This window comes from Fictibacillus enclensis, assembly GCF_001457035.1.
GTDB classification, from domain to species: domain Bacteria; phylum Bacillota; class Bacilli; order Bacillales; family Fictibacillaceae; genus Fictibacillus_C; species Fictibacillus_C enclensis.
Map to the genome: position 1 here is coordinate 111,940 of NZ_KQ758617.1, position 57,222 is coordinate 169,161.

Below are 57,222 nucleotides of genomic sequence, written 5' to 3' on the forward strand. Positions count from 1 at the left end.
GCAAGCAACATGCTGGAAACAGCGGTGATGTCATTCATCAGGCAAGAGCTTGAAAAGGCAATCGAAAAAGGTGAAATTAAGAAATGTAATACAGAAATTACTTCCTATGTCATGTTAAAGATGTATGTATCACTTGTATTTGACTGGGAAATGGAGCACAAGCCGTTAAGCAAGGAAGAAATCGCCGACATCTTTGAAAATACCCTCATTACCGGTTTAAGAAAGTAACAGTTGCAAACCGGATAAACTCGTGGTATTTTTAGTAATGACCAATTTTTGATTTTAGTCAGTTTTGCAGCGATCTTTTTAAAAAGATCTCTTTTTTTTAAACGAAAATGACCATATGACTAAAATAGTCATTATGTATTAACTGGAAGAAATGGGTGAGAACACATGGTTTGGAAACAATTTCAATCCGTCCTGAGCAAACCGAAATTACTGATACCAGTGGCGGCTATTTTATTTATTCCTATTCTTTATGCTGGCATCTATCTATGGGCCTTTTGGGATCCTTATTCCCATACCGATCAGCTGCCTGTCGCTGTTGTAAACGAGGACAAAGGTGCTGTAATGGATGGAGAAAAACTCGAGATTGGGGATGACCTCGTCAAGGAATTAAAGGATAATCCCGATTTTAAATGGGAGTTTGTAGGAAAAAAACAAGCGGAAAACGGACTTAAAGAGAATAAGTATTATGCAGTAATCGAGGTACCGGACAATTTTTCAAAAAAAGCCATGACAGCAATGGATCCCCATCCGGACAAGCTGCAATTAACATACAAAACCAATTCGGGATATAACTATCTGGCATCCCAAATTGGTCAAAAAGGGGTACAACAGCTAGAAAGCAAGCTGTCCAACCAAATCTCCAAAACCTATACCGGCGTTATATTTGATAAGATAGATGAAATGGGAGATGGGTTTAAGAAAGCTTCTGATGGAGCAGGAAAACTGGCACAGGGCTCTTCAAAAGCCTCCACGGGTTCGCACGATTTGGCGAAAGGCACAGAAACCCTGTCCAATAAAACAAAAGATCTTGAAAGCGGACTTGGAGAATTAGAGGGAGGTTCTTCACAGCTGTCATCAGGGTTGAAGGCTTCCAAGGACGGCACAGAAAAGCTGTATTCAGGAATGAAGCAGCAAAGCTCCGATATCGAGAAGCTGAATAACGGAGCGGAGCAGTTTACCCAGGGTACAAACCGTCTTGCTGCAGGCTTGGGTGAGTTAAACGAAAAAGGAAGTCAAATCACATCCGGTCAAACGCAATCCGCCCAGGGGGCAAACGAGCTGAAAACTGGTGCTCAAGCGGTTTATGCAGGTTCCGCAACGCTTGATGAAAAAGGAGAAGATCTGCTGGCTGGCGCAGAACGTTTAAAGAAAGGTGCTGGTGAACTTTCAGCAGGTGCATCTTCACTTAAAGACGGTGCCGACCAAACGGCTGCAGGAGCAGCGAAAGTAAGCGATGGTCTTTCATCCTTAAAAGCCGATTTAGAAAAGAATCCGGATATGCCAAAAGCAGAAATCCTGGCAAGGGTTGCGGCTCTTGAAGCAGGCAGTAAGCAGGTGAGTCAGGGAACCCAAAAAGTTGCGGGCGGTGCGCTTCCTCTTAAAGAAGGAGCAAATGAGCTGTCAGCAGGCGCGAATCAGCTTCAACAAGGACAGTCATTGTTTCAGCAAGGTGTCCGAACCCTTCATACCGGTCAGAAAAAATTGGTGGAGGGCATTGATCAGCTCGCAGCAGGCCAGCAAAAACTGTTGGATGGCACAAAAACCTTTATGTCCAAAATTGGTGAAGCAAAGAATGGAGCCGATCAATTAGCGGCCGGTTCTGCACAAGTAAGTGGAGGAACAGGCAGCCTGGCCAAAGGTTGGCCATCACTTGTTGAAAATGTGGGCAAACTAAATGAAGGCCAATCCAAATTAGCCCAAGGAAGCATCGATTTAACCCAAGGTATTCAAAGTGCCAAGGACGGTTCAGGGAAACTAAGTGCAGGAGCCCAGGAGTTGAATAAAGGCGCCGGAGACTTGGCTTCCGGAGTGGATTCCATCCATTCGGGCAATAAGGAGCTTGCCGGGGAACTTCACAAGGCAGCGGACAAAGCCGGAAAAGCGAAAGCCACTGACGATGAGATTAAAATGATATCCAATCCGGTCAAAGCCCTTAATGCAAGTACTGTAAAGGATATGACCTATGGTACAGGGCTTGCCCCTTACTTCCTTTCCCTTGGTCTTTTTGTGGGTGCACTCATGCTTACCATTGTCTTTCCGCTGGTCGAACCTGCGGTTAAGCCTAAAAACGCCTTCAGCTGGTTCTTCAGCAAATATGCTTTTATGGCGGTAACAGGAATTATTCAAGCATTAATTGCAGATTTCATCCTGCTCAGGGGACTGGATTTGGAAGTACAGAGCACAGGAAGGTTTATCGTCTTCAGTATCATCATCAGTTTAACGTTCATGGCGATCATACAGTTTCTGGTATCATCCATGGGAAATCCGGGAAGATTTATCGTTATCCTGATGCTGATTTTCCAATTGACGTCGAGCGGAGGTACATTCCCGACTGAAATGATTCCTTCTTCTTTACAGACGGTTCATTCCTTTATGCCGATGTCCTATTCCATCGCAGGGTTAAGAGCAGTCATCACCACCGGAGATTACAGCCTGATGTGGCAAAATGCCATTATACTGGGCTACTTTATGGTGCCGATGCTTGCAGCTTCTCTTCTATTCTTTGCCTTTAAAATGAAAAAGTTCAAAAATGACGAGAACGCAGCGAATACTATTTAATAGTAAAGCGGTCCTTTCGTAAGCGAAAGGGCTGCTTTTTTTATTGCTGATGGTTTGCTTGCTAACTTGGTTTCTAGCTTGATCAATTAGGGAAACATACATAGGACAAAAGATATATAAAGAAAGAAGGGGTGGAATATGATTACGTTTAAAAATGTGGAAAAAACATATCCGGATGGGTTTCAAGCTCTAAAAAACATAGAGTTCCATATTGAAAAGGGTGAACTAGTTGCTCTGATCGGGCCCAGTGGCTGCGGGAAAACCACGACGATGAAAATGATCAACCGTCTGATTGAACCAACCGGCGGAACCATCATGATCAACGGAGAAGATATATCTGAAAAGGACCCGGTTCAGCTTCGCAGGAACATAGGCTATGTTATCCAGCAAATCGGTTTGCTCCCGCATATGACCATCGGTGAAAATATATCGCTCGTACCCAGGTTGAAGGGATGGAAAAAAGAAGAGTACGAGGGGAAGGTGGATGAGCTTTTGAACCTGGTGGGGCTCGAACCCGAGACGTTCCGAGACAGATTTCCCGCAGAGTTAAGCGGCGGACAGCAACAAAGGATCGGGGTCATCAGGGCGCTTGCGGCCGAACCACCGGTCATTTTAATGGACGAACCCTTCAGTGCACTTGATCCCATCAGCAGGGAGCAGCTTCAGGATGAATTGATAAAGCTGCAGGATACCATTCAAAAGACCATTGTGTTTGTAACCCATGATATGGATGAGGCACTGAAGATTGCTGACCGGATTGCCATCATGAGAGAAGGAAGAATCATTCAGTTTGACACCCCTGAAAAAATCCTGCGTCATCCTGCCGATGATTTTGTGAAAGGATTTATTGGCGAGCAAAGACTTGAGGAAGCCTCCAATGAGCAACCCACAGCCACGGACCTGATGATCGAAAAAGTAGTAACAGCCAAACCCACGAGGGGACTGGCCGAAGCATTAAAAATGATGAAACGATATAGAGTCGACAGCCTGCTGGTCACCAATTCAGCCAACCATTTACTCGGAATTGCGACGGTTGATGCGGTTGAGCGCCATTACAACGAAGAAGACAAAACGCTGGCAGACATTATGGAAGCAGATTTTGATTCGGTTTCTGTAGAAACACCGTATACGGATGTGGCAGAGATCTTTGCCACAAAAAAATCCCCATTTATACCTGTGCTGGACGGAGAAATACTGGCTGGCCTGATCACTCGTTCTACGATGATGCGCGGCCTTGCGGGCTTGAAGATCACCGGAAGACAGGAAGGAGCAACGGCCGATGAACAATAAAAACTTCCTTTCAACACTTGCTGATACGTTCCAGACACGCTGGCCGGATATTTGGGAAGGCCTTCAGCAGCATTTGTTTTTATCACTGGTTTCCATTATCATCGCTGCTGTTATCGCCATTCCCCTTGGCATCTTTATTTCAAGAAGAGCAAGAGTAGCCGAACCGGTGATCGGAGTCACAGCGATTTTTCAGACCATTCCGAGTCTCGCGCTGTTCGGTTTCTTATTGCCTTTGTTTGGCATCGGAAGCACAACCGCAATTATCGCCTTGACGGTTTATGCCCTGCTTCCTATTTTAAGAAATACATACGCCGGAATTACAGGGGTCGATCAGTCCGCCGTGGAAGCCGGACGGGGGATGGGAATGACCAAAAACCAGATCTTGAGAATGATCGAACTTCCACTGGCCATGCCGATTATTATGGCCGGCCTTCGTACAGCGACGGTATTGACTATAGGTGTGGCTACACTTGCCGCCTTTATCGGAGCTGGAGGGCTCGGTGACCTCATATACAGGGGTCTTTCCACCACAAGAAACGAATTGGTGCTTGCTGGAGCGATTCCCGCAGCGCTTCTTGCTCTTGTCATCGATTATTTGCTGAAACGAATTGAGATTGCTTCCAACCCGGTAGGACGCAAAAAGTTTTCATGGAAGAAGGCCGGGATCATCCTTATTCCGGTGGCCGCGTTGCTTTTGTTCTTTGCCCTCAGAGGTGGAACGTCTGACGATGCGATCAAAATTTCAGGGAAAAAATGGACGGAACAATATATACTTCCGTATGTCATTGCAGAATACGTGGAAGACAAAACCGACTATAAAATGGATGTGGGAGAAGGACTCGGAGAGACAGCGATTCTGACTCAGGCGATTAAAAAGGGAGATATCGACATGTACGTGGAATACACAGGTACAGCTTTTATGGATATTTTAAAAGAGGAATATTCCCCTGACATCTCCGCAGACCAAACGTATGAACGTGTAAAAGAAGGCTACAAAAAGAAATACAAGCTGGACTGGCTAAAGCCGCTTGGTTTCCAGAATACCTATGCCATTGCTGTAAGGCCGCAAAAGTACAAGGAACTCGGGGTAAAGACCACATCTGAGCTTGCAGATAAATCTTCTGAGGTCACATTTGGAGCCCCTACGGAATTTTTTGAGCGGCAGGATGGATACCCTGGTTTTCAAAAAGCCTACAAATTTAACTTTAAAGATAAAAAAAGCCTGGATCCAAACCTGATGTACGCGGCGGTTAAGAACGGAAAAGTGGATACGATCGCTGCATTTACAACGGACGGAAGGATTCCACGCTATAACCTGGAGCTTTTAAAGGATGACAAAAAGTTCTTTCCTCCTTATTATGCAGCGCCCATTGTCCGTGAAGAAACGCTGAAGAAGTATCCGAAACTCAAAAGCACAGTCAATGAGCTTGCAGGAAAAATAAGCGATAAAGATATGGCCGAAATGAATGCCAAGGTGGATATCGATAAAGAAGAGCCCAGAGATGTCGCAAGGGATTTTCTTAAAAAGAAAAAGTTAATTAAGTAATTGGACAAAAAACAGCCCGGCATTTATGCCGGGCTGTTTTTGGTTGTCTTACAATACCTTGCTCAAGAACGATTTCGTGCGTTCGTGCTGAGGGTTGCCGAATAGCTCCGAAGGAACATTTTCTTCGACAATGTAGCCGCCATCCATAAAAATAACGCGGTCACCAACTTCACGGGCAAAGCCCATTTCGTGTGTGACAACGACCATGGTCATCCCTTCTTTTGCGAGCTGTTTCATGACTTCAAGCACTTCACCAACCATCTCGGGATCCAGAGCGGATGTGGGCTCATCAAAAAGCATGATTTTCGGATCCATTGCAAGTGCGCGCGCGATTGCGACACGCTGCTTTTGGCCGCCTGAAAGCTGGCCGGGAAAGCTGGATGCTTTATCCTTCAATCCAACCTTGGCCAGAAGCTCAAGTGCTTTTTCCTTCGCTTTGGCAGGAGCCATTCCCCGTACTTTAATCGGTCCGAGAGTTACATTTTCTATTACCGATTTATGCGGAAAAAGATTAAACTGCTGGAATACCATGCCGACATCCTGTCTGACAAGATTGATATTTACTTTTGGATCAACCAGGTTGTAGCCATTGACGATGACTTCTCCGCCAGTGATATCTTCGAGCTTATTCAAACAACGAAGGAACGTGCTTTTTCCCGATCCTGATGGACCGATAACACAGACCACTTCCCGTTCCTTGATTTCGGAATTAATATCTTTTAGCACTTCGAGATCGCCAAACGATTTTTTTAAATTTCGTACTTTTATCATAAAGAGTGCGTTCCCCCTTTTTTTTCTCTTCTTGTTCTCTCTATAACCTTTGTCAGATGATAGTTTGATTATACCTGTTAGATAGCAAGAATGCGATGAATTAACAACAGCTGCAAAAACATTATAATAATTTTCTGAAAAGTCGTTGACCTAATAGGCGATATCACCTATACTTTATCTATGGAAACGGTTTCATGATTTCGATTTCATAGTTAAATTGAAGGAGAAACGCAATGGCAACTATCCAAGATGTAGCAAAGCTGGCCGGACTGTCGAGAACGACTGTCTCCAGAGTAATCAATCGTCATCCGTATGTAACGGATGAAAAAAAACGATTGGTTATGAACGCGATGGAAGAGTTAAATTATGTCCCAAATTCTTCTGCCCGGAGGCTCAGAAAGCAGCAGACAGAAACCATTGCTGTATATGTTCCCAGAATTACAAATCCGTTCTTCAGCCAAATGGTAGAAGTGATGGGAAACTATGCTTCAGACAGAGGCTATCAGCTTATTCTCTGCCAAACAAGCTACAGCCGCAATCAGGAGATCAATTATCTGGAATTGTTAAAAACAAAGCAGGTAGACGGTCTGATCCTCACATCGATTGAAAATGAATGGAGCAGTATTGAGCCTTATATGAACTACGGTCCCATCATGTTATGCAACGAGTACAACGACCAGGCACAGGTACCAACTGTTTATCTGGACCAAATTGAGGGGGGATACATCGGGACCCGTCATCTTATTGAGCAGGGCCATACCCAGATCGCCTATTGTTCAGGAAACAACCACGCGTCACGGGTTGCATCCGACCGGTACACGGGATATAAAAAGGCACTGGAAGAGGCAGGCATTGTTACGAACGAGGATTGGTTTCTCACAAATGCTTATAGTATTGACGATGGGAAGCGGGTCTTCAACGAAATCGCGAAAATGAATGACCGGCCGACAGCGGTTTTTACTGGAAGTGATGAAGTGGCGGCAGGAATCTGGAAGGAAGCTCTTAATCACAAATGGGATGTACCAAACGATTTGGCCATCATCGGCTTTGATGATCAGCCAGTTGCAGATTTGATTGGTTTAACTACGATCAGGCAGCCGATTAAGAACATGGCACAGCAGGCAATGAAGCAAATGATTGATATCATTCAACATAAACTGCCAAGTGAAAAAAAGGAAATTAAGCTGGAGTTTGAGCTCATTAAACGGCGGTCTACCTGATCTGTAAAGAGCAGCAGCCCGCAAAACATATTAAAAGGGGGATTACCTACATGAACATCAAAAAAATCTCAAAAGTCATTACTACCTCGCTTGCTCTTTCACTCGTTTTATCCGCATGCAGTGACAATAAGGCAAGCACGGACGAGAAGAAGGATTCTGCAAACAAAGGCAAAAAGGTTGAGTTGATTTATGCACGTGGTAAAGATGATACGAATGCCACTCAAAAGATGGTAGCTGCATTTGAGAAAAAATATCCAAACATTGATGTGAAATTCCGTGAAATGCCCGCAGATACAGGGAAACAGCATAACGCTTATGTAACTGCTTTTAATGCGAAATCCGATGAGATTGATGTTTTTGATATGGATGTGGTTTGGCCGGCAGAGTTCGCTCAGGCAGGTTATGTTATGCCGTTGGATCGTTTTATACAGAAGGATGGAATCAAACTTGATGAATATAACGAAGGAGCATTGAGCGCTTCAAAATTTAAAGGAAAACAGTGGGCCCTGCCAAAGTTTATTGATGCCGGGATGCTGTTCTACCGTACAGACCTCGTAAAAGATCCGCCTAAAACATGGGATGACCTTTTGAAACAGGCAAAAGCGGACAAAGGAAAAGGCGGTACCAAATTTGGATACCTGATGCAGGCCAAGCAATATGAAGGGCTTGTCTGTAATGCGGTTGAGTTCATCGCTTCCTATGGAGGAGAGATCATCAATGAGAAAGGTGAAGTTGTGGTAGATTCTCCAGAAGCCATAAAGGGATTGAAGAAACTCGTAGAAGTGGCCACTTCTGATGTAGTGCCAAAGAATATCACCACATTTGCAGAACCGGAGAGCCATACGGCATTCATTAACGGGCAATCCGCCTTTATCCGAAACTGGCCGTATCAATTTGCGCTGGCAAATGACAAATCTCAATCCAAAATTGTCGGTAAAGTCGGCGTAGCTCCGCTTCCTGCCGGCGATAAGGGACCGGCTGCTGCACTTGGCGGCTGGCAGGCAGGAATCAACAAAAACACCGATGTACCAAAAGAAGCATGGCTGTTCCTTAAGTTTATGGCTGGAGAAGAAGGACAGAAAATGGATGCGATAAACGGCGGCCACGCGCCAACGATCAACAAGCTCTTTGATGATCCGGATGTCCAAAAAGCCAACCCTTACTTTAAAGAGGAAGGCTTCGTAAATGCGCTCAAATCAGCGGTTTCCCGCCCTGTAGCTCCAAACTATACGGAAATCTCGGATATTATCCAAATCCAGGTGTCCAAAGCGATCGCGAAAGAAATTACGCCGGAACAAGCAGCTAAAAACATGCAAAAAGAGATTTCTTCCAAAATGGAAAAGTAAAGATTTACTGTTAAATGCATAAGCCTTCATATTTTATGGAGGCTTATGCATAACAAATAACAAATATTGGTATCGATTCCAGAATGGAATGGATGGACTGCTGCTTCGCCAGCCCATCGATTGCATCCGTAACACAAGGGAGTGGCAAATGTGGAAGTGAAATTAAATCCAAGCCCAAGTCCTAAAAAGGATCCTGGACGGGCAAAAACATCTTCAAGTAAAAAAAGAAAAGCATCTGAAAAAAGGCTGGCTTACATGCTTGTAGCCCCTTCTCTGCTCTTGATCCTTTTGATCGCCATCTGGCCAGTTCTGCAATCCTTTTATTACAGTCTGTTTGACTTAAGATTGAACAATCCAACAAAATCGGAAGTTACATTAAGCTATCATCTGGACCTGGAAAAATATCTGAACAGCTATCCATTTCTTATCAATGTCCTGGAAGACGAAGCGGGCAAAGCAAAAGGCTCATCCGCAGAAACGTTAAATGGATTGATCTCGGAATTAAAAGAGGTGGATGCTGGAATTCAGGAAGATTCAGCGGTTAAAAAACAATATCAGCAGGTCGATGACAAGCTGACGAACATGGAACCGGTAAGTGAAGAATTAAGTTCAGTAAAAGTCGACAAAAGTGATGCACTGAAACTCGATAAAACCCTTCATAAGGTATCGTCCGAAGTCAAAGGATTAAAAGGCCTTAAAAATGAAGAGGATGCCCTTGGCCTTTCTTCCTCCCTTAATGAAGCCGTGATTAAACCCAACTTTGTTGGATTTGATCATTACAAAAACAATCTGACGGATAAGCGGATGTGGATGGCCATCTGGAATACAAGCGCCTTTACGATTGTTTCCGTTTTCCTTGAGCTTGTTATTGGGCTTGCGATTGCCGTACTGATCAATAAAGCTTTTTTTGGACGGGGGCTGGTGAGGGCTACCATTTTGATTCCCTGGGCGATTCCAACAGCGGTTTCCGCAAAAATGTGGCAGTTCCTGTACGACGGACAAAATGGAGTGGTTGCCCACATTTTTGAGAAGGTAGGTCTTGTTGGCAACGCCACTGATCTTTTGACCACCAACCTTGGTGCCATGTTTTCCATTATTTTTACCGACGTCTGGAAAACGACACCGTATATGGCGCTCCTACTGCTTGCGGGGCTGCAGACGATTTCATCTTCACTCTACGAGGCGGCCTCCATTGATGGAGCCTCGAAATGGAAGCAGTTTACAACGATCACTCTTCCATTATTGAAATCAAGTATTCTGGTCGCTTTATTGTTCAGAACCCTTGATGCCTTCCGTGTGTTTGACCTTGTGTTCGTACTCACAGGCGGAGGTCCTGCCAACTCCACAGAGACGATCTCCATCCTGGCCTACAAACGGATGTTTGAACAGACCAATTTTGGGGACGGGTCCGCTCTGTCGGTCATTGTATTTGTATGTGTGGCCGTCATTTCCATGATCTTTATTAAGGTTCTTGGCCGTGACCTGCTAACCGACAGATAAGAAACGTGTATAAAAGGAGTGAGAACTTGTGAATAAAAAAGCAGGGCCGTTGTTTTATATCTTTCTTGCCATCTTTGTTTTTCTTGTTATGTTTCCGTTTATATGGATGCTTGTCAGTTCCATCAAACCGATAAATGAACTGTTCGGTGACAAGGCATTCTCACCGTTTACCAGTCACCCGACATTTGAAAACTATATTTCTGTTTTTACCAATTACCCGTTTCTGAAATATTTATGGAACAGTTTTGTAGTGTCTGGCATCACGACGTTATATACCGTTCTGATCGCATCGTTTACTGCCTATGCGATTGCACGTCTTCAATTTAAAGGAAAGACTGTTATTTTGGGATTGGTATTATCGGTCTCCATGTTTCCGCAGATTGCAACCATTTCACCCATCTATATTTTATTGAAAAATATTGGTCTGACCAACAGTTATCTTGGACTGATCATCCCGTATACCACCATCACGCTGCCACTTTCGATCTGGATTCTGGTTACGTTTTTCAGAAAGATTCCATTTGATCTTGAAGAGGCTGCCAAGATGGATGGAGCCACTTTGATGCAAACCTATTGGAAGGTTATCCTTCCGCTGGCCGTACCTGGTATCTTCACTACGGCCATCCTGGTCTTTATTGCGGCCTGGAATGAATTTTTGTTTGCTTTGACGATAAATACGGATCAAGCATTTAAAACTGTGCCGGTAGGAATCGCCATGTTTGAAGGGCAATTTACCGTACCGTGGGGCGATATCACCGCGGCCACTGTTATTGTTACAATCCCGCTCGTCATCATGGTACTGCTTTTCCAGCGCAGAATCGTGTCAGGGCTTACCTCGGGTGCTGTAAAAGAGTAAGAGTAAAGACCGGCCATTCCACAAGCCGGTCTTTTTTGCTGTTAACAGAAGTTTTGTTTAAATCCAATTTAAGGGTACACTGTTATTACCTAGAGACGAAACAGGGAGTGGGAAGATGAAACTAACCGTTATTGGCTATTGGGGCGGCTATCCGGGAAAGGGGGAAGCCACCTCGGGTTATCTGCTGCAGCACAATGGGTTCAATCTATTAATCGATTGCGGAAGCGGAGTTCTCTCCGGGCTGCAATCCTATATTCAGCCAGAAGAATTGGATGCAGTTATTCTTTCTCATTATCATCATGATCATGTGGCTGATATTGGTGTTCTCCAATACGCCAGACTTGTCCAATCTTTTCTGCAGTCAGGTGTTGAGACGCTGCCGATCTATGGTCATAATGAGGACCAGCAAGGCTTTGCGAATCTGACTTATCGTGAGGCAACGAAAGGAGTGGCCTATTTTCCAGAAGAAAGCCTGACTGTCGGGCCGTTTTCCATCACCTTTCAAAAAACGAAGCATCCGGCTGTTTGTTATGGCATGAGGATTACAGCGGGAGATCAAACCATCGTTTATACAGCGGATTCTGCTTATCTTCTAGAGTTTATTCCGTTCAGTACCGGAGCGGACCTGCTCATTTCGGAGTGCAACTTTTACAGTGATCAGGATGGCAGCGGCCCCGGCCATATGAATTCACATGATGCTGGGAATCTGGCCGAAGCGTCAGGTGTGCCGTTTCTTCTTCTGACTCACCTGCCTCATTTCGGTGACCGGAAACAGCTGGTATCTCAGGCGGGAGAAAAATATGCAGGACGAATTGAAGCCGCATATGCAGGCTGGACATGGGGAAATTGAAAAGCATCCATAAATTGCTACCTTTACGAAAGTCAGACAGCTTGCTATTCTTTTAAAAGAGTTGTATAACGAAAAAGGAGAATTTTTTTCTAACTGAGCAGTGAAGGAGAATAGGTCTATGCTGTTTATCGATAATCGCAATATTACAGATCCAAGGGTGAATTTGGCTATTGAGGAATATGCATTAAAGCATCTCGATATTAATCAAACCTACCTTTTATTTTATATAAATGAACCCTCCATTATCATAGGGAAAAATCAGAATACAGTAGAAGAAATCAATGCCGATTATGTGAGAGAGCATAACATTCATGTGGTCCGCCGGCTGTCCGGAGGTGGCGCGGTCTATCATGATACCGGCAATCTGAATTTCAGCTTTATTACCAAGGATGACGGAAACTCCTTTCATGATTTTAAAAAATTTACAGATCCTGTCGTAAAAGCTCTGAACAAATTGGGTGTGCATGCGGAACTGACCGGAAGAAACGATATTCAAGTAGACGAAAAGAAAATTTCCGGAAATGCCATGTTTACTACGAAAGGGCGGATGTTCAGCCATGGAACGCTGATGTTTGACTCGGAAATCGAAAATGTAGTTTCTGCCCTTAATGTAAAAATGGATAAAATCCAGTCCAAAGGCATTAAGTCCATCCGCAGCCGTGTAACCAATATCCGTGATCATCTTGATCAGGACATGACAATGGACGAATTCAAGCAAACGCTTCTCGCCTACTTATTTGAAGAGTTTGAAGAAGTGCCTCGTTATGAACTGACAGAAGTGGACTGGGAGAAAATCTATAAGATCTCAGAACAGCGTTACGATAACTGGGATTGGAACTTCGGTAAGTCTCCCAAATCAAACGTCGAACTCTCCAACCGGTTTGCCGGGGGATCAGTAGAAGTGAAGCTGCAGATCGAAAGAGGCATCATGAGGGAATGCAAAATTTATGGAGACTTTTTCGGAGTCGGCGATGTGCACGATATTGAGGAGCGACTGATCGACAAACGCTATGACCGGGAAGAAATCGAGAAAGCGATAAAAGACATAAACATGCGCCATTACTTCGGTAACGTTACAAAAGAAGAATTTTTGGATTTACTTTATTAATGTACATTAGGAAACACAGCAGGGATGTGCAAGTTTTAGAGCACAGCAGGGATGTGCAAGTTTTAGAGCACAGCCAGGCTGTGTTCTTTTTTGATTGTTTTTTGAGATTGTTGCTTTGGGAACAGTTTTTTAGTCCACCTGAAACGGAAATCAACCACTTTCAAGAGCTATAAAAGTTTATAACATATTTGACAGAATAATTGTAAAACGGTAAGCTTTAGAAAAACATATTACATATAAAATGCAATCGAAAATAAAACGTCATATTATTTCACTCGTAAATGTAAAGGCTTACAAATCCGTTCAAGAGGTGAATAGCTGTGATCTTTAATGTGGAAATGGAATGCATGGATCAGGAGGAAAAGCAGAACCTTCAACTTTCAAGGCTGAAAGAAACCGTGGAGAAGGTGTATGAAAAGGTACCGTTTTACAGAAAAGCATTTGCGGAAAAAGGAATTTCGCCTGAAGATCTTTGTTCTTTGGAAGATATAAAAAAGCTGCCCTTTACTGTGAAAAAAGACCTCAGGGACAACTATCCGTTTGACCTGTTCGCGGTTGAAACGAAGAATCTTGTCCGCGTGCACGCTTCTTCAGGCACCAGTGGCAAACCGACGGTTGTTGGCTATACAGCCAAAGATATTGAGAACTGGAGTGAAATGGTGGCCAGGAGCATTGCCATTGGAGGGGGAGAACCCGGGCAGTTTTTGCATAATGCTTACGGGTATGGCCTGTTTACCGGGGGACTTGGCCTTCATTACGGATCCGAGCGGCTCGGCATGGTGACTGTTCCTGTCTCAGGAGGGAACACGGAGCGTCAGATTCTGCTCATTGAAGATTTCAAGCCGGAGGTTATCTGCGGAACGCCGTCTTACGTTCTGACCATTGCCGAAAAGATGGAGAAAATGGGCAAAGATCCTCGTTCAACTTCATTAAAATACGGTATTTTCGGAGCGGAGCCATGGTCTGAGGAGATGAGGGCAGCGCTTGAAGAGAAGCTTGATATTAAGGCGAATGACATTTATGGGCTGAGTGAAGTGATGGGTCCTGGCGTAGCGATGGAATGCCATGAGGCTCAGAATGGTCTGCATATTATGGATGATCATTTTTATGTTGAAGTAATTGATCCGGAAACACTGGAGCCTCTTCCTGAAGGAGAGCCGGGGGAGCTGGTGTTTACCAGTTTAACAAAGGAAGCCTTTCCTGTGATTCGTTACCGGACAGGGGATATTGCCTCACTTCATAAGGAAAAATGCGCGTGCGGCAGGACTTCGGTCCGTATGTCCAGAGTAAAGGGGCGCATTGATGACATGCTGATCGTACGCGGAGTGAATGTGTTTCCTTCGGAGATCGAGAACTGCCTTCTTAAGGTGAATGAGCTTGTTCCTCATTATCAGCTTCATGTTCATGCCGATGGATTCCAGGAAAAGGTGGAGCTGCATGTTGAAATGACAGAGTCGTGCTTTGCATTAATCGGGCAAAATATAAACCATGACCAAATGGATAGCTTGAAGCATCAAATCAAACAAGCGGTCAAAAGCAGCTGCCTTGTGAACCTGGACATTCATGTACTTTCGCCTGGATCCATTCCGCGTTCGGAAGGAAAGGCGGTCAGGGTTGTCAGGCATAAAGCGGCTCAACTGAAAGTGTAGGTGGTTGTTATTTATATGACGTTATTTTATAATAACGGTAAATATACGTAATATATATAGGAGGGGCTATTGTGCAGGCAGGTCTCAGGTTTGAGCAGTTGACCAATGATGAGAAGCATCAGCATTTTATGCAAAGAATCAACCGCGGTGAAAAGATAGAAGCAGATGACTGGATGCCGGATGATTACCGAATCAGCTTGATCCGGCTGATTTCCATGCATGGCATTTCGGAAATTATGGGAGCGCTTCCGGAAAAGGAGTGGGTTCCAAAAGCGCCGTCCCTTCACCGCAAATTGGCCATCATGGCGAAGGTGCAGGATGAGATGGGTCACGGACAGCTCCTGTTGCGGGTAGCAGAGGATCTCATGGCACCGCTTGGCAAATCAAGAGAAGACATTATGCAGGATCTTTTTTCCGGAAAGTTAAAGTTTCATAACGTGTTTCACATGGAAGCGCCAACCTGGGGAGATGCCGGAATGATTGCCTGGCTGGTGGATGGTGCGGCCATTATTTCACAAAGTATGATGCTTGATTCCTCCTATGGCCCGTACGCCAGGGCGTTAAAGCGAATTTGTGCCGAAGAAGTTTTTCATGCGCAGCACGGCGAGAGCATCATTCTCGCTTTGGCGGAAGGAACACCGGAACAACGCGAGCTTCTGCAGGATTCTCTTAACCGCTGGTGGACATCGCTGATCATGTTCTTTGGTCCGAAATCTGCCAAAGAAACCGGCAATTCCAATGCAGACAGAAATATCATGTACAAAATCCGAACCAAGACCAATGAAGAACTGAGACAGGAATTCTTTACAAAATATATCCCGAGGATTTGGGCGCTCGGCCTTACGATTCCGGATGAGACCATCCACTTTGATGGAGAGGCACAGATGTGGATTTACAAGGATGTGGACTGGAGGGAGTTTAAGCAAATTGTTTCTGGAAACGGCCCTCGTTCACAGGAGCGCCTGGATCTAAGAAGAAGATCCTATGATAACAATGGCTGGGTTCGTGAGGCGCTTGCCGCCCAAAAGGCAATCTGAGGAGAGTGTAATTGGATGAGCGAGCAAGAAAATCAATTTTATAACGTGTATGAAGTGTTTAGCAAAAAGACCGATAAAGCTCCGTTTCAGCATCAGTTCAGCCTGTTGGCACCGAATGCTGATATGGCCCTTGTAATGGCGAAGGAGAATTTCTTTCGAAGAGAAACGGTCGCAGACATCTGGGTGGTCAAACGGGAAAATATCCGCGGCCTGACACAGGGTGAGCGGGAAATGCTGAAGCGGATGGATAAAAACTACCGGGAGACAAAAGGCTACGGCTATTTAAAGAAAAAGTGGCGCGACTACAACCAGGAACAGTTTACGGAGAAGCACATCATGGGCGGAAGGGAAGAGAGCCGGTGAACACCAAGACAATGAACGAACAGGAGCAATCAGCGCTTATAGAACTGATCTACCAGCTTGGGGATGATGATTTCATTCTGGCCTACAGAGGTTCTGAGTGGCTCGGGCTGGCACCGCACATCGAAGAAGATGTGGCCTTCTCATCCATCAGCCAGGATATGATGGGGCATGCCGCAATGTATTATCACCTTTTGGAGGAATTGGGGGAAGGCGAAGCCGATGGCTTGGCGCACCTCAGAAAACCGGAAGCCTTCCGAAATGCCATTCTGCTTGAAAAAGTAAATGGCAGTGGCACCTATCTCAAGAAGCCGGATTATGACTGGGCGTTTACGGTCGTAAGAAACTACTTTTATGCGGTATACAAACAGATTCGTCTGGAATCTCTAAGACTATCATCCTATGAGCCGCTGGCGGATGCGGCAAGAAAGATCATAACCGAGCAATATTATCATTTAATGCACTGGGAGCTGTGGTTCAAGCAGCTTGTGACAAGTACCGAAGAGGCCAAAAAGCGCATGCTCTCGGCAGTAGGGAAGGCGTGGAAAGATTTCGGCGGGGTGCTTACGCTCGGCCCATCCTACAGTGAAATGGTAAAAGGCGGATTCATAGAGGATGAAAATCTGCTGAAAAAACGCTGGCTGAACCGAATTGAAAAGATGTTTGTGGAAACAGGGGTTCCACCACAGGGTGAGCCGCTGATCGAAAGCGGAAATGGAAGAAAGGGAGAGCATACGCAAGATCTCGCAGACGCGCTTACCACTCTTTCAGAAGTTTATGCGACCAATCCGGCGTCTGGCTGGTAAGAAAGGGGAGAGAACATGGAGGCGGTGTTGCAGTCTATGAATCTCAAAGAAAAAGTCCTCTTGGCGTTAAAGGAAGTCACGGATCCGGAAATCTCATCCATTAGCATCCTTGATCTGGGTATGGTGGAGGATGTGGAGGCCACAGACGGCTCAGTTGTAATCAAGGCGCTTCCAACGTTTGTCGGATGCCCGGCGCTTCATATCATTGAACGGGACATAAAAAAAGCAGCGAGTGAAGTAGATGGTGTTAAAGAGGTAAAGGTAGACTTCGTGTTCTCACCCTCCTGGACAACAGACCGTATCACGGAGGAAGGGAAAATCAGGCTCAAGGAATTTGGCATTGCTCCGCCTCCGGCCAATCACGTGATGGGAGAACCGTGGAGCATTGATTGTCCGTATTGTGGGTCATCCTATGTCACGATGGAAAACATCTTCGGCCCTACCGCCTGCCGCAGCATTCTGTATTGCAAGTCTTGCAAAAATCCGTTTGAAGCCATGAAGCCTGTCGCAGACATGAATTAAAAGAAAGATAGAACATTAAATCCATAACATGAGAGGAAGATTTAAATGGTCAAATTAATCGCCCTTTACAAAACTCCGAAAAACAAGGAAAGCTTTGATGAGCACTATTACGGTACGCATACGGAAGTAACGAAGAAAATTCCGGGTCTTCGCAAGATGGAGGTAACTAAAATTACAGGCTCGCCAATGGGAGACAGCAAGTACTATTTGCTCTGCGAGATGTACTATGACGACCATGAATCTCTGCAGGCAGGCATGAAGTCTGCCGAAGGAAAAGCCTCCGGAAAAGATTTAATGTCCTTTGCGGGAGATCTGGTCACACTGATGATCGGTGAGGAAGTGGATGGCTGATTTTCAAAGCATAAAAACAAAAGTGGAAGACGGAATTGCGCTCATCGAGTTAAATCGGCCGGATGTGCTGAATGCCATCAGCAGAGGCATGGTCACAGAGATCCGCTCTGCCTTTGAAACGTTTGACAAACACGATGCGGTAAAGGCAATCGTTCTCACGGGAAACGAGAAAGCATTTGCTGCCGGGGCGGATATCGATGAGATGATGGAGGATGACGCAGTCACACTTGAACTGCTCAATCAGTTTAAGGACTGGGATCAGCTGCACACGATTAAAAAGCCAGTAATCGGGGCGGTCAGCGGCTATTGTTTTGGTGGGGGATTTGAGCTCGCTTTGTGCTGTGACATCCTGTTTGCCTCAGAAAAGGCTCAGTTTGGCTTCCCGGAAATTAAGCTTGGTGTCATGCCGGGTGCAGGAGGCACCGTCAAACTGACAAAACTGATGGGACCGAAAAATGCTCTCGAATGGCTGTGGCTTGGTGAACCAATGACAGCGAAGGAAGCGCAAAAACACGGAATCATTAACAGAATAGTTGCTCCAGAACTTGTGGTGGAAGAGGCTATGAAATTTGCCCGCACCATTGCAGATAAAGCACCGCTGTCTCTTCGGCTGATTAAGGAATCAGTCCGGTATGCGGCTGATCATTCCGTGCAAGACGGCATGCAGCTTGAAAGAAAGAACTTCTATTTGTTGTTTTCTTCGGAAGATCAAAAAGAAGGAATGAAAGCTTTTACTGAAAAACGGTATCCCCATTTCAAGGGAAAATAAGGAGGAGCGGTCCATGTTTGAAACCATTAACTATGAATCCAGAGCCGGGGTGGCCTGGATCACGCTGAACCGGCCGGACAAACTTAATGCCTTTACGGCAGTGATGCATAAGGAAATGCTGGCTGCTTTAAAGAATGCGGGGAGAGACAAGGACATTCGGGCCATTGTCATTACAGGAGCAGGCAGGGCTTTTTGTTCCGGCCAGGATCTTGGCTCAAGCGATAATCCAGATTATGGCGAAGTGCTTCGCAAAGGATATAACCCAATGATTCAGGAGCTGGTTTCGATCGAGAAGCCTGTCATTGCAGCAGTCAATGGTGTGGCGGCAGGAGCGGGGATGAGTCTTGCACTTGCCTGCGATTTCAGAATCGCTTCAGAAAAAGCAAGCTTTATTGAAGCTTTCATCCACGTGGGTCTCGTACCGGATTCGGGCAACCTATATTTCCTTCCCCGGCTTGTCGGCCATGCAAAGGCAATGGAGCTTGCAGTGCTGGGTGAAAAGATTTCTGCAGACCAGGCGAAGGAATTGGGGCTGGTAACAAAAGTGGCAGAAGAAGAAGCCTTTATTCAGGAAGTGGAAGCCTTTGCTGTCAGACTTGCCAGCATGCCGACTAAAGCCATTGGACTGATCAAGCGGTATATGAATAAAAGCTGGGAAAGTGATCTGAGCGAGGTTCTGGAATATGAAGCTCTTGCCCAGAAAACGGCAGGCGGCACCGAGGATCATAAAGAAGGCGTTTCGGCATTTATGGAAAAACGAAAGCCCGCGTTTACGGGAAGATAATAGACAAAAATAGCGGGCTGAACGGCTCGCTTTTACGATATCCTGGGAAGTGGAGGAGATGGTGTTGATGGAATCCATCGTTGTTGTGGGATCAGGTGTAATGGGTAGAGGCATTGCGTATGCTGCGGCGGCAGGAGGTTTTCATGTGCAGCTGGTGGATGTGCAGGAAGAAGCGCTGCAAAATGCCCGTGGTGAAATAGGAGCGATTTTTTCAAAAGGTGTTCAAAGAGGGAAGCTGACCGAGGAGCAGGCAGAAGGAGCGAGACAGAGGCTTTTTTACTCTAGCTCTCTTTCAGATGCTGTCAGCAGAGCTGATTTGGTCATTGAAGCAGTACCTGAAAATCTTGACATAAAAAAAGCGGTGTTTACCGAGCTTGATTCTTCTGCGCCGCCGCATTGTTATCTGGCCACCAATACATCGACGATGAGCCCGACAGAAATCGGATCGTTTACCTCCCGTCCGGATAAGGTGATTGCCATGCATTTCTTTAATCCGGTACATAAAATGCCTCTGGTTGAAATTGTCCGTGGTCACGAAACAAGTGACGAGACGGCACATGCTGCCAAAGAAGCAGCTGAGCGGATGGGGAAAGAAACAGTGGTGGTCAATGAATTTCCGGGCTTTGTAACAAGCAGGATATCGGCGATGGTCGGAAACGAAGCCTTCTATATGCTTCAGGAAGGTGTAGGTACACCGGAAGAAATCGATAAAGCGATCAAGCTCGGCCTGAATTATCCGATGGGACCATTTGAGCTGGGGGATCTGGTCGGGCTGGACACACGCCTGAATAATTTAAATTATCTTCATCAAACGCTGGGAGAAAAATACCGTCCGTGTCCACTGCTTGTTAAGTATGTGAAAGCAGGACGTCTTGGCCGGAAGACAGGCCGCGGCGTATATGATTATACAGCGGAGAAGGGCGGCGTGACGAAATGAGAGAGGTCGTAATTGTAGATGCCGTCAGAACGCCAATCGGCAGGTATAAAGGCAGCCTTAAATCCGTCAGGCCGGATGATCTGGCAGGCATCGCGATCAAGGCGTTGCTCGAGCGTAATCCGGATGTGCCAGTCTCACAGATTGAGGAAGTTGTCCTTGGAAACGCCAATGGTGCCGGTGAGGACAACCGGAATGTGGCCCGCATGGCTGCTCTTCTTGCCGGCCTTCCAGTCGAGGTTGGCGGAACGACGATCAACCGTCTGTGCGGTTCTGGGCTGGATGCGGTCATTTATGGCGCCAGGGCGATCATGGCCAATGAGGGAGACATTTTTATTGTTGGCGGAACGGAGAGCATGACAAGAGCTCCTCTTGTGATGGCAAAACCCGATGCGGAGTTCCCGCGCGGAGACATGAAAATGTTTGACACGACGATCGGATGGCGGTTCATCAATCCGCTGCTCAATGAACAGTATGGCACCGACTCCATGCCGCAGACGGCGGAGAATGTGGCGCAGCGATACGGCATTACCCGTGAGGAGCAGGACCAGTTTGCTGCAGAAAGCCAGCGCAGGGCCCAAAAAGCGGTAGAAGAAGGCCGGTTTAAGGATGAAATTATCCCGGTAAGGCTTGAAGATAAAAAAGGTAATGAAAGCATTTTTGACAAAGACGAGCACCCCAGGCCTGGTACGACCATTGAAAAACTGTCCAAGTTAAAGCCTTTGTTCCCGGGCGGCACCATTACAGCAGGAAACGCGTCAGGAGTAAATGACGGTGCAGCAGCGCTGCTCATGATGAGTGCGGAAAAAGCGAAGGCGCTTGGCCTTACGCCGCTGGTTCGCTATAAAGCGTCTGCGGTTGCGGGACTCGAACCGTCAGTGATGGGGCTCGGTCCGATTGAAGCGTGCAGGAAAGCCGTGCAGCGGGCAGGCCTCACCATGGACGATGTGGAGCTGGTGGAATTGAACGAAGCCTTTGCATCGCAGTCGCTTGAATGCATCAATCAACTTGAGCTTGATCCCGAGAAGGTGAATGTAAATGGTGGTGCCATCGCATTCGGCCATCCGCTTGGTGCGAGCGGGGCCAGAATCTTGACCACCCTCATACACGAAATGAAAAAACGAAACACCAAATACGGGCTGGCAACAATGTGCATCGGTGTAGGCCAGGGAATTGCCGCAGTTGTTGAAAACATAGAATAAAGGAGAGAACCACATGCCAGAATCCATTCTTTATCAAGTGAAAAATCATATTGCCTATGTCACGCTGAACCGTCCGGAAGTACTTAACTGTTTCAATTTTCCCACTCTCCAGCGCCTCGGCGAAGTAGTTGAAGAAATTCATCACAGCCAGGACGTGCGTGTTGTCATTTTTACCGGTGCGGGTGAAAAGGCCTTTAGCGCAGGTGCCGACCTGAAAGAGCGTCGCACCCTTTCTGAAGCAGACGTAAAGCGGAACGTGCGGAAAATCCGTGATGTTTTTTCTAGCATTGAGGCGCTTCCGCAACCTACCATAGCAGCCATTAACGGCCATGCGTTCGGAGGCGGTTTTGAGCTGGCGTTGGCCTGTGATATCAGAGTATCGTCGGAAGCAGCTTCCATGGGACTTACCGAGCTGAGCTGGGCGATCATCCCGGGTGCAGGGGGAACACAGCGTTTGCCGCGCCTGATCGGTCAGGCAAAAGCGCTTGAGCTGATCCTGACGGCAAAAAAACTCACCGCTGCTGCAGCAGAGCAATACGGCATTCTTAACCGGACCGTGTCCAAAGCAGAGTTGATGGCGGTATGCGAGGAGTACGCAGCGGCTATATTAAAGAATGGTCCCGTTGCTGTACAGCAGGCGAAGTATGCCGTCAAACACGGAATGGAAACCGACCTTCAGACAGGGCTGGCCATTGAAGCCAAAGCGTATGAATTGACCATTCCCACAAAAGACAGGGTCGAAGCGCTTGAAGCATTCGGAGAGAAAAGAGCTCCTGTTTTTAAGGGGGAATAGACCGGGGGACGCAGATGTCTTGTTCCAGACTCCTGGTTTTGGTAGGATAAGAGTCATTAAAAATGGACAGTAAAGCAAATGAGGGGACATGATGCAAAACAGTTTAAATACACGATCAATGATTTTTACGCTTTATGGGGATTATATCCGGCACTATGGAAATGAAATCTGGATCGGCAGCCTCATCCGGCTGCTCGAAGAATTCGGCCATAATGAGCAGGCGGTAAGGGCCGCTATTTCCCGGATGAACAAACAGGGCTGGATTGTTTCCCGCAAACAGGGGAACAAAAGCTACTATTATCTAACCCCGCGCGGCGTCAGGCGTATGGATGAGGCGGCCAAACGGATTTTCAAGCTTCAGCCGGAAAAATGGGACGGGTCCTGGTATATGTTCACGTACACCATTCCCGAGGAGAAGCGCAGCATCAGGGATGAGCTGAGAAAAGAGCTCGTATGGAGCGGCTTTGGTCTGTTGGCCAACAGCTTTTGGATCTCTCCGAATAACCAGAGAGAACAGATTAAACAGATGATGGAGAAGTATCAAATACAGGATTATGTCCATTATTTCACAGCAAAATACGAGGGACCGCACAAGAACGCCGAGCTGGTCAATGAGTGCTGGGATCTGGCCGAAACAAATAAAAAGTATGATGAATTTATTAAAACGTATTCCCAGAAATATGTGATTGATAAAAATAAAATTGAAAAAGGCGAGATGAGCGAGGGAGAATGCTTTGTGGAGCGCACGAAGCTTGTCCATGAATACCGGAAATTTCTGTTTGTGGACCCCGGCCTTCCACAGGAACTGCTGCCCTCCGACTGGCTCGGAGATTATGCGGCCTCACTTTTTGGCGATTACTACAGAACACTCGCAGGTCCTTCAAGCTCCTTTTTTGAAAAGATTTATCAGGAGGGGAACGAGCTGAAGAAGGATAAATCCTACAATGCGCTGAACCATCCGCTCATTCAGGAGCTTTAAGCCTTTTATGCAAACAAAAAGCACTTCCACCGCAAGGGAAAGTGCTTTTTTAAAACGGTTATTTTAACTCTTGTTTACATTGCTGTCCTTTTTGCCGGTATGTTTCGATGGTTAACGAGATGAGCTCTAAATCCTTATCAGTGAGTTCTCTGACCACCCTGCCTGGGGAGCCCATCACCATCGTCCGGGGAGGGATTTTCTTGCCGGATGGAACGAGGGTATTTGCGCCAATAAACGCCTGCTCACCAATCTCGGCGCCATCGAGAATTGTCGCTCCCATTCCGATCAAGGCGCCTTTTCGGATGGTGCATCCATGCAGGATCACATTGTGCCCGACGGAGACCTCATCTTCAAGCACAAGGGGAAATTGTTCATAAAGATGCAACGTGCAATTGTCCTGGACGTTGCAGCGGTCACCAATCGTAATGGGCCCGTCGTCTCCGCGAAGAACGCTGTTGAACCAAATACTAGATTCCTTGCCGATGGTCACATCGCCAATAATATGTACGCCAGGCGCTATAAAAGCGCTTTCATCGATTTGTGGAGTTTTGCCGTTAAATGGATAGTTCATGTGTAACATCCTTCCTTTGGTTTTATCTAAGTATAACAGATTCATAGAAAGGAGAGAGAAGATGAACAGAGTTTGCAAGCAATTGGGAATCAGCTATCCGGTTATTCAGGGAGGGATGGGAAATGCGAGCAATGCCCCATTGACAGCAGCGATTTCAAATGCAGGAGCTCTCGGCACGATTGGAGTTGGCACCCGATCTCCTTCAGAGGTGGAACGGCTTATTGCGGAGACGGCTTCAAAAACAGAAAAACCATTTGCGGTGAACATCCCTCTCGCCGTGGCATCAAATCTAAAAGAAATTTTTGAACTCATTATTAAGCACCGGGTACCGGTGGTTTCCCTATCAGCAGGAAATCCGGCACCCTATATTCCCCGGCTCCAGGCGCACGGCATAAAAGCCATGTGTGTGGTGGGATCGGTCTATCATGCCCAAAAAGCAGAAGATGCCGGTGCGGATGTCATTGTGGGAGAGGGGTATGAAGCAGCCGGATTGAACTCTCCGTTTGAGACGACGACCATGACCCTGATTCCGCAAGTGGCAGATGCGATAAACGTGCCGCTGGTGGCTGCCGGCGGAATAGGAGACGGAAGAGGCATGGCGGCCGCGATGGTTCTCGGAGCGGAAGGTGTGCAGCTCGGAACGCGCTTTATATCGGTAAAGGAAGCGCCTTTTCATCTGCGCTATCAAGAAGCTCTCATTAAGGCGGGAGACAGGGATACCATGATCGTCGGCCGATCGGTCGGCCGAATAAGAAGAGTCATGCGAACGCCTTATTCGGAACAATTGCTGTCACGTGAAGAAAAAGGGATAACACTCGAGGAATTTAATGAAGTCACAGCTGAAAACCGCCATTTGGCCGGTGCCATGGAAGGCGATTTTGATAATGGGTATATCAACAGTGGCCAGGTGGCCGGACTGATTAAAAACGTGCCTTCTGCAAGCGAACTGATCCAATCCATCATGGAAGAAGCATCTTTAGCCCTCCAAGGCCAGGCAAAGGAAACCACCCAATGGCAAAACGTGAAATAGCCTTTTAAAGGACTAGAATTTATAATATAATTAATTTTGTAAATAGTTCGACAAATTATGGAGACATGGCCGTTCAACAAGGACTACAGCACGATAGGCAGATGTCTGAGGGAGTAAAAAGGGGGAAAAAGAGAATGAGAAAGTGGAAAAGCTTGCTTGGCGTTTCTCTGGCAGGAGTGTTGCTGCTTGGCGGATGCGGCACAAAGGACGGAAAAGAAGTAAATGGTGAAGCAAGGGATAAGGAGATTAAGATTGGGGTTACCCAGATCGTGGAACATCCGTCACTTGATGCTGCTTATAAGGGGTTTAAAAAGGCGATTTCAGCCAACGGACTGAAAAATGTGAAATATGATGTTCAGCTTGCCCAAGGCGACCCGAACAATTCACAGACTATCGCAAAAAATCTGGTTGGGGACAATGTGGATTTAATTTTTGCCAACTCCACACCAAGTGCGCAGCACGCTCTTAATGCTACAAAAGATATTCCTATCGTGTTCACATCCGTTACCGACCCGGTGGGGGCAAAACTTGTAAAAAGCTTTGACCAGCCGGGAGACAACATTACGGGAACCACGGATACGCATCCTGATGCCATCCCCAAAACCATTGAATTTATTGATAAAGAAACTGACGCCAAAACCGTTGGACTCATCTATAACAAAGGAGAACAAAATTCCGTCGCTCAGGTGGATCTTGTAAAAGATGCGTTGAAAAAATCAGATCTCAAGCCGGTTGAAGTCAGTGTATCTACTTCAGCGGATGTGAAACAGGCAGCGGAGTCCCTTGTAGGGCGTGCGGATGTTTTTTACATTATCACCGATAACACCGTTGTTTCTGCGCTGGAGTCCGTCATCAGTGTAGCAGAGGATAAAGATATTCCGATGTTTGCCGGTGAACTGGATTCAGTAAAGCGCGGGGCCTTTGCCGCTTATGGATTTGATTATTATGACATCGGTTATGAAGCGGGAGAAATGGCGGCTAAAATCCTGAAGGGCGATAAAAAGCCGAGCGAACTAAAAGTGCAATATCCTCAAAAGCTTAAACTTGTGATCAATAAAAAAGCAGCAGAAGCGATGGGTGTCAAACTGAAGCCGGAATGGAAATCCATGGCTGAATATACCGAGTAATGCATATGTGTTGGGTTTGGCACAGAATGTCTTGGGTCAAATCCGGCACGTTTTTTATGAGATTTTTGTAATCTTAGTAGCTTTTGAGAGTATATTAAAATGCATTTTACAGGAGGGATAACATAATGTTTGCACTCTTTAGCGCCTTGGAATCCGGGGTCATCTACGCCATCATGGCTCTAGGGGTATACCTGTCCTTTCGGATTCTGGACTTTCCTGATCTGACGGTAGATGGCAGCTTTGTTACAGGAGCCGCCATTTCAGCCACGTTGATTGTACATGGGCAGAATCCGTTTTTGGCCACGATAGCAGGCATGCTCGCGGGCTTTATAGCGGGCTGTCTCACAGGGATTCTGCATACAAAAGGAAAGATCAATCCGCTTTTGTCCGGTATCCTGATGATGATTGCTCTTTATTCCATCAATCTCCGGATCATGGACCAGCGGTCGAATGTTCCGCTACTCGGTGAAGATACTTCGTTTACACTCATCACGGGTTTTTGGCAGAAGCTTGGGATTGACGGTGCCGTCAATAACCTGTTTACAGCCATTGGATTGGGAGGAAGCCTGCCAAAAACGTGGGGGATATTCTTTATCATGGCTATTGTTACGTTATTGATCAAGTTTGCCACCGACTGGTTCCTGAGAACGGAGGTTGGCCTGGCTATACGCGCAACGGGTGACAATAAGCGTATGATCCGTAGCTTTTCCGCAAACACCGACAGCCTGACGGTTTTAGGATTGGGGCTTTCCAACGCCTTGGTGGCATTTGCGGGAGCACTTATTGCTCAATACGGGGGATTTGCCGATGTTGGAATGGGGATCGGGATGATCATTATCGGCCTGGCTTCCGTTATTATTGGTGAAGCGCTGTTTGGTACAAAATCAATTGGCCGGGCAACGCTGGCCGTCATTCTCGGAGCGGTTGTCTACCGCATTATCATTGCGTTCGCGCTGCAAATTGAATTCTTTGAAACCGGTGACCTGAAACTGATTACAGCCCTCATTGTAGTTTGTTCACTTGTTCTGCCCAAATTGCTGGACGCACGAAAAGAGCAGGCAAGAAAAGCGAAGAGAAGACAGCTTCACCGTCAGGCTCTGGAAAGAAAGGGTGAAGAAATTGCTGCAACTAAAATCAGTTCATAAAATCTTCAACGAGGGTACGCCTGATGAAAAAATTGGACTGTCCAACATCCAGCTGGAGCTTGAACCTGGTGATTTTGTTACAGTCATCGGAAGCAACGGAGCGGGAAAGTCCACCCTCATGAACGTGGTTTCTGGGGTTCTTTACCCGGATATGGGCGAACTGCTCATCAAAGGTAAAAACGTCCTCAATCTTCCTGAGCATAAACGGTCAAGGTTTATTGGCCGAGTCTTTCAGGACCCAATGGCAGGTACAGCCCCGACCATGACCATCGAGGAGAACCTGGCCATGGCGTACGCGAGAAACAAGCGAAGATCGCTAAAGCGGGGCATTACAAAGAAATCAAAGGAGTTTTTCCAGGAAGCTGTCAAGTCTTTACATCTGGGACTGGAAAACCGTTTCACTGCCAAAGTGGGGCTGTTATCCGGCGGTGAGCGCCAGGCGCTTTCCTTGCTGATGGCAACATTCACCGAGCCGGATATCCTGTTGCTGGATGAGCACACAGCAGCACTGGATCCTTCTCGTGCCGCCCTCATCACGGATTTAACAAAAGAGATTGTTTCAAAGCACCGCTTGACCACGTTAATGGTCACTCATAATATGCAGCAGGCCATCGATCTTGGGAACCGCCTGATTATGATGGATAAAGGCCAGATCATTTTGGATGTGGATGAGGAAAACAAGAAGCAGCTTACGGTGGAACGGCTGCTGGAAGAGTTTCAAAGAATCCGCGGAGAAAAAATGGCTAGCGACAGAGCGTTGCTTTCATAAACCCCTGTAACACTTTACCAGCGGAAAGAACTCTGGGACTCCTTGGTTTTTCTCCCCAAAACAGGTAGACTTTGAGCTTAAATATACGGTAGGAATCGAAATTAAGTGGGAGGAAATTTTTTTTTTGAAGCAGCATGAGCAATGGACGTCAAAATTGGCCGGGCTGTTTTAATACACTCCGATCACTTCTACAGGAAAAGCCGGACTGGCACATGGTCCGGTTTTTTTGTGCATTCAGGAGTGATTGAATTGAAATCAAAGGGTACTCATTGACTGATCATTTAACAAAATGATATTATAACGTTAAGAAAACGTTATATAATTATCGAGTTGAATAGTGCGAAGTAGTAGAGGGCATGGACCGGGAAAAGGAAAATGTCCTTATTCTTTGCGTTTAACAATTTCATAATGAGGTGAAAAGATGAAACCAGGGATGAAGATTGGGGACACGGCAACGATAACAGCACGTGTTACACCCGAAATGTTTGCACAGTTTGAGGGAAAGCTGGTTCATCCGGCCTATTCTACCGTTTCAATGGTTTACCATATGGAATGGGCGGCAAGACAAATCATTCTTCCATTTCTAGAAGAGAACGAGGAAGGAATAGGCGGTGGCATTAAAGCAACTCATCTGGCGCCTACCCCTGAAGGGATGCCCCTTTCCATTACCGCAACGCTGACGGAATTGAAAGGAAAGGCCGTGATTTGCGAGGTAGAGGTACGTAATGAAAAAGCGGTCGTGGGCCGGGGAGAAGTCACCCAATATATTTTGCCAAAAGCACAGATCTCAAAAAAGCTGGAAGAGATGAAAGTTTTATAGAACAAAATGTAAGCGCTTACTTTAAAGCGACAAAGAGTCAAAGGATCATCAGGGGGGAGAAAACATGTTTGAAAAAATATCGCTGCATGAACAAGTGGTATTCTGCAATGATCCGGCCAGCGGGTTAAAAGCAATCATCGCCATACATAATACCACGCTTGGACCGGCGCTGGGGGGATGCAGAATGCGGCCGTATAAATCCACAGACGAAGCACTTGAGGATGTACTCCGGCTGTCCCGTGGCATGACCTATAAATGCGCAGGAGCCGACGTCGATTTCGGCGGGGGAAAGTCGGTGATCATCGGAGATCCTACAACCGATAAATCTCCCGCTCTGTTCCGGGCGTTTGGCCAGTTCGTAGATTCATTGAACGGAAGGTTTTATACCGGCACAGATATGGGGACTACGCCGTCGGATTTTGTGCATGCATTAAAGGAAACCGCCTGTATTGTCGGAGTGCCGGATGAATACGGGGGAAGCGGTGATTCCTCTGTTCCGACAGCCCAGGGTGTTATTTACGGTTTAAGAGCCACCTTGCAGACTCTCCTTGGAACCGAGGATCTCTCCGAAATGTCCTACAGTATCCAGGGACTGGGGAAGGTTGGGTATAAAGTGGCTGAGCAGTTGATCGCGGCAGGTGCCCGGGTTTATGTAACCGATATTAATCCTCAGGCGCAACAAAGCATTGTGGAGCGGGCTGAACTTCTTCCGGGAAGCGTTGAAGTGGTTGAGGGGAATGAGATCTACGGAGTGGATGCCGATATTTTTGTTCCCTGTGCGCTCGGAGGTGTCGTGAATGACGAGACCATTGACAGGCTGAAGGTTAAAGCGGTAGTGGGAAGTGCCAACAACCAGCTGCTTGAAGATAAACACGGAATCTACCTTCAGCAAAAAGGGATTCTGTACGGCCCTGATTATATCGTGAACGCAGGAGGGCTGATCCAGGTAGCCGATGAACTGTACGGACCGAATAAAGCGCGCGTGCTGAATCAGACAAAGGCCATCTATGATTCACTTCTTGAAATCTATAAACAAACAAAGCAGGGAGCTGAATCTTTCAACCATGGAAGCAGCAAACCGTTTTTGCGAAGACCGGATCGAGCAGCGAAAGAAGCGAAACAGTTTCTTTTCCCATCAACAGCGGCCAAAGTGGAGCGTCAGGCATTAGAAGATCCTAAAACCAAGGAGGAGTTAACATGGAGACCCAATTTCCCAAAAAACAAATTCTCAATGAAGATGGAGTAGTGGTTGATGATGCCTATAAAAGCTTGCTGGACGAGAGCCTGGTAAAAACACTGTATACGAAAATGCTGAGAGCACGGCTGTTCGACCGAAAGGGTGTTAATCTTCAACGGCAAGGACGCATCGGCACCTATGTCCCTTTTGAGGGCCAGGAAGCGGCCCAGATCGGCAGTTCAATGGCAATGGAGGAAGGAGACTGGATGTTTCCGACCTATCGTGATCATGGGGCTACCTTAACGTTTGGCCATTCGCTAAAGAATGTGCTTTTGTACTGGAAAGGACGCCAGGAAGGCTGTATCCCTCCAGAGGGTATAAAGATTTTTCCTCCTGCTGTGCCCATCGCTTCCCAGCTTCTCCACGCTACAGGAGCGGCATGGGCTGAAAAAATGAAAGGAACGGATCGTGCCTCAATCGTTTATTTTGGGGACGGCGCCACATCTGAGGGGGATTTTCATGAAGGGTTGAATTTCGCCAGTGTGTTTAACATTCCAGTAGTCTTTTTTAACCAAAATAACGGATTTGCCATATCGGTTCCGGTCGAAAAACAAATGAAATCCAAAACGATCGCCCAAAAGGCAGTCGGATATGATATCGAAGGCATCAGGCTGGATGGAAATGATGTGTTTGCGGTTTATTTCCATACGAAAGCTGCGGTGGAGAAGGCCCGCGCCGGCGGTGGTCCGACGCTGATTGAAGCTGTGACCTGGAGATATGGAGCACATACAACAGCAGACGATCCGTCCAAATACAGAGACCAGAATGAGAGTAGTATCCGCCGTGAAACTACGGATCCTCTTGCTCGTCTTGAGAAGTTTATGCAGCAGGAAGGCATCTGGGAGTCTTCATGGCAAAAGGAGCTGGAACAAGACATCACTCTGGAAATTGAAGCTGCGGTAAATGAAATGGAGAACGAACAGCCGCCGCATCTAAATGATATGTTTGACCACGTTTTTGCCGAAAATCCATGGCCTATTGAGGATCAAAAAGAAGCATATGCACATGTGAGGGGGGAATAGCATGGCGACAGCAGCAGTTGGCACAAAGAAACTGACGCTTGTTCAGGCAGTTACCGATGGACTGAGAACTATGATGAGAGAAAGTGAAAACGTAATTGTTCTCGGTGAGGATGTCGGGCGAAATGGAGGAGTATTCCGGGCAACCGACGGATTGATGGAAGAGTTTGGGGATCAGCGCATTATCGATACGCCACTCGCTGAGTCTGGTATTATCGGAACCTCGATCGGCCTTGCCATGAACGGATTCCGACCGGTTGCCGAAATGCAGTTTCTTGGATTCATCTATCCGGCATTTAACCAAATTATGACGCATGCCTCGAGGATACGATCCAGAACGCTCGGAGCATTTACCGTTCCCATGGTCATCCGTGCGCCATTTGGTGCCGGCGTACGAGCTCCGGAAATCCATTCGGATTCCGTTGAAGCCCTGTTCACGCACATGCCGGGCATCAAGGTTGTGGTGCCGTCCAATCCATACGACGCGAAGGGGCTTCTCATTGCGAGCATCGAGGACCCTGACCCGGTTCTTTTTCTGGAGCCGATGAGATGCTACAGAAGCTCAAAGATGGACGTTCCGGACAGCAAATATACCGTTGAAATTGGAAAAGGCCGTGTGATGAAGGAAGGGGAACAGGTAACCATTTTAACTTATGGGGCCATGGTTGACGCTTCTTTAAAAGCGGCGAATGAAGCTGAAAGCAAAGGGATCAGCGTGGAGGTTATCGATCTGCGTACATTGTATCCGCTGGATAAAGAATTGATTTCCAAGAGTGTTCAGAAGACGGGGAGAACGGTCATTGTCCATGAAGCTCCCTCCACCGGCGGTCTGGGGGACACTCTCATTTCGCTCATCAATGACACGTCTTTCTTATATATGAAGGCGCCTATTGAGAGGGTTACCGGGTTCGACACACCTGTGCCGATGTTTGCACTGGAAGATCATTACCTTCCCAATGCACCAAGAATTACATCTGCAATTCATAAAGTGATCAACTTTTAGGAGGGCTTGTTTATGGTGGAAGTAAAGCTGCACGATATAGGTGAAGGTATGCATGAGGGTGAAATTCTGCACTTTTTTGTCAAAACGGGAGACGTGGTTTCCATTGACCAGCCTCTGGTTGAAGTCCAGACCGACAAGGTAACCGCAGAGCTCCCTTCCCCTGTGGCCGGAAAAGTAACCGACATTCTTGTAAAGGAAGGAGAAACCGTTACCGTTGGAACCGTCCTGCTCTGTCTTGAAAGTGAAGGAGCATCCGCTGTTCCCCAAACGCCGAAATCACAGGAACCTTTAATGGAAGCAGGAGCGGACAGCAGTTCTTCCAGTGGGCAAGCATCTCTGGCCATGCTCAACAAACGGGTGCTTGCCGCTCCCTATACCCGAAAAGTGGCAAGGGACTACGGTGTGGACATTGAGCAGATTACCGGAACAGGACCAGCAGGGCGGATCACGGAGGAAGATGTTCTTCGTTTCGTCAATGGAACCAAGACTTCCATAAGAAAAGAACAGCCGGATGCCCCAACGATAAACAAAGAATTACCTGCAGGGGAAACGGAAGAGATCCCGTTCAGGGGACGCAGGAAGCAAATCGCCAAAAAGATGACGCAATCCCTGTTTACGATCCCGCATGTGACACACTTTGAAGAAGTGGATATGACAAATGTACTGGAGCTGAAAAAGCAGCTTAAAATGCTGGATCCTGACAAAAGCAAAGGCTTTGCTATTTCTGTTGCCTCTTTTTTCATAAAAGCGATCCAGCTGGCTCTTGCCGATTTCCCGGTCTTTAACAGCAAATTGGATGAAGAAAAGGAAGTTATCAGGCTCGAAAAGCAGGTGAACATCGGAATTGCGACGGATGCAGAAGATGGACTGATTGTCCCTGTTATTAAAAATGTCGAACGCCGTTCCATAAAGGACATTAACCGTGACATGAAAAAGAAAATCACAAAAGCAAAAGAAGGAACGCTAACGAGGGAAGACCTTACAGGCGGGACGTTTACCATTTCCAACGTAGGACCGCTTGGCAGCATGGGGGCAACACCGATCATTAACGCTCCTGAGGTCGCTTTGATGGCGTTTCATAAAACAAAGAAAATGCCGGTCGTTATTCATGATGATATCCAAATCCGTTCGGTCATGAATGTGTCCATGTCCTTTGACCATCGTGTGGCCGACGGAGCAACGGCAGTACAATTTACAAACCGGTTCAAGGAACTGATTGAAAATCCTTCGGTTATGGTATTGGAGCTGATATAAGATGGTGGTAGGTGAATTTGTCCAAAACAGGCAGCTGATCATCGTGGGCGGAGGGCCCGGTGGCTACATCGCCGCCATCCGAGCAGCCCAGTTGGGGCTGGAAGTGACCCTTATTGAAAAAGAAGACTTGGGCGGTGTCTGCCTCAATACAGGATGCATCCCTTCCAAAGCTCTGACTCATGCCGCCGCGCAATATGCCTCCATGCCCCATCTAAAAGAAATGGGAATTCAGACAGAGGCAACGCGTTTTGAATGGTCGTCGTTTATCGAATATCAAAAGAAAATCGTTACCGGTTTGCAAAAAGGAGTTGAAGCTCTTTTTAAGGCGAACAAAATCGAAGTGATCAAAGGAACCGCAACGTTTATGTCCGAGAATCGAATTGGGGTGGATTCCGGCCATCACTATGAGATGTATCAGTATGAAAATGCTCTTGTGGCAACAGGGGCCAGGCCGGTAATGCCTTCCGGGATCAGCCGGGCTGAAGAGAAAATCATATACGCGGAGGAACTGAGAAACCTGAACGGGGTACCAGGACATCTCGTGGTATGCGGTTCGGATTATATCGCTATAGAGACGGCCATGGCTTTCCGTAATTTGGGGGCAGATGTATCCCTGATCTGCAGTGATGATACGTTTGGTCTTGATGAATCTATTGCCAGGGAGCTTCAGAGGGTATACAAAAAAGCGAAAATTAAACTTTTTAAAAATGCTGAGCTGCTTGAGGCAGAGGCAGGCGGGGAAGCGGTCACCATCACGCTTCAAAGCGTGAAGGAAAAGATAACCTTGGATGCCGATGTAATGGTTTTTACCGATAATTATCAGCCGAACACAAATGAACTGGGTCTTGAATTTATCAAGGTTCATTTGGATGACGAGGGATATATCGTGGTCAATGAATATGGAGAAACCAGTGTCCCTGGAGTTTATGCTGCAGGAGATTGCACCATCGGTATGAGGCTTGCCAGCAAGGCGATTAAACAGGGTAAAGTGGCTGCCGAGCATATTGGCGGGTTGAGCTCTGCATACAGCCTGGCCCTTGTTCCTCAAGTGATTCACAGCACACCTCCCATAGCAACCGTTGGATGGACGGAAAAGGAAGCGAAAGAGCAGGGATTTGAGGTTAAGACCGGCCAGTTCGCCATGGGTGGCAATGGGTTTGCCAGCCTTAGCGGGCAAAGGGAGGGGCTGGCTAAAATGGTTATAGACGCCAAAACAGACCTGTTGCTTGGAGTTCACATGATGGGAGCTGGAGCTGCTGAAATGATCAGCACGGGAACGCTGGCATTGGAAATGGCAGCCCGAGATGAAGATCTTTCGTATCCTGTTTATGCCCATCCATCATTGAGCGAAACCTGGCTTGAAGCAGTTGAACAAGCAACCGGAAAAGCCATCCATTTGCCTCCGGCACACAGAAAAGAAACGGCAACATCTTAAAATTTTGAACGGCACCCCGAATGTTTAGCTTTGCTAAATTCCAGGGTGCCGTTTCTTTTTAGAATGTTTCCGTTGAATGGAGCTTAGGGTCTGTACCATTATGCCCTGGGATACGGATAATAGATCATCATGATCAATCTGGCAGGGCTGTCACCATGGTTTTGATAACAGTGCGTAAAGTTGGCGGCGAAATGCAGATTTTCCCCCGTTGATAATGTGTAGGTATTTTCGTGAACAGTCAGAGCAAAGCTGCCTTCTTCGACTAACAGGTATTCTTCCACACCATCGGGGTGAGCTTCAGAACAATAATTGCAGCCGGGAAGAAGCTCCAATGAGTAGATTTCAAACGATTTCCCCGGTTCAACCGGGAACAGAGGACGGACGAGAAAGGTGCCACTGGCATCGGCAATCGGATTGATTTCGTTCGTGATGACCTTTTTTATGGAAGGCTGATCTTCTTCAACAAAGGAGCTGAATGATACTCCAAACCCATTCGCAATTTTCCACAACGTGCTTACTGTCGGGTTGGATTCTCCCCGCTCGATCTGGCTTAGCATCGGTTTGGATACGCCGGTTGCATGGGCGGCCTGGTCCAGGCTCCAGCTTCGCTGGCCTCGCAGGGCTTTTAATCTCTTACCTATAATTTCGGTTAAATTCATAGGAAAAAATGCTCCTTGTGAAATTGTTTTATATAACATACAATATGTATAATATAACATATAATTCTGAATAAAGTGAACAAAAGGAGTGTTCTTCATCATGATCCCGATTCCTGCTATTTCTGCTGCAAATCATGATTTCAAGAGAGGAATCCAGGCGGGACTGTCCATTGCCATCGGTTATTTGCCTATTGCTTTTACATATGGTCTGCTGGCAAAGTCGAGTGGATTGTCACTGCTTGAAACAGTTGGAATGAGCATCATTGTTTTTGCAGGAGCATCCCAATACATTGCTCTTTCCATGATTGCAGCGGGTACAGGTGCTTTTGAAATCATCATCACTGCCTTTATCATGAACATCCGCCACCTGCTGATGAGTGCTTCGTTAAACGAAAAAATGGAAGAGGATACGAAGTGGAGAAAAGCCGTGTACGGATTCCTCATTACAGATGAGACCTTTTCTGTCGCAGCAACACGGACTGAAAGGAAACTTGCTTCTTCTTTTATGCTGGGACTTGGTTTAACGGCCTACGGAAGCTGGGTGATCAATTCGGGCATTGGATACCTGATCGGAGCAGGACTGCCGGAAACCATTCAGGCCGGAATGGCTGTTGCATTATATGCCATGTTTATCGGCCTTCTTGTTCCATCTGCCAAAAAATCCAGCAAGGTCATACTCCTGGCAGGTACAGCTGCTCTGTTGAATTCGCTGTTTTCATTGTATGAGCCACTGTCAGGAGGATGGGGCATTATTCTATCCACCATTATTTCAGCTGCCGGCATTGAATTTTTGATGAAGGAGGAAGCCCATGGAAACTAATTTGCTCTGGATGATTGCCGGTATGGGGGTGGTCACCTATCTTCCGCGTGTGCTGCCGCTTATTGCCCTGGATACGGCCATTATCCCCCAGAAATGGCAAAGCATCCTGAAGAATGTTCCATTTGCCATTCTTGGGGCCTTGATTTTTCCCGGAATTCTGCACATCAATGAAGGCAGCATGTGGTATGGCATTGTGGGAGCTGGTATAGCTTTGCTTTCTTCATGGCTGAACTGGAACATCATTCTCGTGGTCCTAAGTTCGGTGTTGGCCGTAAGCCTTTTCTCTTTTTTGGGATTATAACATAAAGATGATTAAGGTTTTCTTTCTTCAATCATTATGATAGTATGAATACTCAAACGATTGGAGGGGAATCAAATGTATCTTCATATGATTCGTTTTGCTTTAACCGGTTTGTTTTCAATGACGGCGGCTTCCCTCATGTTGTTTCAGTCTCTGGAAGTTTTTCATGCCTTCCTGGACATTTTTTCAGGTTTTTTTCATAGAGATTAAAGGGTAAAGAGCTATACTTAGCTCTTTTTTTTATGAAAAAGGGCACACTGAAAAAGGAAAGACGGAGATAAAGGATGATTGTTAAATGAAACTTATCGCAATAGACATGGATGGAACACTTGTCAGCAAACAACTGAAGGTTACCAAAGCAAACAAGGAAGCCATTCAAAGGGCTCGTGAAAAAGGGCATATGGTGGTTATTGCGACGGGAAGATCCTTTGATGAAGCACGCTATACACTTGGTGAAGCAGAGCTGCATCTTCCGTTGATTTGTGTGAACGGAGCAGAAATCCGTAATGAGAAATGGGAGAAAGTCACCAGTATCCCAATTCCGTTCAAGCAATATTTTAATGTGGAAAAGGCGCTGCGCGCAAACAACATTTATTATGAAGTCTATACCAGTGAGGGGACCTATACCGATAACCGTGAGAAGGCCTTCAAGGTAATGAAGGATATTGTACTCACCTCCAATCCGGATGCGACAGAAGATGATGTGCATAAAGCCGCATTGCGCCGTTTTAAGCTTGGGACGGTCAAGTATATCCATGATTACGACCTCTTGATGGAAAGAGAAGGCCTTGAAATTTATAAAGTGCTGGCATTTTCCAGCGAACCGGAAAAAGTGGCCAATTCGGTTGAACGATTGAAACAGATTGATCATCTGGCGGTCAGTTCTTCCGCAAACAACAACCTTGAAATTACTAATGCAGATGCACAAAAGGGATTTGCACTCGAAAAATTTGCGAAGCTGAATAAAATCAGTCTTGAGGACACGATGGCAATAGGTGATAATTACAATGATGTTTCCATGCTTGAAAAGGCGGGCATCAGCGTTGCCATGGGCAATGCCTATGATGAAATCAAAACTATCGCCAAATTCGTGACCAAGACAAATGACGAAAGCGGCGTCGCCTATGCCATTGAAAATTATCTCGAAGAACGGAAAACAAGCCTGGCTTAACACGCCGGGTTTTTTTGTGTTGTAATCCGAACGTTACACACCTTTACAGTTTATTTACTTCGTCTTCAATCAGGCTTAATACTCCCTTGATACGCTTTTCTCAGTTGGAAAAGCGGAAGGGGAGAGAAAATTGAATAAAAAAATGAAAACTTTGCTGGGTGCAGCTGTTCTTGGGGCAAGCTTATTTGCGGGGGCAACGACGGAGGCGGCAAAAAATCCGCATGATGATGTGCTCGATATCGCCCACCGGGGAGCGTCAGGCTATGCGCCGGAGCATACGCTCACTTCTTATAAAATGGGTGACCGCATGCATGGAGATTACATAGAAATCGATCTTCAAATGACAAAAGACGGCAAGCTGATTGCGATGCATGATGAGACGGTTGACCGTACGACAGATGGGACAGGAAAGGTCAAAGATTTTACGCTGGAGCAGATTAAAAAGCTGGATGCGGGCTCTTGGTTTAACGAAAAATACCCGCAATATGCCAATCCACGCTATGAAGGATTAAAGGTTCCGACGCTTGAAGAAATCTTTAAGACGTTTGGGAAAAATAAAAAATATTACATCGAAACCAAATCACCGGATGTATACCCTGGGATGGAAGAGGCTCTCCTTCGTTTAGTCAACAAGTATGATATCAACAAGGATACACTGCTTGTCCAATCGTTCAGCAAAGAAAGCCTGTTGAAAGTGCATGAGCTTGATCCATCAGTGAGATTGATCCAGTTGTTATCCTACAAGAAGCATGCTGTTCTGACGGATCAGGAAGCAGCAGACATGAAGAAATATGCAGTGGGGATCGGGCCGAACTTCAATTACCTGGACCAAGCCTATGTGCAAACCGCGCGTCAAGCCCACCTGGATGTGCATCCTTATACAGTAAATGAGGCAACGGATATGCAAAGGCTGATTGATTGGGGAGTTACCGGAATGTTTACGAACTTCCCGGATAAGCTTCACCGGCTTATAAAAGAAAACCGTGATCCTCATCATAAAGCAGAAGCTAAATAAAACGCGAAGCCGCTCAGACAATGAGCGGCTTTGTATTGTCCTTGGGAGCAATATACAGTGTTCCATCTTCTTGAAGCTGTGCGAGAAACACCGATTTGCTGGAGGAAATGCCGGCTTTATGAAGCTTGCTCTGTACCCATTTATCACTTAGTCCGTATTCCTTCAAATTCCCTCTCATCAGTTTCCCATCCACGAAATTCAATGCCCAGGATCAAGAGCACCCAAATGACCACAGCAACAATTCCGTTGGAAATGGAAACATCCTTATAATGAATGATCATCTCTCCGACGATGTTTCCAAAGGCGATGCTTGTTGCGTAATTGAAGTATGTAAGTTCACCCAACTGCTTTTGCCGAGGACTTTTGTGAACAATAATAAGAAAGCCAGTCCCAATAGGGTCCTGTATGCCGTTTCTACCATTCCGTCCATGCGCTCACCTCTTTTTCACTAGTCTTATTTTGGCCGGAAAACAGCGATCACAAACACTGGAAAAGGATCAGTCCTGTTTTACTTCACCGCTTATTGCGAATACAATAGATGGGGAAAGGAGTGGAGAAGAGTTGAGAGATCTGATAGAAAATAGTGAGCTTTTAATCTTTGATCTGGACGGAACCTTATACGAGGACACGGACCATTTTGACTATTACTGTCGTTTGCTCCAGCAACGGGCAGACCGTGGGATTCAGGAGGAATTTTACGGGGCGTACGAGAAAATGAAGAAGGGGCTTCATCCGGTGGCCGTTGGAAAAGTGTATGACCTGAAATTGGACATGGCACTTACGGTTGATCCTCTAACCCTGCAGGTAACCGCTGCTCATCACTGGGATGGCTCCCCCATGGAAGAAGAAACCTTGAAAAGGGAATATCCTGGTGAGTTACTCTATGATTTCGAACGGTTTATCGCCATTGGTGACGGATGGTGGCTGCCTTATGTCACTGCCATGCATTACGGCCTTACGCAGCAGGATACATGGGACGCCTATAACGCGACAAAACTCTATATGGTCAGTGATGAATTTTCATTATCTAAAACACCTGGTTTAAAAGAAAGCCTGGAACGCCTGAAAAAGGACAAGTACCTTGTCTTAATGACAAACAGTGAAGAAGATGATGTGCTAAGACTTCTCAAGGAGCTGGGTCTGGACGGACTTTTCCATGTCATTTATCCATCCACCCAAAAGCCGGTCAAAACAAAAGAAGTATTGTCTGAGATCCTGGCGAAATGGAAGATTGTTCCGGAGAAAGCGGTTTCCATCGGTGATAACTTTATCAATGAGATTGCTCCTGCCCTGCTAATGGGCTTAAACGCAGTATACATACAGCCCAACGGCTACCAATTACAGCATGATAATTTAACGGTGGTTCCCACGCTGGCGGATGCTTTTTAAAGAATGGACCACCTTAGCTCTTTTTTGTTCTATTTCGGACAAAGTTACCTAAACTAGGTAATAGGATGTCCGTAAGGAGGAGAGCGTGTGAAAAAGGCACTTTTGTTTGCCACAGGCTTTATTTTATATGGTGTGCTGATGTGGTATTACTTGTTGCATGGAGCTCATACTGAGCTGCCGATTCAGTACCGGGGATCGGCCGCTGATCCGACCATGTTTATGAACGGCCGTCAGTTGAAACTGAGCTATGATTTCTCCCGGCTTAAAGACTGGATTTACTTCGTATCCGTTCCATTGGAATGGTTGATTTACCTGCTTGTATTGGGATTTGGCCTTTCGAAAAAGATGCGCAGCGCCGTGAAGGGCATCACCCGGTTTTCACTCGTTCATACCGGGCTTTATGTTCTATTGCTTTCTTTTGTAAGCTGGCTTTTGACGTTCCCGCTGCGATATTACAGCTATACTGTTTCCAGGGATTATCACATTTCAGTTCAGCTGTTCAAAGGCTGGATGAAGGACAGTCTCATCGATTTTTGGGTGGGATGGTTATTTACCTTTCTCACCGTTGTTGTCATCTATTTCTTTATCAGGAAATCCAAAAAGAAATGGTGGCTGTATGCTTGGCTGATTTCCATTCCATTTACCATTTTCATGTACTTTATCCAGCCAGTTGTGATTGATCCGTTGTACAACAAATTCTATCCATTGAAGGACCAGGCGTTAAAAGAAAAGATCTTGACGCTTGCCGACCGGGCGGAGATACCCGCTTCAAATGTTTATGAAGTGAATATGTCAGAAAAGACAAACTCCCTGAACGCTTATGTGAATGGAATCGGCTCGAATTTGCGGATTGTGCTGTGGGATACCACACTTGATCGTTTGAATGATAAACAGGTTTTATTCGTCATGGCACATGAAATGGGACATTATGTGATGAACCACTTGTACCAGAATTTGATCGGAGCGATTATTCTTACGCTTTTCGGGTTATTTCTGGGAAGCAAGGTCTATACGTGGGCCCTGGCAAAATGGGGGAAACGATGGGGAATTAAAGGACCAGGGGATATTGCCGGACTCCCTGTTCTGCTTTTGATATTCAGTCTTCTCTCTTTTCTGGCCGGACCAGTGGAAAATGCCGTTTCCCGTAAAGCCGAAAAAGATGCAGACCGGTACGCCATTGAAATGACTAAAGATCCAGAAGCGGCTGTAGGAGCTTTTCAGAAGCTGACGATTTCCGGACTCAGCGAGGTGAATCCGCCAAAGCTGGTGAAATTCTTTTTATACGGGCATCCCACCATGCTCGAGAGAATCACCTTCCTTGATTCCTACAAGGACAAATATCAGCCAAAAGAACTTCAAAATGCAAAGCAGCAAAAGCAGCAGTAAAAAAGGCGGGGCACATTGCCCCGCCTTTCATTTGTCTTTTTCAAGGCTGTAGTTTGGAAGGACGAGAACCTCAACCCGCCGGTTTTTCGCTCTGCCTTCAGCTGTTTTGTTGCTCGCTCTCGGACGATATTCGCCATATCCGCTGGCACTGAGCGTTTTAGGGGAGAGATTGGGGTTGGTGCGCAAAATCTGCATAAAATTAATGGCACGCATCGCGCTCAGTTCCCAATTGGACGTATACTGCGCATTCTTGATTGGAACGTTATCGGTATGCCCTGCGATAATAATGTTTCGCGGCGGATTCGTCACAAGCAGTTTGGATAAATCTTTCCCAATGCCTACTGATTCCGGTTTGACTTCCGCGCTTCCCGAATCAAACAGCGCATTATCTAAAATGGTAATTAACAGCCCGTTTTCCGTCAGTTTGGTCTGCAGGCTTTTTGACAGGTCCTTGTCTTCGATAAAATTGTCAATGTGTTTTTTTACCTCTTGAAGGGATTCCAGTTCCTTCTTCGCTTTTTCCATGCGTTCTTTTTCCTGAAGGGACAGTTGAACCAGCTTCTCTTTGTCCGGCAGTGGATCTGTTTCCGGAGATGAAATGGGCGCTTGTTCCTCCATCATGCCGGTTCCTCCTGTAAATTCGTCATTGAATGCACTTGCCATCTGCTTGAATTTGGAGGCATCGACCTCACTCATGGCGAACAGAACGATGAACAGTGCCAGAAGAAGGGTCAGCATGTCTGAATAGGGAACCAGCCAGGATTCATCCACATGATCATCGTGCTTCTTCCTCTTCCTTCTAGCCATTATTTACACCTTCCTTAACCTTCTCTCGTTCACTGGATGGCACATACGTTAATAATTTTTCTTCCAGGATTTTTGGAGAGGTTCCATCTTGTATGGAAAGGATGCCTTCAATCATGATTTCCTTGAGGAAGATCTCGTGCTGTGATTTTCGCTTCAGTTTATTTGCAAAAGGATGCCATAAAACATATCCCGTAAAAATACCAAACAGGGTGGCAATGAACGCGGCGGATATAGCATGGCCAAGCGCTTCAATATCGTCCATGTGGCTCAGGGCGGCGACAAGACCCACCACAGCTCCCAGCACTCCCAGTGTCGGCGCGTACGTTCCTGCCTGTGTAAAAATGGCTGCGTTGCTTAAATGCCGGTCCTCCATGGTCTCGAGATCTTTCAATAAAACATCTTTTATAAATTCAGGAGATTGTCCATCCACGATCATTTTAACTCCTTGCTTTAAGAAAGAATCATCAATTTCTTCCGACATCGGCTCTAGAGCAAGCAGACCTTCTTTTCTTGCAATCGTCGCCCACTGGATAAAGAGACGGATCAAGTCTTCAATGGGAACGACCTTTTGGTCTGTAAACAATAGTTTAAAAAGGCCGGGAAGCTTTTTTACTTCATGTACCGGAAAGGCAATCAATATGGCTGCTGCCGTCCCTGCAAAAATAATCAGTAATGCCGCAGGATTGAACAGGGAAGAAAGTGCAACCCCTTTTAGAACCATCCCGGCTCCTATGGCAATAATGCCCGTGATGATGCCGATAACTGATGTTTTGTCCATTTTTGTTTCATCCTCGTTTTTTGCTATTTTCGTATATTATGTATATCGGCTGATTCAAACGGATATTTATAGGTCAATAGTGGGAGACAGGTGAAAGAATTTACGAAAAAAGTCATCCAAATGTCAATTTCGTACGTTAGCTTTATAACTACTTTCCGATGGGATAAGACAAAGAGAAACTCAATCGGTATAATAGCAGTAAAACCAACCTAAGGAGAATAGTATGTCAAAGCTTACTGATTTTGAACTTTATACCAAAGTTCAAAATGGGGATAAATCAGCCCTGGAGCAGATTTGCGATCGATATGAAAAACTGCTGTTTTCCTTTGCCTTCCGAATGACCCAGAGTAAGGATGCCGCCGAAGATGTGGTACAGGAAGTGTTTGTTAAACTTTGGAGAAAAAAAGGGGTCTGGGCTTTTTCATGAAAACAAAACCATTATTGATGATTTTAGTACTGACTGCACTGATCGGGATTGGTGTCTGGACGTCACAGAAGGAATCCCACAGCGTCCATGAAAATCCAAAGCCGACAGAAAGCTTTCAACCGGTGAACGGAAACGGACAGACAGGCCTGAAGCCCGGCAATACCCTTCCAGATGCTGCTTTGACTTCGTTGGAAGGGAAAACCGTTTCGTTAAAAGAGTTTCGGGGGAAAAAAGTCATTTTGAACTTTTGGGCTACATGGTGTCCTCCTTGCCGTAAAGAAATGCCGGATATGCAGAAAATGTACAGCCGCCATAAAGATGATCAACTGGAGATTGTGGCAATCAATCTAAGGTATACGGAAAAAAGTACGGAGGCAGTCTCCGATTATGTAGAGCATCGAAAAGCCTCCTTTCCGGTTCTGCTTGATCGGGAGGGGAAAGTCAGTAAAAAATTTCAGGCTGTTTCGCTTCCTACCAGTTATTTGATTGATTCCAACGGAGTGGTCCAAAAAAAAATTATTGGCGCGTTATCACCTAGTCTTATGTCAGAGTTTATTAAACGCTCCAAATAACCCCCTTTTCACGGGGGTTTTAGTCTTTTTATCCTAAAATTTTACATTGAAAAATTAGGCAATTCGAATACTAGGAGTTTTTGACTTTTTAGCGAAATAGTAAAAGGGGAATAGAGGCTATATCAATCCAACTATGGAGGAAAAGGGGTATAACCATGGTTGAACGATCATTGGTAAAAATGATGAAACTGCAGAGGACGCAAGAAAAACCTCTAAGGGAGGATATGCAGATTACTACCTTGGAAATGGATTCAGTCCACTATTTTCGACTAAAACGAACAACGGCCGGAAACTATACAATCACCTTCTCGGAAGGCGTGATAGCCGATGAATTGGGTTTTCACTTTATGGGATCGGGGGAAATGGCCACCGGTCAGCCGGCAGAACAATTGAAGCCCTATTTTGAAAAAGCATTTGGCGGGGTGCCGTGTTTTTACAGGACCGGTAATGCAAAAAGAACCCTGTATACCTCGCTTACCCCTGTCTTTTCCAATGGGAAAGTAATCGAAGTAGCAGGTGCTACTGCAGATTATTCCGGAAACAATTATCCCGTTGCAGAGCAAAGGGAATCGTCGCAAAAATATAAAGAAATATTTAATCATAGTATCCATCCTACCCTGCTGTTGGATGATAACCGTGTCATTCTTGATGCCAATCCTGCCGCCCGCCGGCTGCTCGGAATCAGTCCTTATGATGTAGAACGGAGCAGGATAGATGCGTTTATCGTCGGGGAGCCTGGATTTGATGTAACCCTCAATTGGGATTTGTTCTTGCTTGACCCTGCGTACAGGTGGGAGTTTAACCGGGGTACTGCACATAATAAAAGGCTGATTGAGTTTACGGGAAAAAAAGATATTCTTCCCGGGATCCATTTGGGGATTTTACAGGATGTTACGGAGCGAAGGCAAACCCAGGAACGGCTGCGCAAAGCAGAAACATTAAATGTAGTCGGGGAAATGGCTGCAGGTGTTGCCCATGAGATCCGTAATCCTTTAACAAGCCTGAAGGGTTTTGTACAGCTCATGCAAAACGAGGGACAGGCTCATGAGGTGTATTATTCCATTATTCTGAACGAGGTGGATAGAATTGACCATATTATTAAAGAATTTCTGCTCCTCGCCAAAACGGACCGCCAGGAGGTACAGAAAATCAGCCTGGTCAATACGCTGAAGGAAACGGTCTCTCTCCTGGAAACACAGGCGATCTTAAAAAACATCACGCTCGATCTTGTGTGCGAAGAAGATCTTCCGGATAGTCATTGTGATCCGTTTCAGATGAAACAAGTATTTATCAACCTGATTAAAAATGCGATTGAAGCAAGTAATGCTGGCGGAAAGATTTCAATTACAGCCAAACGCAAAGATAGCAAGTACATTCACTTCACATTCACCGATAACGGAACAGGTATGCCCAACAAAGTGTTAAACCGAATTGGAAAACCTTTTTATACGACGAAAGAAGATGGGACCGGCCTCGGACTGATGGTCAGTTATAAAATTATTGAAAACCATAAAGGTACCGTGAATGTATCAAGTGAAGTGGGAAAAGGGACGACCTTTGAAATATCCTTACCTTTATCCCCCTAAATGAGCCACATTGAAAGTTGACTTTAACCATACTGCTTTAGCAGGTGTTTCGTTGGCTTTTTTGTTCTGATTGTTCTATCTGTAAGCAAAAAAAGAGGCAGCCCTTAAGGCCTGCCCCTTTCAAAATCATTATTATCCAGTAAATTCTTGTACGAACATTTTACCGTATTTTCCACCGTCCACAATTCCGATGCCGACTTTAGTGTAGTCGGATTTAAGGATGTTTTCACGGTGACCTTGAGAGTTCATAAGTGCAGTATGAGCTCCATCTACTGAAGAGTTTCCAGCAATGTTTTCACCTGCTGTTTGGTATTGGATACCAAATTGTTTCATCATATCAAATGGAGATCCGTATTTAGGTGAATTGTGATCGAAATAGTTATTATCGATCATGTCCTGTGCTTTTACACGGGCCATTTTAGTTAGTTCCATGTCCACTTGAAGTGGTTTTACTCCTGCTTTTTCACGCTCTTGGTTTACTTTTTCAACCATTTGTTTTTCATCAGCTGTAAGCTGTCCTGCTGCAGCGTCAGATTTTGGCGCTTCACTTGTTTTTTGCTGCTCTTGTTTTGGAGCTGCCTGTGTTTTTTCTTGAGCTGGAGCTTGTTTTTGCTCAACGTTTTGAGCTTGTACATCGAATCCTTGTTCCTTTAGAGATTCGATTAATTTATTGATATCAGCATTGGATTGAACCTGCTGTACCTGTACGTTTTGTGATTGCGGGCAATCAGCCGCATGTGAAATCCCTGCGTTCGCACCAAAAAGAGATGCACCTAGAATTGAAGCTACTACTACCTTTTTCATGGATGAATTCCTCCCGTTTTTGTATAGTGATGTTAGCTACAACACAGGTTTCGGGTATAGGTGACCATGATTGGGGGTTTGGAAACAACTCCCAGTTTAACAGCCGGATTTTTTGGGCAAGACCCTCATCCAGTAAGACCTCATACACATCGGGATTGGAGAACTGCTTCCAATCGGGAAAACCGATGCGCTCATCAAACCTTCTTAACAAGAGCGCCAATAAATTCCCATGGGTCACAAGAACGGTACATTGATCCGGAGAGGCTTGGATGTCTCGTATTAACTCACTAACACGGTCGGTTGCGCGCTGGCTGGATTCGCCACCTTCAAGTACTGCTTCAAAGTTGGTAAACGAATATTCAAGGTGATCGAGCCAGTCTGGCAGATCCATTTGAGACAGTATTCGTTCTCCCAGGCGCTCATCTGTTTCGATGGGCAGGTTTTTGAAGTGTGCAAGGGGCTCGATGGTATCCACAGCACGGACAAAGGGGCTTGAAATGATCCGGTCAAAGGGTTTCATCATTAAAAAGGCTTTTAACTTTTGTGATTGGGCTATTCCTTCTTATGTAAGGACAGCGTTTCTTTCCTGACCTGATGCCTTACAATGCCGGACAGCGATAACTCGTTTCATGGCTGTTCCTCTTTCTACTATGTATTGTTCATAACTGTGTATGTTTCGAGGCCGCTAAACCAAAATCCTTTAACGAATACTGTAACAGGAGAATTTTTCCGTTATCGTTCGATCCAGATGAAAGGAGCAAAGAGTGTGTATCCCGAACTTAAGCAATTCAATCAAATGAGCAAGGATTATGAGCAACGTATAAAAGAGGCCCATGATCGTTGGAAAGTGATTAACAGACAAAAGGAGACAGCTTCAAGAGAATATGAGCAATTGCTTGGGCAATACGGCCGAAGAAATTCAAGAGTAGATATCGAAACTCTCCATGAAAGCAAGGATGAGTATCTTCGTCTCCTGGCAAAAGAAAGAGAAGCAATGGAACTTCTCGATGAATTGAAAGAAAGCAAAAATGACAGGATGAGGGAATTTGTTGATACGCTGCTGCAGGCAAGAGACCGGGAAGTTGATGCGGCAACAAGGACCATGAAAAAGAAAATTGACGAAATGCAGCGATTAAAAGCTGAATATTTAATGATTGTGCAGCAAATTCATCAGATTCACCAATACGTGAATGGCATTGAAGAATCCACACTCCAGGCTTTTCAAACCATCGGAACCCGGTATAACCAGAAATCGGATTTCTCCATTTACCCCGCTCTGTCGAGAATGGAGATTACACACCGGGAAATTCAGCAGGTATTTACAAAAGGAGATTTGCCGGCTGAACTGTCCAAATTTACAGACCTATACTCATCGTTTCATCTTCCCAAAAAATAAAAAAAGGCCATAATCGTTTTGATTATGGCAAAATGCCGAACGCATGATGAAGAATTGGGGTGGGGAAGTGCTGTTTTGCCGGTGAGACATCTGGCCGGCAGAGAGAGTGATATTCTCTACATGATTACATTATGCTCGTATGCCGGCTGAAGTCTGGACAAGTGCCATGATGAAAAAGCCCATTTTTCTGCTTCGTATTTCGCCTTCCAACCAGCTGCCTCTCTTCAGCAACCTTTTTTTCTACTCACTTCGCCATATATTTTCCAGTAATCATCACCTTTTGTCTTTATAATGGGCCATTCAGCCTAGGACATCCAAATTTTCAAAAAAATAAATTTCCAATGTTTAGATTTTTTAGTATAATGTTATTAGATCATAAAGTTGGGGGACTCTATTCAATGAAAATAGAAGGACTAAAGGCATATGTAGAAAAGCTGGAAGTGGCTCATTATATCCTGTCAAAAAGTTTGCATCCGGAAACAACAGGTGATGGAGATTTGACACGGACCCAATACATCCTTATGAGAATGCTTTCGGAAAGGGACCGTTGGACGGTTACGGAGTTGGCGGAGGTGCTTGAAGTAAAGCCAAGTGCTGTGACTGTAGCCGTAGACCGACTGTATAAAAAAAATTATGTGCAGCGCTATCGCAGTGAAGCAGACCGCAGGATTGTATATCTTGAATTATCTGAAACCGGCAGTGGGATATTAAAAGAAGCGGAAGAGCGCCGGCTTGAAAGCATGGAAAATCTGCTGAGCAGAATTTCCAGGGACGACCTAGAAGCACTGATTACGATTTATGATAAATTCGGAAATGACACTAAGCAGCATAAAGCCTTGACCTTGGCCCCTTAAAGCGACGGGAATTTTTCCCGTTGTTTTTTTGTGTCAAAACCTCCTTTGTGTATCATACTCCCCGTAAAGTTGAAAATACTAAGGTTATTCCAGCTTAAGGAGGTAGTGCTGTTATGCTGAGAAGAGAAGGGATGGTCCCGACTGTACTTGGAATCATTGTGAGTTTGGCCTCTTTTTCGTTTGGCGCATCCACCCGAAAATATTCCGGTCTTTCAAAGGTTCTGCTTGGCTTTGGATTGGCGCACATTGTGCTTGGGGTCATTGATTTATTTGAACATGATCGGGACGAATGGTAAGAGGGGGAGTTCTTTCTCCTTCTTTCTGTTTAAAGAAAGGTTTTATAGGGAATTTTTCATATAAATCCATTAGCAGTAGGAGAATGTACCATGAAACGGATTATTGAATTTATTTTTGTGCTTATAATGGTCGCTGCACTATATGTTATTATTTTTTCTGACCTGGGCTTTTTTTGGAAATGGGGCTTCGCTGCCCTGTATGCTTCCATCATCCTGATTACATTATATTCCCTGGTTTTGGAAAACAGGACAGCGCAGCATACTCTGGTTTGGATCTATGCCCTGATTTTCTTGCCGCTTTTAGGCTATATCTTTTATCTTTATTCCGGTCAGCTTTACTTAAAAGGACACCTGTTTCGCACAAAGCGCAAACATGACCGGGAAGAGCTTCAGCTGTTGGCGAAAAGGGAGCAAAAACCCGACTTCTCTGATTTTAATGATCATCAGGCATGCTTTGCCCGGTTCTCCCACAACGTCACAATGACCTTTCAAAATACAGCTACCCAAACAAACATTTTAAAAAATGGAGACCAAACATTTCCTGAAATTAAGAAACGGCTTTCAGAAGCGAAACGCTATATACATATTGAGTATTACATTTTCAGATCGGACCGCCTGGGAAAGGAAATCATAGATATTCTGATTGAAAAAGCAAAAGAAGGCGTGGAGGTCCGTTTTCTGTATGATGCTGTTGGAAGCTTATCCCTGTCTGCTGCCGAAGTAGACCGGATGAAGCAGGCAGGCATTCATGTGTATTCCTTCCTTCCTATTAAGTACGGATTTTTCAACCAAAAATTCAATTTTCGAAATCACCGTAAAATCATTGTGATTGATGGTGCTGTCGGCTTTGTTGGTGGCCTGAATGTCGGGATTGAGTATTTGGGTGAAGATGAACGGATGGGCTTTTGGAGAGATACCCACATGGTAATGGAAGGGGAAGCGGTGCAAACCCTGCATGCCATATTTTTGCTCGACTGGGATTACGTAAGTGACGAATACCTTTTGGAAACCGAAGAATATTTAACCCCGACACCAGTGAAGGGGGATGGTGCCGTTCAGGTGGTCCCAAGCGGTCCGGATACCCAGGAAGGCATCATGAGTGATCTATACTATTCCATGATTTCCTGTGCCACCAAATCGATATGGATTGCCACACCCTATTTTGTACCGACAGAGTCCATTCGCACTGCGCTCAGGATTGCATCGAGAAAAGGGGTTCAGGTAAGGATTATGGTACCGGAAATCAATGACGGGTTTCTTACCCAATATGCCACCAGGTCTTACTTTCCGGAATTGCTGCGCAGCGGGATCGAAATATATTCCTATAAAAAAGGATTTTTGCACCAAAAAGTAATCATTGTCGATGGAGACCTTGCCTCCATCGGAACGGCGAACATGGACATGAGGAGTTTTCATCTGAATTTTGAAGTCAACGTGTTTCTCACTGGGACCTCTTCCATCGAGGAGCTTGTGGAACATTATGAAGAAGATATAAAGGACAGTGAAAAAATCAGACCCGTAGGTTTTTATAAAAGGAGCGTATGGGAAAGGACGAAGGAATCAACTGCCAGGTTGTTTTCCGGAGTTCTGTAAAAGTCGCACCCCAGGTTCTCCAAATCTGTACTATCCTTGTCCCCAAGTGAATAACCTTTATCATGCTGTGTGATAAGAGGTGATCTAATGGATTGGATTGAAGCAGTGGTGTTGGGGATCATACAGGGATTAACCGAATTTTTGCCGATTAGCTCCACAGGCCATTTGCTGCTGGGCAGGCATTTCTTTCGGTTGGATGAAGCAGGCTTGTTTCTGGACAGCATGCTTCACATTGGAACACTGATCGCGGTTATGACGATTTATTGGAAAGAAATAAAGGAACTGATTCGTCAGCCTTTTAGCCGGCTGTCACTTCTTCTCGTTGCGGGAACCGTTCCCACTGTCATTATCGGCCTTTCATTTAAGGATTACTTTGAGGAAATCTCAAGAACCGGAATTACGGTTGGGTGGGAATTTCTCGCCACCGGCTGTATTCTTTGGCTTGCCGATTCCATGAAATCCAGGGGTTATAAGGAATTGGAAGACATCACACTAATGGATGCGGTTCTGATCGGAAGCTTTCAAGGTGCGGCCATATTGCCCGCCGTTTCAAGGTCAGGCCTGACCATCGCAGCTGCGCTTTTCAGGAAGATTGACAGGGGGACAGCTGCCTATTTTTCGTTTCTGCTGTCCATTCCGGCCATTGCCGGCGGGTGTCTTCTGCAGATAAAAGATGTGCTCGGGGGCCAGGCAGAAAAGCTCTCCTTTTTTTCCTTGTTTCTCGGTACGGTGATGTCGGCGGTTTTTGGGTATTTGGCGGTTAAGTGGATGATCGCCCTTGTAAAAAAGGGATCGTTAAAAGGCTTTGCCATCTATGTCTGGCTGCTTGGATTCACCATCATTGGCATGCAGGCGGCGGGTCTTTTTTAACCTTTTATGAAGGAAGGAAAGAAAGGATTGACATTTGATTCCTGCAGGATTACATTATAACTATTCAAAATTACATAACCTTTAGATCGCTTAATTTTAAGATTTTGTATAAGCTTAAAAGCGGGGGAACCAATCATTTGGGGTGAATCTTTTTATTAAAGAGGGGATACTTCCGATTCCTAATCCGTCAGCTAACCTCGTAAGCGTTAAACAAGGAAGAAAGGGACAGTTTGAATAGTGACTGACCATTTTTTTGATGGTCTTTTTTATTTGCCAACTAAAGGGATATTTGACGTACAAGGAGAGAAAAAAATGGACAAGCAGTTTGCGGTCATTGGATTGGGCCGTTTTGGCGGAAGCATATGCAGGGAATTTGCAAAAATGGGCTATGAAGTCATGGCGGTGGACAAGGATATCGAACGGGTCAATGAGTTCGCCAATATTGCCACCCAGGCTGTTCAGGCAAACTCGACGGATGAAAAGGCATTGAAAGCGCTCGGTATCTGTAATTTTAACCATGTCATCGTATCAATCGGTGAAGACATCCAATCCAGTATTATGACGACCCTTCTCTTAAAAGAAGAGGGTGTTAAAAAGGTATGGGTCAAGGCAACAAATGATTATCACCATAAAGTCCTTGATAAGCTTGGAGCAGACCGGATTATTCATCCGGAAAGGGATATGGCCCTTCGTGTGGCCCAGTTGATCACCTCCGAAAAAATTATCGATTTTATTGAACTTTCTCATGAACACAGCATTATCGAAGTAGGGGTAACAGACAAGCTGGCTGGTAAAACGTTAACCGAGCTTGATATCCGTGCCAAATATGGGTGCAATATCGTGGCTATTAAAAAAGGCAATGATATTCTTGTTTCTCCGATAGCAAATGTGGTGCTGAGACAAGGGGACATGCTTGTGGTGATTGGCCAAAACAGAGATCTCAATACATTTGAAAATGAAGGGGTGTAACGTTCAGTGGCTCTGAAGGTTGAAAAACGGAGAGCTTTTCTGTATGAACCAATCCAGCTCAATCCTCCCCAAATCCTTGCCCTTCTTTTCCTGGTGCTTGTGCTGGCCGGAGCCTTGCTGCTTAAGCTGCCCATTGCATCTGAAAAAGGGGTCAGCTGGATTGATGCGTTCTTTACGGCGGTATCTGCAGCTACAGTAACAGGCCTGGTGACGGTTGATCCCGGCTCTACTTTTACCCTGTTTGGCGAGATTGTCATTCTCTTCCTGATCCAGGTGGGAGGGCTCGGAATCATGTCATTTGCCGTTCTCGTTGTCCTTATGCTTGGTAAACGGATTGGCATTAAACAGCGTCTCATCATGCAGGAAGCCTTAAATCAGCCATCCATTGGCGGAGTGATCCGTCTGGTCAGAAATCTTCTCATCTTTTCCCTGTCGATTGAGGCCATTGCGGTGATTCTCCTTTCTTTTCGATGGGTACCGGATCTTGGCTGGGGAAAAGGAATCTACTATAGTATTTTTCACACCATAGCCGCCTATAATAATGCAGGTTTTGGGCTGTGGCCTGATAACTTGGTGAGGTATGTGGGCGATCCGACGGTCAATCTTGTTATTACCTTATTGATCATTACCGGTGGGATTGGTTTTACCGTACTGGTTGACCTTTGGTACAGCAAAAAGTGGAAAGATTTATCGCTCCACTCTCGTATCATGATTTGGAGCACGCTGTTTGTCAACGTGGTTTCCATTCTCGTGTTTTACGCGTTTGAATATAATAATCCGCACACCTTGGGTCATTTGTCATTGGGGGAGAAGATATGGGCTGCCTATTTTCAGGGAATCTCACCCCGAACGGCAGGGTTCAATACAATTGATATCGCTGGCATGAGGCAGGATTCCCTGCTCTTTATGATTATGCTGATGTTTATTGGAGCAGGAAGCGCTTCTACAGGTGGAGGAATCAAGCTGACGACGTTTATAGTGATTATTTTTGCAGTACTTACGTTTTTGCGGGGAAAAAATGAAGTTACCGTTCTGAAGCGGACCATAAGAACAGGAATTATCCTTCGTGCCCTTGCCATTGCCACCATTAGCATGCTGCTTGTGTTTACGGGGGTCATGCTGTTGGCCATGACGGAGAAAGCTCCATTTTTAACGATTCTGTTTGAAGTGGTATCGGCATTTGGTACAGTGGGGCTTACCATGGGGTTTACCTTTAAATTGACTTTGATTGGAAAGATTATTATTATTTGCGTGATGTTCCTGGGGAAAATCGGGCCGCTTACACTCGCGTTTTCAATTGCAAGACCCGATAAGTCGAATATCCGCTATCCGGATGGAGATCTGTTTACAGGATAAAAGAACGTGTGCGGTAAGTACGCACACGTTCTTTTTTACTTATTTATTATTTAGGTTGCTTGTTCGGCGGGCGTAAAGGAAATAGATGATTAACCCTATAGAAATCCAAATCACAAATGAAATCCATGTGATGGCCGGAAGACTGATCATCAAGTACAGACAGAAGATGACGGTCAGGACTGGCAGGACTGGAACAAATGGGGCCTTAAACGAACGTTTAAGATCAGGATGGGTTTTCCTTAATATCAAAACAGCAACAGCAATGAGTGCAAAAGCAGACAATGTCCCCATGTTCACGAGGTGGGCAAGGGTAGTCAAATCGATAAATCCTGCAATCCCTGCTGCTACAAATCCAGTCAGCCATGTGTTTTTAAACGGTGTTTTAAACCTTTCATGGACTTTCGAAAGAACGGGAGGCAGCAAACCGTCACGGCTCATTGCATAGGAAATGCGGACCTGAGCAAAAAGCATGACGAGAAGCACGGTGGTAATTCCTGTTATGGCACCTACTGATACAAGACCGGCAATGGAATCCTGTCCCACATAATGCAGAGCAAAAGAAACCGGGTCTGCCACATTTAGTTTGGCAAATGGCACCATTCCCGTTAAGATGAGGGACACAATAATATAAAGTACTGTACAGATTGCAAGCGACCAGATGATTCCCAGCGGCAGATCGCGTTGCGGACGCTTGACCTCTTCTGCCGCGGTCGCAACCGCATCAAAACCAATATAAGCAAAGAATACGGTAGCGGCACCGGCAACGATACCCTGAAAGCCAAACGGCATAAATGGTGACCAGTTGTCCGGTTTGACATAGCCGATTCCAGCCACGATGAAGAGCACAATTACAGCCAGCTTGATGAAAACCATAATGTTGTTTACACGGGCACTTTCGCGAATGCCCCTGCTCAACAAGGTTGTAATGATCAAAATAATAATAACAGCGGGAAGATTGATTATACCGCCTTTTCCTGTTCCGGGAGCGGAAGCCAGTGCTGCAGGCAAGTGAAGACCAAATCCTGCGATCAGTGACTGAAAGTAGGCGGACCAACCGGTGGCAACGGCTGAAGTCGCCAGCAAGTATTCAAGCATAAGGTCCCAGCCGATCAAAAAGGCAAATACTTCACCAAGGGTTGCGTACGTGTAGGTGTAAACACTGCCTGCAATGGGGACCGTTGAAGCAAATTCCGCATAACAGAAAGCAGCAAACGCACAGGCGAGTCCAGAAATAATGAACGAAAGAATCAGGGCAGGGCCTGCATGTTCGGCAGCAACCACTCCTGTTAATACAAAGATCCCGGTTCCGATGATAGCGCCAATACCCAACAAGGTAAGATCAAATGCTCCGAGTGAACGGCTTAGCCCTTTTTGCTGGCTTTGTGCCAGCATCTCGGAAATGGATTTTTTTCGAAGTATATTCATAGATGCCTCCATTTTTAAAATAAATAGAAAATATAGAAAATTTATATTTTCAAACTATTTGTAGTATATTGTCGAAGAGCTTGCTTGTCAACAATTATTAAGTGAGAAAAGTTACCATCTTATGTTAACTGCCGAGAAGCTGGGAGAGGAGGTCACTGTATCTCTTCTTTTCGTCCTTTGTGCTCACAGATCCGTATTTCATCAAGGTTTCTCGTATCATTTCCCCTTGTTTTTTCTCGCTCCAGCAGACATAAGCCTGATATCCGGAAGCCTGAAGGTACGAATTGAGCATATTGTGGTCAGGGCCGAAAAAGAAAGCCAGATGATCAATAAACATCCGGATCCTGTTCAGATCGACCGGTGCAATATGCGTATCCAGGTGATATTTGTAAGGATTAAACTCATCACGCTGAAAAGATATGCCATAGCATTCATCCTCAAGCAATAGTCCGGGTGCCGTTGGAAGAATAAGAAAAGGTATATCCTGCTCATCATACCCGATAAAAAAATCAGTGCTGGTTTCATTTTTTACAGGCTGCCGTTTCATGGTGGCTCGTACGATTTCTTTTTGTACGGTTATCAACACTATCACTCTCTTTCATGAATTGTTACCTACAGCTTGTCCGCTAGATTGCTAGTTTATACATTGGGTTGTGCTGATTCGCTAAAGTGATAAGTTGTTGAAAGGGAATTGACGAACAATTCAGAAACGAATACACTGAGGATAGTACTCAGCCATTAGTGGAAAGATCGAAAGAAGTGGTAGGATGTCACTTGCAGAACAAAAGCGAATCGGTAAGATTGCCATGCTTTATGTGTTGGATGAAGCCCGGCAGGAAAGCGTGGAAGAACTGGGTTGGATTCATTGCAGCGGCAAGGTAGGCTCAATGGAATCCAATAAAATTGTTGCAGCGATTGAAACAGCAGCCAAGAAGAATGAAGTGATCAACGGCAGCGTCTACCGGGAGACTCATGCACTCTACCATGCGATTATGGAAGCGCTTCATGGTGTAACACGAGGCCAGGTCCAGTTGGGAACTGTTCTTCGCACCGTCGGTCTGCGTTTTTCCGTGGTCAGAGGCCAACCATATGAGCAGCCCGAAGAAGGAGAATGGATTGCTGTAGCTTTATATGGAACCATTGGCGCCCCCGTTAAGGGACTTGAGCATGAAGCCATTGGACTCGGTATTAACCACATATAACAAAAGATAACAAAAGCCCATAGTGATTAGTGATCAGGGGGCTGTATTTTAAGACAACAGGTGTGCCTGTTTCTTTAAATGCAGCCTCTTTTTGTTTGCACTTCATTAAAGGGAAAAAGGAGCAGAATCGTCATGGTCATTTTGACAGGAAATACACTGACACTTGAGGAAACAAAACGAATCATGAAAGACGGTGAACAGGTTGCTGCCTGTAAAAAAAGTATGGAGAGGGTAGGTAAGAGCCGGAGTGCTGTTGAGCGGATTGTGGATCAGGGAGAAGTAATTTATGGCATCACCACCGGTTTTGGAAAGCTGAGCGATGTCTATATTGCGCCTGAAGATACAGAAAAGCTGCAAATGAATTTAATCAGAAGTCATGCTTGCGGGGTAGGTGAACCGTTTCCGGAAGAGGTCAGCCGCCTTATGCTCGTCTTGCGTGCTAATGCCTTGCTTAAGGGTTACTCCGGCGTCAGACGAGTTGTGGTTGAAACGTTGCTGAAGCTCGTAAACCATCGGATTCATCCGGTTATCCCCCAGCAGGGCTCTCTCGGAGCAAGCGGCGATTTAGCTCCGCTCTCCCATCTGGCTCTTGTATTGATCGGGGAAGGGGAGGTGTGGTATCACGGGAAGCGAATCGCTGCGATGGAAGCCTTGCTTCAGGAGGAAATCCTGCCGC

General features: G+C 45.8%; 59 protein-coding genes, 2 pseudogenes and 1 riboswitch (2 of these 62 cut by a window edge). Of the genes and pseudogenes, 50 read left to right on the forward strand and 11 right to left on the reverse strand.

What is annotated here, in order from left to right:
* From AS030_RS00660 to AS030_RS00675, 4 genes are all read left to right on the forward strand, one after another.
* Positions 1-228, forward strand: the 3' portion of a protein-coding gene (locus AS030_RS00660) for a TetR/AcrR family transcriptional regulator (RefSeq protein ID WP_061967271.1). 342 nt of this gene lie to the left of the window's left edge; the window shows 228 of its 570 coding nt (coding positions 343-570); its start codon lies off the left edge, out of view; its stop codon occupies positions 226-228.
* Positions 229-393: 165 nt separating this feature from the next.
* Positions 394-2,787, forward strand: coding sequence for a YhgE/Pip family protein (locus AS030_RS00665; protein ID WP_061967273.1), 2,394 nt, complete (start codon positions 394-396; stop codon positions 2,785-2,787).
* Positions 2,788-2,925: 138 nt separating this feature from the next.
* On the forward strand, positions 2,926-4,077 hold the full coding sequence (locus AS030_RS00670) for an ABC transporter ATP-binding protein (protein WP_061967276.1): 1,152 nt from the start codon (positions 2,926-2,928) through the stop codon (positions 4,075-4,077).
* Complete coding sequence (locus AS030_RS00675) at positions 4,067-5,623, forward strand: glycine betaine ABC transporter substrate-binding protein (protein ID WP_061967278.1); 1,557 nt, start codon at positions 4,067-4,069, stop codon at positions 5,621-5,623. The genes AS030_RS00670 and AS030_RS00675 overlap by 11 nt, the downstream gene beginning before the upstream one ends.
* Positions 5,624-5,671: 48 nt before the next feature.
* Here AS030_RS00675 and AS030_RS00680 read toward each other — a convergent pair whose 3' ends face one another.
* Positions 5,672-6,394, reverse strand: a complete 723-nt coding sequence (locus AS030_RS00680) for an amino acid ABC transporter ATP-binding protein (protein WP_061967281.1) — start codon at positions 6,392-6,394, stop codon at positions 5,672-5,674.
* Between the two features lie 233 nt (positions 6,395-6,627).
* On the opposite strand from AS030_RS00680, the gene AS030_RS00685 reads away from it, so the two are divergent.
* From AS030_RS00685 to paaX, 18 genes are all read left to right on the forward strand, one after another.
* Positions 6,628-7,614 carry a LacI family DNA-binding transcriptional regulator gene (locus tag AS030_RS00685; RefSeq protein ID WP_061967282.1) on the forward strand — a complete coding sequence of 329 codons (987 nt, stop codon included), beginning with the start codon at positions 6,628-6,630 and terminating at the stop codon, positions 7,612-7,614.
* Positions 7,615-7,664: 50 nt separating this feature from the next.
* On the forward strand, positions 7,665-8,960 hold the full coding sequence (locus tag AS030_RS00690) for an ABC transporter substrate-binding protein (protein ID WP_061967283.1): 1,296 nt from the start codon (positions 7,665-7,667) through the stop codon (positions 8,958-8,960).
* Positions 8,961-9,215: 255 nt separating this feature from the next.
* The gene (locus tag AS030_RS00695; protein WP_061971380.1) at positions 9,216-10,460 is read left to right on the forward strand and encodes a carbohydrate ABC transporter permease; all 1,245 of its coding nucleotides are present in this window, start codon (positions 9,216-9,218) and stop codon (positions 10,458-10,460) included.
* Positions 10,461-10,488: 28 nt separating this feature from the next.
* Positions 10,489-11,316 carry a carbohydrate ABC transporter permease gene (locus AS030_RS00700; RefSeq protein WP_061967284.1) on the forward strand — a complete coding sequence of 276 codons (828 nt, stop codon included), beginning with the start codon at positions 10,489-10,491 and terminating at the stop codon, positions 11,314-11,316.
* Positions 11,317-11,431: 115 nt separating this feature from the next.
* The gene (locus tag AS030_RS00705; protein WP_061967285.1) at positions 11,432-12,166 is read left to right on the forward strand and encodes an MBL fold metallo-hydrolase; all 735 of its coding nucleotides are present in this window, start codon (positions 11,432-11,434) and stop codon (positions 12,164-12,166) included.
* A gap of 118 nt (positions 12,167-12,284) precedes the next feature.
* Positions 12,285-13,274, forward strand: a complete 990-nt coding sequence (locus AS030_RS00710) for a lipoate--protein ligase (RefSeq protein WP_061967289.1) — start codon at positions 12,285-12,287, stop codon at positions 13,272-13,274.
* Between the two features lie 338 nt (positions 13,275-13,612).
* Entirely contained in the window at positions 13,613-14,923 is a 1,311-nt protein-coding gene (gene paaK, locus AS030_RS00715; RefSeq protein ID WP_061971383.1) for a phenylacetate--CoA ligase PaaK, read from the forward strand.
* A gap of 128 nt (positions 14,924-15,051) precedes the next feature.
* Positions 15,052-15,960, forward strand: a complete 909-nt coding sequence (paaA, locus tag AS030_RS00720; protein ID WP_061971385.1) for a 1,2-phenylacetyl-CoA epoxidase subunit PaaA — start codon at positions 15,052-15,054, stop codon at positions 15,958-15,960.
* A 15-nt stretch (positions 15,961-15,975) separates the two neighbouring features.
* A complete protein-coding gene (gene paaB, locus AS030_RS00725) occupies positions 15,976-16,323 on the forward strand; it encodes a 1,2-phenylacetyl-CoA epoxidase subunit PaaB (RefSeq protein WP_061967291.1) in 348 nt (115 codons plus the stop codon).
* 11 nt (positions 16,324-16,334) lie between these two features.
* Complete coding sequence (paaC, locus tag AS030_RS00730) at positions 16,335-17,126, forward strand: 1,2-phenylacetyl-CoA epoxidase subunit PaaC (protein ID WP_061971388.1); 792 nt, start codon at positions 16,335-16,337, stop codon at positions 17,124-17,126.
* Between the two features lie 15 nt (positions 17,127-17,141).
* Positions 17,142-17,648 carry a 1,2-phenylacetyl-CoA epoxidase subunit PaaD gene (gene paaD, locus AS030_RS00735; protein WP_061967294.1) on the forward strand — a complete coding sequence of 169 codons (507 nt, stop codon included), beginning with the start codon at positions 17,142-17,144 and terminating at the stop codon, positions 17,646-17,648.
* Positions 17,649-17,693: 45 nt separating this feature from the next.
* Complete coding sequence (locus AS030_RS00740; RefSeq protein WP_061967296.1) at positions 17,694-17,999, forward strand: EthD family reductase; 306 nt, start codon at positions 17,694-17,696, stop codon at positions 17,997-17,999.
* Positions 17,992-18,768 carry an enoyl-CoA hydratase/isomerase family protein gene (locus AS030_RS00745; protein WP_061967299.1) on the forward strand — a complete coding sequence of 259 codons (777 nt, stop codon included), beginning with the start codon at positions 17,992-17,994 and terminating at the stop codon, positions 18,766-18,768. The genes AS030_RS00740 and AS030_RS00745 overlap by 8 nt, the downstream gene beginning before the upstream one ends.
* 13 nt (positions 18,769-18,781) lie before the next feature.
* The gene (locus tag AS030_RS00750; RefSeq protein ID WP_061967302.1) at positions 18,782-19,552 is read left to right on the forward strand and encodes an enoyl-CoA hydratase-related protein; all 771 of its coding nucleotides are present in this window, start codon (positions 18,782-18,784) and stop codon (positions 19,550-19,552) included.
* A gap of 64 nt (positions 19,553-19,616) precedes the next feature.
* Positions 19,617-20,489, forward strand: coding sequence for a 3-hydroxyacyl-CoA dehydrogenase (locus tag AS030_RS00755; protein ID WP_082635762.1), 873 nt, complete (start codon positions 19,617-19,619; stop codon positions 20,487-20,489).
* Entirely contained in the window at positions 20,486-21,688 is a 1,203-nt protein-coding gene (locus tag AS030_RS00760) for a thiolase family protein (RefSeq protein WP_061967307.1), read from the forward strand. Before AS030_RS00755 ends, AS030_RS00760 begins: the two co-directional genes overlap by 4 nt.
* Positions 21,689-21,701: 13 nt before the next feature.
* A complete protein-coding gene (locus AS030_RS00765; protein WP_061967310.1) occupies positions 21,702-22,481 on the forward strand; it encodes an enoyl-CoA hydratase-related protein in 780 nt (259 codons plus the stop codon).
* 91 nt (positions 22,482-22,572) lie between these two features.
* Positions 22,573-23,460 (forward strand): phenylacetic acid degradation operon negative regulatory protein PaaX, encoded by an 888-nt coding sequence (paaX, locus tag AS030_RS00770; protein WP_061967312.1) that lies wholly within the window; start codon positions 22,573-22,575, stop codon positions 23,458-23,460.
* 58 nt (positions 23,461-23,518) lie between these two features.
* Here the strand turns inward: paaX and AS030_RS00775 are convergent, their stop codons facing one another.
* Complete coding sequence (locus tag AS030_RS00775) at positions 23,519-24,031, reverse strand: gamma carbonic anhydrase family protein (protein WP_061967315.1); 513 nt, start codon at positions 24,029-24,031, stop codon at positions 23,519-23,521.
* Positions 24,032-24,092: 61 nt separating this feature from the next.
* Between AS030_RS00775 and AS030_RS00780 the strand changes: the two genes are divergently transcribed.
* The 10 genes and pseudogenes from AS030_RS00780 (at position 24,093) to lpdA (ending at position 34,870) form a co-directional block, all read left to right on the forward strand.
* Positions 24,093-25,061 (forward strand): NAD(P)H-dependent flavin oxidoreductase, encoded by a 969-nt coding sequence (locus AS030_RS00780; protein ID WP_061967317.1) that lies wholly within the window; start codon positions 24,093-24,095, stop codon positions 25,059-25,061.
* A gap of 134 nt (positions 25,062-25,195) precedes the next feature.
* Positions 25,196-26,188 carry an ABC transporter substrate-binding protein gene (locus AS030_RS00785; protein ID WP_061967320.1) on the forward strand — a complete coding sequence of 331 codons (993 nt, stop codon included), beginning with the start codon at positions 25,196-25,198 and terminating at the stop codon, positions 26,186-26,188.
* Between the two features lie 125 nt (positions 26,189-26,313).
* Positions 26,314-27,333: an ABC transporter permease gene (locus tag AS030_RS00790; RefSeq protein ID WP_061967322.1), complete on the forward strand. Its 1,020-nt coding sequence runs from the start codon at positions 26,314-26,316 to the stop codon at positions 27,331-27,333.
* The gene (locus tag AS030_RS00795; RefSeq protein ID WP_061967324.1) at positions 27,308-28,102 is read left to right on the forward strand and encodes an ABC transporter ATP-binding protein; all 795 of its coding nucleotides are present in this window, start codon (positions 27,308-27,310) and stop codon (positions 28,100-28,102) included. The genes AS030_RS00790 and AS030_RS00795 overlap by 26 nt, the downstream gene beginning before the upstream one ends.
* Before the next feature lie 421 nt (positions 28,103-28,523).
* Complete coding sequence (locus tag AS030_RS00800; RefSeq protein WP_061967326.1) at positions 28,524-28,922, forward strand: thioesterase family protein; 399 nt, start codon at positions 28,524-28,526, stop codon at positions 28,920-28,922.
* 64 nt (positions 28,923-28,986) lie between these two features.
* Positions 28,987-30,091 (forward strand): annotated as a pseudogene (locus AS030_RS00805) (Leu/Phe/Val dehydrogenase).
* Between the two features lie 28 nt (positions 30,092-30,119).
* Positions 30,120-31,181, forward strand: coding sequence for a pyruvate dehydrogenase (acetyl-transferring) E1 component subunit alpha (pdhA, locus tag AS030_RS00810; protein ID WP_061967328.1), 1,062 nt, complete (start codon positions 30,120-30,122; stop codon positions 31,179-31,181).
* A gap of 1 nt (position 31,182) precedes the next feature.
* On the forward strand, positions 31,183-32,181 hold the full coding sequence (locus tag AS030_RS00815) for an alpha-ketoacid dehydrogenase subunit beta (RefSeq protein WP_061967330.1): 999 nt from the start codon (positions 31,183-31,185) through the stop codon (positions 32,179-32,181).
* A gap of 12 nt (positions 32,182-32,193) precedes the next feature.
* Positions 32,194-33,435, forward strand: a complete 1,242-nt coding sequence (locus AS030_RS00820; protein ID WP_061967333.1) for a dihydrolipoamide acetyltransferase family protein — start codon at positions 32,194-32,196, stop codon at positions 33,433-33,435.
* A gap of 1 nt (position 33,436) precedes the next feature.
* Positions 33,437-34,870: a dihydrolipoyl dehydrogenase gene (gene lpdA, locus AS030_RS00825; RefSeq protein ID WP_061967335.1), complete on the forward strand. Its 1,434-nt coding sequence runs from the start codon at positions 33,437-33,439 to the stop codon at positions 34,868-34,870.
* A gap of 98 nt (positions 34,871-34,968) precedes the next feature.
* Here the strand turns inward: lpdA and AS030_RS00830 are convergent, their stop codons facing one another.
* Complete coding sequence (locus tag AS030_RS00830) at positions 34,969-35,529, reverse strand: helix-turn-helix domain-containing protein (protein WP_061971390.1); 561 nt, start codon at positions 35,527-35,529, stop codon at positions 34,969-34,971.
* A 100-nt stretch (positions 35,530-35,629) separates the two neighbouring features.
* Between AS030_RS00830 and AS030_RS00835 the strand changes: the two genes are divergently transcribed.
* The 4 genes from AS030_RS00835 (at position 35,630) to AS030_RS00850 (ending at position 38,836) form a co-directional block, all read left to right on the forward strand.
* Positions 35,630-36,349, forward strand: coding sequence for an AzlC family ABC transporter permease (locus tag AS030_RS00835; protein WP_061967337.1), 720 nt, complete (start codon positions 35,630-35,632; stop codon positions 36,347-36,349).
* Complete coding sequence (locus AS030_RS00840; protein WP_061967340.1) at positions 36,339-36,650, forward strand: AzlD domain-containing protein; 312 nt, start codon at positions 36,339-36,341, stop codon at positions 36,648-36,650. Before AS030_RS00835 ends, AS030_RS00840 begins: the two co-directional genes overlap by 11 nt.
* A gap of 295 nt (positions 36,651-36,945) precedes the next feature.
* Complete coding sequence (locus AS030_RS00845; RefSeq protein WP_061967342.1) at positions 36,946-37,821, forward strand: Cof-type HAD-IIB family hydrolase; 876 nt, start codon at positions 36,946-36,948, stop codon at positions 37,819-37,821.
* A gap of 130 nt (positions 37,822-37,951) precedes the next feature.
* Positions 37,952-38,836, forward strand: a complete 885-nt coding sequence (locus AS030_RS00850; RefSeq protein WP_061967344.1) for a glycerophosphodiester phosphodiesterase — start codon at positions 37,952-37,954, stop codon at positions 38,834-38,836.
* Positions 38,837-38,849: 13 nt separating this feature from the next.
* Here AS030_RS00850 and AS030_RS23310 read toward each other — a convergent pair whose 3' ends face one another.
* On the reverse strand, positions 38,850-39,014 hold the full coding sequence (locus AS030_RS23310) for a YetF domain-containing protein (protein WP_141686998.1): 165 nt from the start codon (positions 39,012-39,014) through the stop codon (positions 38,850-38,852).
* Complete coding sequence (locus AS030_RS24735; RefSeq protein WP_420889642.1) at positions 38,980-39,243, reverse strand: hypothetical protein; 264 nt, start codon at positions 39,241-39,243, stop codon at positions 38,980-38,982. Before AS030_RS24735 ends, AS030_RS23310 begins: the two co-directional genes overlap by 35 nt.
* 154 nt (positions 39,244-39,397) lie before the next feature.
* Between AS030_RS24735 and AS030_RS00855 the strand changes: the two genes are divergently transcribed.
* Together AS030_RS00855 and AS030_RS00860 are read left to right on the forward strand one after the other, a co-directional pair.
* Positions 39,398-40,225 (forward strand): HAD family hydrolase, encoded by an 828-nt coding sequence (locus tag AS030_RS00855; protein WP_061967346.1) that lies wholly within the window; start codon positions 39,398-39,400, stop codon positions 40,223-40,225.
* An 87-nt stretch (positions 40,226-40,312) separates the two neighbouring features.
* Positions 40,313-41,611 carry a M48 family metallopeptidase gene (locus AS030_RS00860; protein WP_061967348.1) on the forward strand — a complete coding sequence of 433 codons (1,299 nt, stop codon included), beginning with the start codon at positions 40,313-40,315 and terminating at the stop codon, positions 41,609-41,611.
* Between the two features lie 27 nt (positions 41,612-41,638).
* Here AS030_RS00860 and motB read toward each other — a convergent pair whose 3' ends face one another.
* Together motB and motA are read right to left on the reverse strand one after the other, a co-directional pair.
* A complete protein-coding gene (gene motB, locus AS030_RS00865) occupies positions 41,639-42,418 on the reverse strand; it encodes a flagellar motor protein MotB (RefSeq protein ID WP_061967351.1) in 780 nt (259 codons plus the stop codon).
* Positions 42,411-43,196, reverse strand: coding sequence for a flagellar motor stator protein MotA (gene motA, locus AS030_RS00870; RefSeq protein ID WP_061967353.1), 786 nt, complete (start codon positions 43,194-43,196; stop codon positions 42,411-42,413). Before motA ends, motB begins: the two co-directional genes overlap by 8 nt.
* 223 nt (positions 43,197-43,419) lie before the next feature.
* On the opposite strand from motA, the gene AS030_RS00875 reads away from it, so the two are divergent.
* The 3 genes from AS030_RS00875 to AS030_RS00885 all read left to right on the forward strand — a co-directional run bounded on the left by AS030_RS00875 (position 43,420) and on the right by AS030_RS00885 (position 45,781).
* The gene (locus AS030_RS00875) at positions 43,420-43,623 is read left to right on the forward strand and encodes an RNA polymerase sigma factor (protein WP_061967355.1); all 204 of its coding nucleotides are present in this window, start codon (positions 43,420-43,422) and stop codon (positions 43,621-43,623) included.
* A complete protein-coding gene (locus tag AS030_RS00880; protein WP_061967357.1) occupies positions 43,620-44,195 on the forward strand; it encodes a TlpA disulfide reductase family protein in 576 nt (191 codons plus the stop codon). The genes AS030_RS00875 and AS030_RS00880 overlap by 4 nt, the downstream gene beginning before the upstream one ends.
* A 155-nt stretch (positions 44,196-44,350) precedes the next feature.
* Complete coding sequence (locus AS030_RS00885; protein WP_061967360.1) at positions 44,351-45,781, forward strand: ATP-binding protein; 1,431 nt, start codon at positions 44,351-44,353, stop codon at positions 45,779-45,781.
* A gap of 132 nt (positions 45,782-45,913) precedes the next feature.
* On the opposite strand, the gene AS030_RS00890 is transcribed toward AS030_RS00885, so the two are convergent.
* Together AS030_RS00890 and AS030_RS22795 are read right to left on the reverse strand one after the other, a co-directional pair.
* Entirely contained in the window at positions 45,914-46,585 is a 672-nt protein-coding gene (locus tag AS030_RS00890) for a CAP domain-containing protein (RefSeq protein WP_061967362.1), read from the reverse strand.
* Between the two features lie 88 nt (positions 46,586-46,673).
* Positions 46,674-47,216: pseudogene (locus AS030_RS22795) on the reverse strand (histidine phosphatase family protein); the annotation flags it as partial.
* 135 nt (positions 47,217-47,351) lie between these two features.
* On the opposite strand from AS030_RS22795, the gene AS030_RS00895 reads away from it, so the two are divergent.
* From AS030_RS00895 to AS030_RS00925, 7 genes are all read left to right on the forward strand, one after another.
* On the forward strand, positions 47,352-47,981 hold the full coding sequence (locus tag AS030_RS00895) for a hypothetical protein (RefSeq protein WP_162264534.1): 630 nt from the start codon (positions 47,352-47,354) through the stop codon (positions 47,979-47,981).
* 398 nt (positions 47,982-48,379) lie between these two features.
* A complete protein-coding gene (locus tag AS030_RS00900; RefSeq protein WP_061967367.1) occupies positions 48,380-48,835 on the forward strand; it encodes a MarR family transcriptional regulator in 456 nt (151 codons plus the stop codon).
* Positions 48,836-48,948: 113 nt separating this feature from the next.
* Positions 48,949-49,131, forward strand: coding sequence for a hypothetical protein (locus AS030_RS00905; protein ID WP_061967369.1), 183 nt, complete (start codon positions 48,949-48,951; stop codon positions 49,129-49,131).
* A gap of 90 nt (positions 49,132-49,221) precedes the next feature.
* Positions 49,222-50,724, forward strand: coding sequence for a cardiolipin synthase (gene cls, locus AS030_RS00910; RefSeq protein WP_061967371.1), 1,503 nt, complete (start codon positions 49,222-49,224; stop codon positions 50,722-50,724).
* An 87-nt stretch (positions 50,725-50,811) separates the two neighbouring features.
* On the forward strand, positions 50,812-51,594 hold the full coding sequence (locus AS030_RS00915; protein ID WP_061967374.1) for an undecaprenyl-diphosphate phosphatase: 783 nt from the start codon (positions 50,812-50,814) through the stop codon (positions 51,592-51,594).
* Positions 51,595-51,671: 77 nt separating this feature from the next.
* Positions 51,672-51,815: riboswitch (cyclic di-AMP (ydaO/yuaA leader) on the forward strand.
* Between the two features lie 91 nt (positions 51,816-51,906).
* The gene (locus AS030_RS00920) at positions 51,907-52,563 is read left to right on the forward strand and encodes a potassium channel family protein (RefSeq protein ID WP_061967377.1); all 657 of its coding nucleotides are present in this window, start codon (positions 51,907-51,909) and stop codon (positions 52,561-52,563) included.
* Positions 52,564-52,575: 12 nt separating this feature from the next.
* Positions 52,576-53,919 (forward strand): TrkH family potassium uptake protein, encoded by a 1,344-nt coding sequence (locus AS030_RS00925; protein WP_061971393.1) that lies wholly within the window; start codon positions 52,576-52,578, stop codon positions 53,917-53,919.
* A gap of 39 nt (positions 53,920-53,958) precedes the next feature.
* Here the strand turns inward: AS030_RS00925 and AS030_RS00930 are convergent, their stop codons facing one another.
* Together AS030_RS00930 and AS030_RS00935 are read right to left on the reverse strand one after the other, a co-directional pair.
* Complete coding sequence (locus AS030_RS00930; RefSeq protein ID WP_082635664.1) at positions 53,959-55,344, reverse strand: branched-chain amino acid transporter BcaP; 1,386 nt, start codon at positions 55,342-55,344, stop codon at positions 53,959-53,961.
* Between the two features lie 124 nt (positions 55,345-55,468).
* The gene (locus AS030_RS00935) at positions 55,469-55,930 is read right to left on the reverse strand and encodes a hypothetical protein (protein ID WP_061967381.1); all 462 of its coding nucleotides are present in this window, start codon (positions 55,928-55,930) and stop codon (positions 55,469-55,471) included.
* 181 nt (positions 55,931-56,111) lie between these two features.
* On the opposite strand from AS030_RS00935, the gene hutP reads away from it, so the two are divergent.
* Together hutP and hutH are read left to right on the forward strand one after the other, a co-directional pair.
* Positions 56,112-56,546 carry a hut operon transcriptional regulator HutP gene (gene hutP / locus AS030_RS00940; RefSeq protein WP_061967383.1) on the forward strand — a complete coding sequence of 145 codons (435 nt, stop codon included), beginning with the start codon at positions 56,112-56,114 and terminating at the stop codon, positions 56,544-56,546.
* A 132-nt stretch (positions 56,547-56,678) separates the two neighbouring features.
* Positions 56,679-57,222, forward strand: the start of a protein-coding gene (hutH, locus tag AS030_RS00945; protein WP_176716368.1) for a histidine ammonia-lyase. 989 nt of this gene lie beyond the right edge of the window; only the first 544 of its 1,533 coding nucleotides appear in the window; it begins with the start codon at positions 56,679-56,681; the stop codon falls past the right edge of the window.

Excerpts from the sequence above, each read along its gene's own strand:
- lpdA (WP_061967335.1), top strand. The coding sequence starts at position 33,437 with ATGGTGGTAGGTGAATTTGTCCAAAACAGGCAGCTGATCATCGTGGGC.
- paaD (WP_061967294.1), top strand. The coding sequence starts at position 17,142 with ATGGAGGCGGTGTTGCAGTCTATGAATCTCAAAGAAAAAGTCCTCTTG.
- AS030_RS00690 (WP_061967283.1), top strand. The coding sequence starts at position 7,665 with ATGAACATCAAAAAAATCTCAAAAGTCATTACTACCTCGCTTGCTCTT.
- AS030_RS00835 (WP_061967337.1), top strand. The coding sequence starts at position 35,630 with ATGATCCCGATTCCTGCTATTTCTGCTGCAAATCATGATTTCAAGAGA.
- cls (WP_061967371.1), top strand. The coding sequence starts at position 49,222 with ATGAAACGGATTATTGAATTTATTTTTGTGCTTATAATGGTCGCTGCA.
- AS030_RS00830 (WP_061971390.1), bottom strand. The coding sequence starts at position 35,529 with ATGAATTTAACCGAAATTATAGGTAAGAGATTAAAAGCCCTGCGAGGC.
- AS030_RS00680 (WP_061967281.1), bottom strand. The coding sequence starts at position 6,394 with ATGATAAAAGTACGAAATTTAAAAAAATCGTTTGGCGATCTCGAAGTG.
- AS030_RS00760 (WP_061967307.1), top strand. The coding sequence starts at position 20,486 with ATGAGAGAGGTCGTAATTGTAGATGCCGTCAGAACGCCAATCGGCAGG.
- paaA (WP_061971385.1), top strand. The coding sequence starts at position 15,052 with ATGCAAAGAATCAACCGCGGTGAAAAGATAGAAGCAGATGACTGGATG.
- AS030_RS00665 (WP_061967273.1), top strand. The coding sequence starts at position 394 with ATGGTTTGGAAACAATTTCAATCCGTCCTGAGCAAACCGAAATTACTG.
- AS030_RS23310 (WP_141686998.1), bottom strand. The coding sequence starts at position 39,014 with ATGAGAGGGAATTTGAAGGAATACGGACTAAGTGATAAATGGGTACAG.
- paaC (WP_061971388.1), top strand. The coding sequence starts at position 16,335 with ATGAACGAACAGGAGCAATCAGCGCTTATAGAACTGATCTACCAGCTT.
- AS030_RS00905 (WP_061967369.1), top strand. The coding sequence starts at position 48,949 with ATGCTGAGAAGAGAAGGGATGGTCCCGACTGTACTTGGAATCATTGTG.
- AS030_RS00915 (WP_061967374.1), top strand. The coding sequence starts at position 50,812 with ATGGATTGGATTGAAGCAGTGGTGTTGGGGATCATACAGGGATTAACC.
- AS030_RS00845 (WP_061967342.1), top strand. The coding sequence starts at position 36,946 with ATGAAACTTATCGCAATAGACATGGATGGAACACTTGTCAGCAAACAA.
- AS030_RS00670 (WP_061967276.1), top strand. The coding sequence starts at position 2,926 with ATGATTACGTTTAAAAATGTGGAAAAAACATATCCGGATGGGTTTCAA.
- AS030_RS00820 (WP_061967333.1), top strand. The coding sequence starts at position 32,194 with ATGGTGGAAGTAAAGCTGCACGATATAGGTGAAGGTATGCATGAGGGT.
- AS030_RS00875 (WP_061967355.1), top strand. The coding sequence starts at position 43,420 with ATGTCAAAGCTTACTGATTTTGAACTTTATACCAAAGTTCAAAATGGG.
- hutP (WP_061967383.1), top strand. The coding sequence starts at position 56,112 with ATGTCACTTGCAGAACAAAAGCGAATCGGTAAGATTGCCATGCTTTAT.
- AS030_RS00880 (WP_061967357.1), top strand. The coding sequence starts at position 43,620 with ATGAAAACAAAACCATTATTGATGATTTTAGTACTGACTGCACTGATC.
- AS030_RS00785 (WP_061967320.1), top strand. The coding sequence starts at position 25,196 with ATGAGAAAGTGGAAAAGCTTGCTTGGCGTTTCTCTGGCAGGAGTGTTG.
- AS030_RS00765 (WP_061967310.1), top strand. The coding sequence starts at position 21,702 with ATGCCAGAATCCATTCTTTATCAAGTGAAAAATCATATTGCCTATGTC.
- paaB (WP_061967291.1), top strand. The coding sequence starts at position 15,976 with ATGAGCGAGCAAGAAAATCAATTTTATAACGTGTATGAAGTGTTTAGC.
- AS030_RS00685 (WP_061967282.1), top strand. The coding sequence starts at position 6,628 with ATGGCAACTATCCAAGATGTAGCAAAGCTGGCCGGACTGTCGAGAACG.
- AS030_RS00695 (WP_061971380.1), top strand. The coding sequence starts at position 9,216 with ATGCTTGTAGCCCCTTCTCTGCTCTTGATCCTTTTGATCGCCATCTGG.
- AS030_RS00775 (WP_061967315.1), bottom strand. The coding sequence starts at position 24,031 with ATGAACTATCCATTTAACGGCAAAACTCCACAAATCGATGAAAGCGCT.
- AS030_RS00750 (WP_061967302.1), top strand. The coding sequence starts at position 18,782 with ATGTTTGAAACCATTAACTATGAATCCAGAGCCGGGGTGGCCTGGATC.
- AS030_RS00890 (WP_061967362.1), bottom strand. The coding sequence starts at position 46,585 with ATGAAAAAGGTAGTAGTAGCTTCAATTCTAGGTGCATCTCTTTTTGGT.
- AS030_RS00930 (WP_082635664.1), bottom strand. The coding sequence starts at position 55,344 with ATGAATATACTTCGAAAAAAATCCATTTCCGAGATGCTGGCACAAAGC.
- pdhA (WP_061967328.1), top strand. The coding sequence starts at position 30,120 with ATGGAGACCCAATTTCCCAAAAAACAAATTCTCAATGAAGATGGAGTA.
- AS030_RS00675 (WP_061967278.1), top strand. The coding sequence starts at position 4,067 with ATGAACAATAAAAACTTCCTTTCAACACTTGCTGATACGTTCCAGACA.
- paaK (WP_061971383.1), top strand. The coding sequence starts at position 13,613 with ATGGAATGCATGGATCAGGAGGAAAAGCAGAACCTTCAACTTTCAAGG.
- AS030_RS00840 (WP_061967340.1), top strand. The coding sequence starts at position 36,339 with ATGGAAACTAATTTGCTCTGGATGATTGCCGGTATGGGGGTGGTCACC.
- AS030_RS00800 (WP_061967326.1), top strand. The coding sequence starts at position 28,524 with ATGAAACCAGGGATGAAGATTGGGGACACGGCAACGATAACAGCACGT.
- AS030_RS00920 (WP_061967377.1), top strand. The coding sequence starts at position 51,907 with ATGGACAAGCAGTTTGCGGTCATTGGATTGGGCCGTTTTGGCGGAAGC.
- AS030_RS00705 (WP_061967285.1), top strand. The coding sequence starts at position 11,432 with ATGAAACTAACCGTTATTGGCTATTGGGGCGGCTATCCGGGAAAGGGG.
- motA (WP_061967353.1), bottom strand. The coding sequence starts at position 43,196 with ATGGACAAAACATCAGTTATCGGCATCATCACGGGCATTATTGCCATA.
- AS030_RS00745 (WP_061967299.1), top strand. The coding sequence starts at position 17,992 with ATGGCTGATTTTCAAAGCATAAAAACAAAAGTGGAAGACGGAATTGCG.
- AS030_RS00815 (WP_061967330.1), top strand. The coding sequence starts at position 31,183 with ATGGCGACAGCAGCAGTTGGCACAAAGAAACTGACGCTTGTTCAGGCA.
- AS030_RS00790 (WP_061967322.1), top strand. The coding sequence starts at position 26,314 with ATGTTTGCACTCTTTAGCGCCTTGGAATCCGGGGTCATCTACGCCATC.
- AS030_RS00885 (WP_061967360.1), top strand. The coding sequence starts at position 44,351 with ATGGTTGAACGATCATTGGTAAAAATGATGAAACTGCAGAGGACGCAA.
- paaX (WP_061967312.1), top strand. The coding sequence starts at position 22,573 with ATGCAAAACAGTTTAAATACACGATCAATGATTTTTACGCTTTATGGG.
- AS030_RS00900 (WP_061967367.1), top strand. The coding sequence starts at position 48,380 with ATGAAAATAGAAGGACTAAAGGCATATGTAGAAAAGCTGGAAGTGGCT.
- AS030_RS00780 (WP_061967317.1), top strand. The coding sequence starts at position 24,093 with ATGAACAGAGTTTGCAAGCAATTGGGAATCAGCTATCCGGTTATTCAG.
- motB (WP_061967351.1), bottom strand. The coding sequence starts at position 42,418 with ATGGCTAGAAGGAAGAGGAAGAAGCACGATGATCATGTGGATGAATCC.
- AS030_RS00740 (WP_061967296.1), top strand. The coding sequence starts at position 17,694 with ATGGTCAAATTAATCGCCCTTTACAAAACTCCGAAAAACAAGGAAAGC.
- AS030_RS00710 (WP_061967289.1), top strand. The coding sequence starts at position 12,285 with ATGCTGTTTATCGATAATCGCAATATTACAGATCCAAGGGTGAATTTG.